Source organism: Thermodesulfobium sp. 4217-1 (assembly GCF_039822205.1).
GTDB lineage: Bacteria > Thermodesulfobiota > Thermodesulfobiia > Thermodesulfobiales > Thermodesulfobiaceae > Thermodesulfobium.
Genome location: NZ_JBAGBW010000011.1, coordinates 1 through 57,671, shown reverse-complemented (window position 1 = coordinate 57,671; position 57,671 = coordinate 1). Strand labels below are relative to the sequence as shown.

The 57,671-nt window shown below is 36.9% G+C and carries 56 protein-coding genes and 3 tRNA genes (1 of these 59 running past the window's edge); 10 read left to right on the top strand and 49 right to left on the bottom strand.

Features of this window, described 5'->3' with window-relative positions; genetic code table 11:
- The 5 genes from V4762_RS05685 to V4762_RS05665 form a co-directional block, all read right to left on the bottom strand.
- Positions 1-427: the start of an ATP-dependent DNA ligase gene (locus V4762_RS05685; RefSeq protein ID WP_347314813.1), read on the bottom strand. The gene continues 1,517 nt to the left of window position 1, outside the view; the window shows 427 of its 1,944 coding nt (coding positions 1-427); it begins with the start codon at positions 425-427; the stop codon falls past the left edge of the window.
- Between the two features lie 54 nt (positions 428-481).
- Positions 482-2,539, bottom strand: a complete 2,058-nt coding sequence (locus V4762_RS05680) for an elongation factor G (RefSeq protein ID WP_347314812.1) — start codon at positions 2,537-2,539, stop codon at positions 482-484.
- Between the two features lie 107 nt (positions 2,540-2,646).
- On the bottom strand, positions 2,647-3,474 hold the full coding sequence (locus V4762_RS05675) for a type III pantothenate kinase (RefSeq protein WP_347314811.1): 828 nt from the start codon (positions 3,472-3,474) through the stop codon (positions 2,647-2,649).
- 6 nt (positions 3,475-3,480) lie between these two features.
- Entirely contained in the window at positions 3,481-5,760 is a 2,280-nt protein-coding gene (locus V4762_RS05670) for a glycosyltransferase family 4 protein (protein ID WP_347314810.1), read from the bottom strand.
- An 8-nt stretch (positions 5,761-5,768) separates the two neighbouring features.
- Positions 5,769-6,722, bottom strand: coding sequence for a glycoside hydrolase family 130 protein (locus tag V4762_RS05665; RefSeq protein ID WP_347314809.1), 954 nt, complete (start codon positions 6,720-6,722; stop codon positions 5,769-5,771).
- Between the two features lie 100 nt (positions 6,723-6,822).
- Here V4762_RS05665 and V4762_RS05660 point away from each other — a divergent pair, with 100 nt between their 5' ends.
- From V4762_RS05660 to V4762_RS05635, 6 genes are all read left to right on the top strand, one after another.
- Positions 6,823-7,167 carry a DUF488 domain-containing protein gene (locus V4762_RS05660; protein WP_347314808.1) on the top strand — a complete coding sequence of 115 codons (345 nt, stop codon included), beginning with the start codon at positions 6,823-6,825 and terminating at the stop codon, positions 7,165-7,167.
- Between the two features lie 98 nt (positions 7,168-7,265).
- Positions 7,266-7,832, top strand: a complete 567-nt coding sequence (locus V4762_RS05655; protein ID WP_347314807.1) for a TetR/AcrR family transcriptional regulator — start codon at positions 7,266-7,268, stop codon at positions 7,830-7,832.
- A 23-nt stretch (positions 7,833-7,855) separates the two neighbouring features.
- A complete protein-coding gene (locus V4762_RS05650; RefSeq protein ID WP_347314806.1) occupies positions 7,856-8,680 on the top strand; it encodes an MqnA/MqnD/SBP family protein in 825 nt (274 codons plus the stop codon).
- Positions 8,673-9,680 carry a radical SAM protein gene (locus V4762_RS05645; RefSeq protein ID WP_347314805.1) on the top strand — a complete coding sequence of 336 codons (1,008 nt, stop codon included), beginning with the start codon at positions 8,673-8,675 and terminating at the stop codon, positions 9,678-9,680. The genes V4762_RS05650 and V4762_RS05645 overlap by 8 nt, the downstream gene beginning before the upstream one ends.
- 40 nt (positions 9,681-9,720) lie before the next feature.
- Positions 9,721-10,455 carry a menaquinone biosynthesis protein gene (locus tag V4762_RS05640; RefSeq protein WP_347314804.1) on the top strand — a complete coding sequence of 245 codons (735 nt, stop codon included), beginning with the start codon at positions 9,721-9,723 and terminating at the stop codon, positions 10,453-10,455.
- A gap of 96 nt (positions 10,456-10,551) precedes the next feature.
- Positions 10,552-11,586 carry a CofH family radical SAM protein gene (locus V4762_RS05635; RefSeq protein ID WP_347314803.1) on the top strand — a complete coding sequence of 345 codons (1,035 nt, stop codon included), beginning with the start codon at positions 10,552-10,554 and terminating at the stop codon, positions 11,584-11,586.
- A gap of 7 nt (positions 11,587-11,593) precedes the next feature.
- Here the strand turns inward: V4762_RS05635 and V4762_RS05630 are convergent, their stop codons facing one another.
- The 14 genes from V4762_RS05630 to typA form a co-directional block, all read right to left on the bottom strand.
- Positions 11,594-12,544 (bottom strand): glycoside hydrolase family 130 protein, encoded by a 951-nt coding sequence (locus tag V4762_RS05630; protein WP_347314802.1) that lies wholly within the window; start codon positions 12,542-12,544, stop codon positions 11,594-11,596.
- A 13-nt stretch (positions 12,545-12,557) separates the two neighbouring features.
- Entirely contained in the window at positions 12,558-13,565 is a 1,008-nt protein-coding gene (locus V4762_RS05625; protein WP_347314801.1) for a glycosyltransferase family 4 protein, read from the bottom strand.
- Positions 13,566-13,569: 4 nt separating this feature from the next.
- Positions 13,570-14,706: an SH3 domain-containing protein gene (locus V4762_RS05620; RefSeq protein WP_347314800.1), complete on the bottom strand. Its 1,137-nt coding sequence runs from the start codon at positions 14,704-14,706 to the stop codon at positions 13,570-13,572.
- A 97-nt stretch (positions 14,707-14,803) separates the two neighbouring features.
- Complete coding sequence (gene recR, locus V4762_RS05615; RefSeq protein WP_347314799.1) at positions 14,804-15,415, bottom strand: recombination mediator RecR; 612 nt, start codon at positions 15,413-15,415, stop codon at positions 14,804-14,806.
- Positions 15,415-15,693: a YbaB/EbfC family nucleoid-associated protein gene (locus tag V4762_RS05610; protein ID WP_347314798.1), complete on the bottom strand. Its 279-nt coding sequence runs from the start codon at positions 15,691-15,693 to the stop codon at positions 15,415-15,417. The genes recR and V4762_RS05610 overlap by 1 nt, the downstream gene beginning before the upstream one ends.
- Positions 15,694-15,744: 51 nt before the next feature.
- Entirely contained in the window at positions 15,745-17,331 is a 1,587-nt protein-coding gene (gene dnaX / locus V4762_RS05605) for a DNA polymerase III subunit gamma/tau (protein WP_347314797.1), read from the bottom strand.
- A gap of 2 nt (positions 17,332-17,333) precedes the next feature.
- Positions 17,334-18,251, bottom strand: a complete 918-nt coding sequence (locus V4762_RS05600) for a selenium metabolism-associated LysR family transcriptional regulator (protein WP_347314796.1) — start codon at positions 18,249-18,251, stop codon at positions 17,334-17,336.
- Between the two features lie 77 nt (positions 18,252-18,328).
- Positions 18,329-19,273: a ribose-phosphate diphosphokinase gene (locus tag V4762_RS05595; RefSeq protein WP_347314795.1), complete on the bottom strand. Its 945-nt coding sequence runs from the start codon at positions 19,271-19,273 to the stop codon at positions 18,329-18,331.
- A 55-nt stretch (positions 19,274-19,328) separates the two neighbouring features.
- Complete coding sequence (gene glmU, locus V4762_RS05590; RefSeq protein WP_347314794.1) at positions 19,329-20,720, bottom strand: bifunctional UDP-N-acetylglucosamine diphosphorylase/glucosamine-1-phosphate N-acetyltransferase GlmU; 1,392 nt, start codon at positions 20,718-20,720, stop codon at positions 19,329-19,331.
- Between the two features lie 87 nt (positions 20,721-20,807).
- Entirely contained in the window at positions 20,808-21,908 is a 1,101-nt protein-coding gene (locus V4762_RS05585) for an HD-GYP domain-containing protein (RefSeq protein ID WP_347314793.1), read from the bottom strand.
- Positions 21,889-23,115 carry an HD-GYP domain-containing protein gene (locus V4762_RS05580; protein ID WP_347314792.1) on the bottom strand — a complete coding sequence of 409 codons (1,227 nt, stop codon included), beginning with the start codon at positions 23,113-23,115 and terminating at the stop codon, positions 21,889-21,891. The genes V4762_RS05585 and V4762_RS05580 overlap by 20 nt, the downstream gene beginning before the upstream one ends.
- Positions 23,116-23,218: 103 nt before the next feature.
- Positions 23,219-24,367, bottom strand: coding sequence for a branched-chain amino acid ABC transporter substrate-binding protein (locus V4762_RS05575; RefSeq protein ID WP_347314791.1), 1,149 nt, complete (start codon positions 24,365-24,367; stop codon positions 23,219-23,221).
- Between the two features lie 289 nt (positions 24,368-24,656).
- Positions 24,657-25,715, bottom strand: a complete 1,059-nt coding sequence (gene alr / locus V4762_RS05570) for an alanine racemase (RefSeq protein WP_347314790.1) — start codon at positions 25,713-25,715, stop codon at positions 24,657-24,659.
- A 24-nt stretch (positions 25,716-25,739) separates the two neighbouring features.
- Positions 25,740-27,533 (bottom strand): translational GTPase TypA, encoded by a 1,794-nt coding sequence (typA, locus tag V4762_RS05565; protein ID WP_347314789.1) that lies wholly within the window; start codon positions 27,531-27,533, stop codon positions 25,740-25,742.
- A gap of 245 nt (positions 27,534-27,778) precedes the next feature.
- Between typA and V4762_RS05560 the strand changes: the two genes are divergently transcribed.
- Positions 27,779-29,101 (top strand): NCS2 family permease, encoded by a 1,323-nt coding sequence (locus V4762_RS05560; protein ID WP_347314788.1) that lies wholly within the window; start codon positions 27,779-27,781, stop codon positions 29,099-29,101.
- Positions 29,102-29,108: 7 nt separating this feature from the next.
- Here V4762_RS05560 and V4762_RS05555 read toward each other — a convergent pair whose 3' ends face one another.
- The 26 genes from V4762_RS05555 to V4762_RS05430 form a co-directional block, all read right to left on the bottom strand.
- The gene (locus V4762_RS05555; protein WP_347314787.1) at positions 29,109-29,318 is read right to left on the bottom strand and encodes a Sec-independent protein translocase subunit TatA/TatB; all 210 of its coding nucleotides are present in this window, start codon (positions 29,316-29,318) and stop codon (positions 29,109-29,111) included.
- On the bottom strand, positions 29,319-30,680 hold the full coding sequence (gene fdhD / locus V4762_RS05550; protein WP_347314786.1) for a formate dehydrogenase accessory sulfurtransferase FdhD: 1,362 nt from the start codon (positions 30,678-30,680) through the stop codon (positions 29,319-29,321).
- On the bottom strand, positions 30,668-31,387 hold the full coding sequence (gene tatC / locus V4762_RS05545; protein WP_347314785.1) for a twin-arginine translocase subunit TatC: 720 nt from the start codon (positions 31,385-31,387) through the stop codon (positions 30,668-30,670). The genes fdhD and tatC overlap by 13 nt, the downstream gene beginning before the upstream one ends.
- Complete coding sequence (selB, locus tag V4762_RS05540; RefSeq protein ID WP_347314784.1) at positions 31,388-33,268, bottom strand: selenocysteine-specific translation elongation factor; 1,881 nt, start codon at positions 33,266-33,268, stop codon at positions 31,388-31,390.
- 21 nt (positions 33,269-33,289) lie between these two features.
- Positions 33,290-33,383: transfer RNA gene (locus V4762_RS05535), tRNA-Sec, on the bottom strand.
- 49 nt (positions 33,384-33,432) lie between these two features.
- Positions 33,433-34,362 (bottom strand): 1-phosphofructokinase, encoded by a 930-nt coding sequence (gene pfkB, locus V4762_RS05530; RefSeq protein ID WP_347314783.1) that lies wholly within the window; start codon positions 34,360-34,362, stop codon positions 33,433-33,435.
- 53 nt (positions 34,363-34,415) lie between these two features.
- Positions 34,416-34,490 (bottom strand) — tRNA-Gln (locus V4762_RS05525).
- A gap of 68 nt (positions 34,491-34,558) precedes the next feature.
- Entirely contained in the window at positions 34,559-34,975 is a 417-nt protein-coding gene (locus tag V4762_RS05520) for an NIL domain-containing protein (RefSeq protein WP_347314782.1), read from the bottom strand.
- On the bottom strand, positions 34,972-36,126 hold the full coding sequence (locus V4762_RS05515; RefSeq protein ID WP_347314781.1) for a homocysteine biosynthesis protein: 1,155 nt from the start codon (positions 36,124-36,126) through the stop codon (positions 34,972-34,974). The genes V4762_RS05520 and V4762_RS05515 overlap by 4 nt, the downstream gene beginning before the upstream one ends.
- On the bottom strand, positions 36,119-37,351 hold the full coding sequence (locus tag V4762_RS05510; RefSeq protein ID WP_347314780.1) for an aspartate kinase: 1,233 nt from the start codon (positions 37,349-37,351) through the stop codon (positions 36,119-36,121). The genes V4762_RS05515 and V4762_RS05510 overlap by 8 nt, the downstream gene beginning before the upstream one ends.
- A gap of 46 nt (positions 37,352-37,397) precedes the next feature.
- Positions 37,398-38,261, bottom strand: coding sequence for a homoserine kinase (thrB, locus tag V4762_RS05505; RefSeq protein ID WP_347314779.1), 864 nt, complete (start codon positions 38,259-38,261; stop codon positions 37,398-37,400).
- 19 nt (positions 38,262-38,280) lie between these two features.
- Positions 38,281-39,432 (bottom strand): 2,3-bisphosphoglycerate-independent phosphoglycerate mutase, encoded by a 1,152-nt coding sequence (apgM, locus tag V4762_RS05500; RefSeq protein WP_347314778.1) that lies wholly within the window; start codon positions 39,430-39,432, stop codon positions 38,281-38,283.
- 46 nt (positions 39,433-39,478) lie between these two features.
- Entirely contained in the window at positions 39,479-40,747 is a 1,269-nt protein-coding gene (locus V4762_RS05495) for an MlaD family protein (protein WP_347314777.1), read from the bottom strand.
- A 31-nt stretch (positions 40,748-40,778) separates the two neighbouring features.
- Positions 40,779-41,531 (bottom strand): ABC transporter ATP-binding protein, encoded by a 753-nt coding sequence (locus V4762_RS05490; RefSeq protein ID WP_347314776.1) that lies wholly within the window; start codon positions 41,529-41,531, stop codon positions 40,779-40,781.
- Positions 41,528-42,280: an MlaE family ABC transporter permease gene (locus V4762_RS05485; protein ID WP_347314775.1), complete on the bottom strand. Its 753-nt coding sequence runs from the start codon at positions 42,278-42,280 to the stop codon at positions 41,528-41,530. Before V4762_RS05485 ends, V4762_RS05490 begins: the two co-directional genes overlap by 4 nt.
- Positions 42,280-42,618, bottom strand: a complete 339-nt coding sequence (gene cutA, locus V4762_RS05480) for a divalent-cation tolerance protein CutA (RefSeq protein ID WP_347314774.1) — start codon at positions 42,616-42,618, stop codon at positions 42,280-42,282. The genes V4762_RS05485 and cutA overlap by 1 nt, the downstream gene beginning before the upstream one ends.
- A 9-nt stretch (positions 42,619-42,627) precedes the next feature.
- On the bottom strand, positions 42,628-43,422 hold the full coding sequence (amrB, locus tag V4762_RS05475; protein WP_347314773.1) for an AmmeMemoRadiSam system protein B: 795 nt from the start codon (positions 43,420-43,422) through the stop codon (positions 42,628-42,630).
- An 89-nt stretch (positions 43,423-43,511) separates the two neighbouring features.
- Positions 43,512-44,297 carry a TatD family hydrolase gene (locus tag V4762_RS05470; RefSeq protein WP_347314772.1) on the bottom strand — a complete coding sequence of 262 codons (786 nt, stop codon included), beginning with the start codon at positions 44,295-44,297 and terminating at the stop codon, positions 43,512-43,514.
- Positions 44,297-45,823 (bottom strand): methionine--tRNA ligase, encoded by a 1,527-nt coding sequence (gene metG / locus V4762_RS05465; RefSeq protein WP_347314771.1) that lies wholly within the window; start codon positions 45,821-45,823, stop codon positions 44,297-44,299. The genes V4762_RS05470 and metG overlap by 1 nt, the downstream gene beginning before the upstream one ends.
- Before the next feature lie 100 nt (positions 45,824-45,923).
- The gene (locus tag V4762_RS05460; protein WP_347314770.1) at positions 45,924-46,286 is read right to left on the bottom strand and encodes a YbjQ family protein; all 363 of its coding nucleotides are present in this window, start codon (positions 46,284-46,286) and stop codon (positions 45,924-45,926) included.
- Between the two features lie 47 nt (positions 46,287-46,333).
- A complete protein-coding gene (rsmI, locus tag V4762_RS05455) occupies positions 46,334-47,134 on the bottom strand; it encodes a 16S rRNA (cytidine(1402)-2'-O)-methyltransferase (protein WP_347314820.1) in 801 nt (266 codons plus the stop codon).
- A gap of 17 nt (positions 47,135-47,151) precedes the next feature.
- Complete coding sequence (locus V4762_RS05450; protein ID WP_347314769.1) at positions 47,152-47,508, bottom strand: bactofilin family protein; 357 nt, start codon at positions 47,506-47,508, stop codon at positions 47,152-47,154.
- Between the two features lie 11 nt (positions 47,509-47,519).
- The gene (locus V4762_RS05445) at positions 47,520-48,464 is read right to left on the bottom strand and encodes a peptidoglycan DD-metalloendopeptidase family protein (RefSeq protein WP_347314768.1); all 945 of its coding nucleotides are present in this window, start codon (positions 48,462-48,464) and stop codon (positions 47,520-47,522) included.
- A gap of 13 nt (positions 48,465-48,477) precedes the next feature.
- Positions 48,478-48,927, bottom strand: coding sequence for a DUF4446 family protein (locus V4762_RS05440; RefSeq protein ID WP_347314819.1), 450 nt, complete (start codon positions 48,925-48,927; stop codon positions 48,478-48,480).
- A gap of 58 nt (positions 48,928-48,985) precedes the next feature.
- Positions 48,986-49,249 (bottom strand): stage V sporulation protein S, encoded by a 264-nt coding sequence (locus V4762_RS05435; RefSeq protein WP_347314767.1) that lies wholly within the window; start codon positions 49,247-49,249, stop codon positions 48,986-48,988.
- Positions 49,250-49,302: 53 nt separating this feature from the next.
- Positions 49,303-49,377: transfer RNA gene (locus tag V4762_RS05430), tRNA-Pro, on the bottom strand.
- A 324-nt stretch (positions 49,378-49,701) separates the two neighbouring features.
- Here V4762_RS05430 and V4762_RS05425 point away from each other — a divergent pair.
- Positions 49,702-51,237 carry a lipid II flippase MurJ gene (locus tag V4762_RS05425; protein WP_347314766.1) on the top strand — a complete coding sequence of 512 codons (1,536 nt, stop codon included), beginning with the start codon at positions 49,702-49,704 and terminating at the stop codon, positions 51,235-51,237.
- Positions 51,238-51,393: 156 nt separating this feature from the next.
- On the opposite strand, the gene V4762_RS05420 is transcribed toward V4762_RS05425, so the two are convergent.
- Positions 51,394-53,103, bottom strand: a complete 1,710-nt coding sequence (locus tag V4762_RS05420) for an IS1634 family transposase (protein ID WP_347314765.1) — start codon at positions 53,101-53,103, stop codon at positions 51,394-51,396.
- 260 nt (positions 53,104-53,363) lie between these two features.
- On the opposite strand from V4762_RS05420, the gene V4762_RS05415 reads away from it, so the two are divergent.
- Positions 53,364-53,789 carry an RrF2 family transcriptional regulator gene (locus tag V4762_RS05415; protein ID WP_347314764.1) on the top strand — a complete coding sequence of 142 codons (426 nt, stop codon included), beginning with the start codon at positions 53,364-53,366 and terminating at the stop codon, positions 53,787-53,789.
- Positions 53,790-53,793: 4 nt separating this feature from the next.
- On the opposite strand, the gene V4762_RS05410 is transcribed toward V4762_RS05415, so the two are convergent.
- The 3 genes from V4762_RS05410 to V4762_RS05400 are packed head-to-tail and all read right to left on the bottom strand — an operon-like array spanning position 53,794 to position 55,925.
- Positions 53,794-54,918 carry a cysteine desulfurase family protein gene (locus V4762_RS05410; RefSeq protein ID WP_347314763.1) on the bottom strand — a complete coding sequence of 375 codons (1,125 nt, stop codon included), beginning with the start codon at positions 54,916-54,918 and terminating at the stop codon, positions 53,794-53,796.
- Positions 54,905-55,186, bottom strand: coding sequence for a sulfurtransferase TusA family protein (locus V4762_RS05405; RefSeq protein WP_347314762.1), 282 nt, complete (start codon positions 55,184-55,186; stop codon positions 54,905-54,907). The genes V4762_RS05410 and V4762_RS05405 overlap by 14 nt, the downstream gene beginning before the upstream one ends.
- Entirely contained in the window at positions 55,173-55,925 is a 753-nt protein-coding gene (locus V4762_RS05400) for a pseudouridine synthase (protein ID WP_347314761.1), read from the bottom strand. Before V4762_RS05400 ends, V4762_RS05405 begins: the two co-directional genes overlap by 14 nt.
- Positions 55,926-56,318: 393 nt before the next feature.
- On the opposite strand from V4762_RS05400, the gene V4762_RS05395 reads away from it, so the two are divergent.
- Positions 56,319-57,671 (top strand): PDC sensor domain-containing protein (locus V4762_RS05395; protein WP_347314760.1); only part of this gene is annotated, 1,353 nt, incomplete at its 3' end.

Sequence of the window (57,671 nt, the reverse complement as noted above, 5' to 3'; positions counted from 1 at the left end):
AATAGAACACCTCGTAAAGGCTTAAGCTACTAACTTTTTCCTTTACAACCTTACTAGCCACCAATCCAAGATCCCCTAAGCCCCTATACATATCCTCAATTTCAACCTTGAAACCACCGTAAATCCTTAACAAGGACTCGATAATAAATTTTTCACCAATTCCAAAATCAATAGTATCAAAAGATGGGCCAGTTCTTCCAGACAACAGGTAAATAGCCATCTTGATATCTTCTGGAGCTATTGTTTCAAAATATGCTGCAAGAATTTCCATCATCTTTAATCTTGAACTCTCTTTTTCAAGCCTTTCAAAGACTAAAGCCAGATTGTTGAAGCTAGAACTCACAGAACCCTTATCCCTTAGGTTCTCAAGATTACCAAAGATATTTTGATCAATATAAATTTTTTGATCGTTATTTTTTTCTATCATGAATTGAGTTCTCTATTATTTATTTTAGCTCCCTCACACAAAATTAAATATTTTTTAGGCGTTAGATTCCTTAATCACCTTGTCAGCTATAATTGTAGGAGCTTCTTCAAAGTGATCAAACCTGGTCACAAAAGATCCTCTTCCCTGAGTTATAGACCTTAGATCCATAGCATAGCTAACAATTTCACTTTGAGGAACGTAAGCCTTTATAAGAGTTTCGGAATCGTTAATAGAGTCCATTCCTTGAATCCTGCCTCTTTTGGAATTCAAGTCTCCCATTACATCGCCTGTAAAATCCTTGGGAACAGTAACTTCAATATAGTTAATCGGTTCGAGCAATACTGGTCTTGCCTTTTCCATAGCCTTCTTAAATGCAAGGTGCGCAGCCATCTTAAAGGACAGCTCATTGGAGTCTACATCGTGATAAGATCCGTCTATCAAGGTTGCCTTGAGGCCCACCACAGGATATCCTGCCAGATGTCCGCTATTTAAAACTTCACGCAAACCCTTTTCTACAGCAGGAACATATTGCTTTGGAACAACCCCGCCAACAATTTGACTCTCAAATATAAATTCTTCCTCATATCCAATAGGGTCGAATTTAACTACAACATGACCATATTGACCATGACCGCCAGTTTGTTTTTTGTGCTTGCCCTCTGCCTCTACAGAAAGCTTGATAGATTCTCTATAAGCAACCCTTGGCTTTACAAGGCTGCCCTCGGCTTTAAACCTTCTTTTGACTTTTTCCATGAGAACGTCCATCTGAATATCCCCTAAACCACCAAGCAAAAATTCACCTGTCTCTGGACTCTTGCCATAGAACATAGATGGGTCTTCTTCGATGAACTTTATAATAGCAGAACCCAATTTATCTTCATCACCTTTTACCTTAGGGTAGACTCCCATATAAAAAGATGGTTTTGGAAATTCTATTTTTTTAGGTTCATATTTTATCTTTGATCTTGAAAGAGTATCATTAGTGGTAGAAATTTGAAGTTTTGAAAAGGTTATTATATCACCGCAGCCAGCTTCTTTGGTGATGCTTGGTTCTTTTCCGAAAGGAAAGCTTACTGCTGCTATCCTTTCTTCCTGTTGTTTTGTTATGTTGTACAAAACTGGGTCGGCTTTGTATGAGCCATTTAATATTCTTGCGAAGCTAAGCTTCCCGACAAATGGGTCGAGAACAGTTTTGAAAACTTGTATTATTGGCTCAGAATCATCTCCAATCTGAAATGTCTTTTCACCATCCTCAGAATAGAGCTCCAGATTTTCCCTTTCACTGTAATCAGGAAAATAGTAGCCAAATGCCCTGACCAATTGCGCTATACCATAACCCTTAACAGAAGAAATAGGCAATACTAAAGCTGTTTTTCCTTGTTTTACAGCATTTTTCAAACTTGAAACAATTTCTTCTTCGCTTAGTGCTTCGCCTGCAAGATATTTTTCTAATATAGCGTCATCGCCTTCTGCTGCAGACTCTTTTAATCTCTCTTGTTCCTCTTCTATTTTCGATTCCAACTCTTCTGGATACGCATCTTCAATGTGAAACTTGAATTCACCATCAAAGACGATGCTCTTCTTACTCATTACGTGAACCATTCCCTTAAATTCACCCGCATTGCCAAAAGGCAGATACATACAAGCTATGTTAAAACCTAAAGACTTCGATCTGAGAGCGTCAAGAGCGTTAAAAAAGTCAGATCCATCTTTGTCCATTTTGTTCACAACTACCATAAAGGGTTTTGGGTTCATCTTTAACCTTTTTAAGATCTTCTCAATTCCCACCTCAAGGCCGCTCGTAGCGTTTAGCACCAGGACTAAACCGTCAGAAACACTTTCTGCTGCTATTACATCGCTTTCAAAATCAAAAAAACCCGGAGTGTCAATAATATTATATTTTGTGTTTTCTTCTTCAAAACTCACCACGGAAAGAGCAAGAGTCATTTTTCTTCTTATTTCTTCAGCATCATAATCAGTAATAGTATTCCCTGAATCCACAGATCCTAATCTTGAAATCTTCTTTGCATGAAACAAAAGTGCCTCAGTTAATGATGTTTTTCCTGCCCCAACATGAGAGGCCAAACTGATTGCTTTGATAGTTTTCCCCATATTACCATCCCTTTCAAAATTTTATTAAATAAATTTAATTTCTTTTTAGAAAAATCTTGAAATTTTAACCAACAGTAAAAAGTAAAAATGTCTAAAACTAAAAAACATTAATGCAGTTTATCAAAACAAAAATCTCCACCTTCAGCATACTTATAAATTCCCCAAAGAGTCAAATGAGGAAAATATGGCCATGATAATTCGCTCTCAAAGAGCCTCGCACTTCCGCCTGTCAAGACAACAGTAAACTCATCAAATTTTTCCTGCCAGGATCTTACGATACCCTGTAATCCATAAGCTATAGAATAAAATACGCCATTATTTAGCGCATCAAAGGTGTTTTTTGCAGGAACGTTCTCATGATTTTTGTCGATATCAACTAATGGCAGTTGAGGCAGAGAAAAAGTTAACGACTTACAGATAGATTCAACTCCAGGCAAAATATAACCGCCCTTATATACGTTATTTTTTACAAGATCTATTGTAATGGCGGTCCCCATGTCCACAACGCATACGCTGCCTTCATAAAAGAGCGAAGCTCCTATAGAGTGCAGTAACCTATCAACCCCAATCATGCTTATATCGTATTCAATTCTTATTATCGATCCAAGGTCTTTTGGCTCTATAATTTGCGTAGAGAATGAACGGGATTCTAAAAATGACTTTATATGTTTTATGGGAAGTAAGTTTACCGAAGAAATAAAACACCTTGTCGCCCTATCAATCTTGTTTTCCTCCAGCCAATTGTCAAGAGCATAGTAATTTAATCTGCCTTCGAAAAATATTTCATTCAATTTAAAAACGCCATAATGCTTCATACAGGAGTCCTCAAAATATGAGCACTTAAGCCTGGAGTTTCCCAGATCAAAAGCAAGAACAGAAAAACTTTTAGAATTTATTATGGAATTATCATTAGATTTTTTTATATCAGTACTCACAAAATATCAGTCGCCTCTTCTAAAGCTTAGTTTGTATGCGTGCAGCAAGGTCATCAAATAAGATATTGTTGATTCAGCTCCCATATTCTTGTTAACCCCCTGAGGCTCCAATCCATCATAGCAGCCGCCAGTTCCAACTCTTGCAACTGGACAAAAAGAATCATTTTCTCCCAAGAACCATTTTAGAGCTTTCATTGCAGTATCATAGAAAAATTTGTCACCAGTTTGAAAATATGCATCGACACAGGCACACGAAATGCCAGAAAGCTCGATTGGCTGCTGGTCAAATTGAGCCTTTTGACCATCTCTTTCATACCACCCTCTGTTTCCTACAATGCTAAGAAATTGTGTTTCTGGATTCGTCTGGACTTCAATCAGCCACCTTAAACTCTTAATGCCCAGGTCAACCATCTCATCGTTTCCAAGCTGTTGGCCTGCTCTTATCAAGGCTTGTGACTGTCTTGCGTTATCATAAGTCAATATATTTTCTGAAAAAACCCAGTCATCAGAAATATTATTTCTATAAAGGTTCATTAATTTCTCAGAGAGATCTATCATTATATCCTTTATTTCCTTTGCTCCCGGGTATGTTCTAACAAACTTGTCACATGCAATGATAGAAAAGCTAATTCCTCTTGTAGATGCAAAATCTCCTACAAGCTTTATACCTTTTTCGAAGATGGTCGCACAAATAGGGGTAAATTCCGGAAGCGCGGGCCACTGTATCGCTGTAGCCAATGATAGAAGCGTTCTTGCATGGGCATCTTCGCTAAAGTCATCGAGCCACGTCCTGTCATAAGTTAAAAAGTTCAAAAATCTACCCGTTTTTTCGTCAAATGCGTTGTGAATAAATGATAAGAATCTATATAAGAGATAGAGCACGCTCTGATCTTTAAAGAGTTCATAATACAAAATAAGCGCCATAAATGCCCTGGCATTGTCATCAACGCAATAGCCGTGATTTCTATTTGGCATATTGTAAAGTGCATGCTGCATTATACCGGTTTCATCAGTTAAAAGTTTTAGGTGAGAAAGGTGAACAGAAGGTAGCTTTAAATGAATATCATCTTTTTCAATGATATTCTTCTTTGAAATATAAACAAAGTTCTTCTCTTTTGAATAAGTTTTAATTGCATCATCGAAAAGTTCAATGTACCCCTTTGAAACGTTTTTCCAAATCATCTTCCTGCCAAAGTCATAAGCGTTTTTCCTCAACCTATTCCTATAGGGCAGATCGGTTAAGAGTCTCCTTAGGCCTTGAGAGAGGGCTTCGCTATCTCGGAATGGCACCATAATGCCCCTTTCATCTTGAAGCATCTCTTGGGCATACCAATAAGGAGTTGAGATAATAGCCTTCCCAGCGGCTATAGCATAGGTCAGGGTTCCTGATACTATCTGCTCTATAGATAAATAAGGAGTAAGATATATATCTGCCATAATCAAAAAGTTCATTAATTCCTCAAAAGATACATATCTGTCAATAAAGATTACATTATCGGCGATCCCTTCATCATAAGCCATTTTTTGTAAACCAATTCGATAGCTTTCGCCGTAGAGCCTTTTCACTTCAGGGTGTGTAGCCCCAAGAACGACATAGACTGCACTGGGATAGTCATTGTGAACTTTACTCAGAGCTTCTATTCCATACTCGATACCCTTGCTTGGACCTAAGAGTCCAAAGGTCAATATAACGGTTTTGCCTTCCAGGTTTAGCATATCCTTGTAGTATGATGGATCCATGAATGGAAGGTCGGGAGCTCCATGATAAATCATAGATATCTTTTCAGAGGGGATCCTATAAACTTTTTCCAATATTTCTTGGGCTTTTTGAGCGCAAACAATTATTCTCGAGGAAATGTCGCAAATTTCTTCTAAAACCCTTTTCTGATCTTCAACAGGTTCTTCTAAAACAGTGTGCAGAGTTGTCACAACTGGTTTTTTTAAGTTCTTCAAAAAGTCTAAGATATAAGATCCATGTTCCCCGCCATATATACCAAATTCGTGTTGAAGGCTCACCACATTAACGTTTGAGATATTTATAAACTCTGCAGCCTTTATGTAATCAATCTTGATTTTTTCCCTAATGTCGAAGAAAACCTCTCTTGGATAAGAGTAAGCGCCATTCGACATAGCAACTACTCTGACAGATCTACTCTCGAAAGCGTCTTCTGGATACCATTTGGCAACAGAAGTAGCTATATCATTTGTAAATGTAGCAATGCCGCAAAGTCTTGGAACGTAAGTGCCTACAAATGCAACATTAAAATCTGGAGTTATCCCTTTCACAGTACCTCTCATAACGAGTAAAAGGTCCTTCCTATTCTTTGATCCTCTTTAATGAAATCCAGTATATCGTCAATGGTAGAAAAGGCTACACAGGTTGTCGTATCAGCTCCTCCATAATAAAGCATTATCTCTCTGGTATTTTCGTTGCAAATAGCCCCGCATGGGAAACAAACGCCAGGAACATCTCCGATAAGCTCGTATGGAGTCTCGGGAGCAAGCACCCACCTATTCGTCCTATAGATAAGTTTGGTAGGATCGTCAAGATCAAATAAGGCCATTCCTACCCTATAAAGAGAGCCAGAGGCAGTAGTCCTTACACCATGATATATAAGCAACCATCCTTCAGGAGTTTCAATTGGCGGAGGCCCCATACCAACCCTTGTGCAGTCCCACCAACCCTCACGAACGGGTATTATACAGGTATGATCGCCATAGTGTTTTAAATCAGGCGTAAAAGAAAGCCATATTTCAGCCCTTCCCCTCGCATAAGGTCTATGAATTAGAGCCCATCTGCCATTAAATCTTTTTGGATAAAAGGCACCATCTTTGTTGTCTGGATAGAAAAGGTTCCCATGCCTGCATACCCTTTCAAAATCCCTTGTAGTAACAAGAGAAAGTTGAGGACCTCCCGGAGCAAAAGAGACATAAGTAAGATAATGTTGATCAAATTCCTCCATATAGGTTATCCGTGGATCTTCTAAGCCCCACAATTGTTCTCCCATCTGAGGTTCGTGGATCATAAAGGGTTTATTGTCAATTTTCCAATTGTTAATGCCGTCATCGCTAAAAGCTCTTATAAGATATGAGAAACCTCTTTGTTCCTCTACCCTAAGAACAAGGAGAACCTTGTTTTCAAATTTTGTAGCAGCTGGATTAAAAACAGTATGTGCCTCACAAGTCACGTCTTCAGCAGTGATAATAGGATTACCTTCGTATCTTTTAAAAAGAGCATGAGTACCCATAATTCACCCCATCTTTGTTTAAATATTATAAAATTAATTAATTCTATCATATATAGGGTTAAGAGTTCATATTTTCAACAAACAGTTGGGGAGTATAAAAATGATAAAAATTAAAAATGTTTATGAAGGACATTCAGAAAGTGATGGATTTAGAATACTTGTTGATAGATTTTGGCCAAGGGCTGTTTCAAAAGAAAAGGCATCAATAGATTTATGGCTAAAAGAAATTGCCCCAGCAAACGATCTTAGAAAATGGTATTCGCACGATCCAAAAAAGTGGGAAGAATTCAAAAGTAAATATTTCACTGAATTACAAGAAAAAGAAGAGATTATAGAAAAAATTAGGGAACTTGAAAAAGAATCTAACTTAACTCTTGTATATTCTTCAAAAAGCCCCCTCAATAATGCAGCAGCTCTCTTAGAATATCTGAAAGTTAATTCTTGAAATAAACTTAAAAAATCTATATTTAAAGCTTTTATTTGCGAATTATACAGACCGACCAGTCGGTTTACAAATAATAAATATATTGTTATCATACTAATATGAAGACAAGAAAATCTTCCAATACAAAAAATAAGATATTGAAAAGCGCCCTATCACTCTTTTCAAACAAAGGATATCACTCTACCAACGTTGACGAAATAGTCGAAAACGCAAACACATCTAAAGGAGCCTTTTACTTTCACTTCCCTGGCAAAAGAGATCTGGTAATAAAATTGGTAGAAGAACTCAGCGATCAACTTATTAAAAAAATAGAAAACAAATGCAAAGGAGGATCCTTCGAAGAAATATTTAAATCTTCACTCAGAGAAGGATTTAGAATACTCGAAAAATATCGTGAACTAACAAAATTCGTTTTTATTGAAACCATTAGTCTTGGACCGCAATTTGAAGAACAAAGATTTTCCCTTAGAAAAAAATTAGAGAAACTGTTCGACAACATGCTTTCCAAAAGAGAGATGGAGGAAAGTGAAAGATACATTGTCATAACTATTCTTGTTGGTTCAATAATAGAATTTGTCATCGATTCAATCGTAAATGACAAGCCTCTTACAGAGCTCTCAGATGAACTTATTAATAAGTTGTTAAAATTGGCAAAAGATAATTAATTAAAATTATTAGGAGGATAAAAATGAAATTAACAGTTGCGCACAGCCCAGACCCAGATGATGCATTTATGTTTTATGCATGGACTCATGGGAAAATTTCGTCAAATTATGAATTGGAAGAAACCCTGTCAGACATAGAAACCCTAAACAAAGAGGCAAAAAATGGCAAGTATCACATTAGTGCAATCTCTTATCATGCTCTGCCATACGTTACGGACAAATATGATCTTATGAGCGTGGGTTCGAGTGTAGGAGACAAATACGGTCCAATACTCATTTCCAAAAAGCCCTTATCAACTCTTGAGAACAAGGTAATTGCTCTCCCTGGAGAGCTAACCACAGCGACCTTAGTCTTTCGCATATATTCACAAAATCACAAAGAGGTATTCGTTCCTTTTGATCAGATAATGGAAAAAGTTATGAATTCAGAGGTGGATGCAGGATTGCTAATTCACGAGGGGCAGCTCTCTTACAAAAATATGGGCTTAGAAAAGGTGGTAGACCTTGGAGAGTGGTGGTATGAAAAACACAGCTTGCCCCTTCCTTTAGGTGGAAACATACTTCACAAAAGTTTGAAAAAAGAGAGCCGCGAAATAAATAATCTATTAAGAGAATCTATCAAATGGGGCAAATCAAATCTTGACGAAGCTCTTGGTCACGCTATGAAGTACGGCAGAGACTTAGATCTTGAAATGGGTGAAAAATTCGTAAACATGTATGTCAATGACTTTACGATAAAATTTCAGGAGAGCTTATATAAATCTTTAAATGTACTGTACAAACTTGCATATGAAAAATCTCTAATTCCATCTATCCCGAACATACCAGAGGACATATTAAATGAATAGTTCAGCAATAAAAGAACTTCTAAACAAGCCGATAGACCTTTTCAACGAGGCAAACAAAAAGAAGTCTTCCTTGTTTGGCAAAAACGTTTTCTTTGCAAAAAATATTCATTTAAATCTTACCAACATTTGCGTTGAAAAATGTGGGTTTTGTCCATTTGCAAGGAACAAAAATGACTTGGATGTCTATAAACTTACCCCCGAACTCGTTGCCTCAAAACTCGCAAATCTACAATGGCTAAGCGAAGTTCACATTACTTCTGGCCTAAATCCAGATCTAAAATGGAGCGAGGTCCTTCAAATTTTGGATTCTATTAAAAAGACATTGCCTCACGTTACAATAAAATCTCTAACAGCAGTTGAAATTGAATTTTATGCAAAAGAAGAGGATATGTCGATTGAAGAAATAATTGAAGATCTATTAAAGCACGGGAGCGTATCTCTCACTGGTGGCGGAGCCGAAATATTAAAAAACGATATGAGAACAAAGCTCCTTACAAAGAAGACATCTCCTGAAATGTGGCTAAAAATTCATGAAGCCGCCCACAAGCTCGGTCTAAAGTCAAACGCCACAATGCTATATGGTCACTTTGAGACATTTGACGACATATTAGATCACCTTAACTTGATAGAAAACTTACAACAAAAAACTGCTGGATTCCAGGCATTCATCCCGTTAAAATTTCAACCTTTAAATACCAAATTTCAACATCTGAGCCCAGCAACGAGCATTAAAACTCTTCAAACCATCGCAATATCTCGTTTGGTTCTATCTATCCCACACATAAAGGCATATTGGCCCTCCATAGGACAAGACTGCTCGCTTATGGCCCTTTGGGCTGGGGCAGACGACCTTGAAGGGACTCTGGTAGACGAAAAGATTATGCACGAAGGCGGCTCGCCAGAGCCAGGCGGGCTTTCAGATGAAAGTCTAAAAAAAATGATCAATGATATTGGCTTAGTGCCATACGAAAGAAATTCTCTCTACGAAAAAATGCAATAAATTATCTTACGATATCAGGAAAAAATAAATGGGAGACATAATGGCAAATAATAATGAACTTTTAAGGTTTGGTTTAATTAAATTTCATAATTTTTTACCAATTAGGCTTGGTTTTGAAAAAATTGGATACAAGCTTTTCCTGTCAGATCCAGCCACGTTAAACGATATGCTGGTAAAAAATGAGCTTGATGTTGCAACCATTTCTTCCGCGACATGGATTAAAAATCAGGATTTGTTAAGGCCAATTTTGCCCTTCGGGCTGTCATGCTATGGGCCAGTATTGAGCACATTTCTCGTTTCAAATGAACCAATAGAGAAGCTTGACAAAAAAATAATTAGATTATCAAATACCTCAAACACTATTAATAATATAGTAATGTGCATCATTAGAAAATTTTATAACATCGAGCCGATATTCTCAAAAGGTGAAAACAATTTCTCTGCAGAAATAATTATAGGAGATGAAGCCTTAAGTTTTATGGAGAAAAAAAGCGACAGATTTGTTTATGACGTATCTGAGCTATGGAAAAAACACACAAATTTGCCAACTGTTTTTTCTCTGCTCGCAGCAAGAAAGGATATCAAAAACGATCTGTTATTGGATTTCATAAGGACCTATTCGCTGGCAGTAAGATATGCTGAGGATGAAAATAATAATTTGAACTGGAATTATAAAAACACTTCTTCTAAAGAATACTACACAAATATGTCATATATCCTTGACACAGACGATTTAAAAGGATTATTTGAACTTGAAAGGTTAATAAAAAACTAAATTTAATTATTGAAACGCTGCGTGTCTAATAAACTCTTAACAGATTATTTGTTACAATAAGGCACTTAAATAATTTTGTATTTTCAAGAGGTGTTTATGATAAAAAAGAGAGTAAATATAAATGAAGCAAAGAAACTTTTTGACTTGCCATTATTTGAACTTGCAAAGTTGGCCGATCAAACAAGGGCAGAATTTGGACTCAAAAAGGTAACCTATATCATAGATAGAAACATAAATTACAGTAACGTTTGCACGTCCAATTGTAAATTTTGTTATTTCAGTGTGCCAGTAGAAAGCAAAAACCCCATTAGGCTATCTAAGGAAGAAATATATAAGCGAGTAGATGAGGCAGTAGCGCTCAAAGCAACGCAAATTATGCTACAGGGCGGTCTCGATCCAGAGTTTAGACTTAAAGATATAGAAGAAATATTTAAGCATATTAAAGAAAAATATCCTAAAATAGTGCTCCATTCGTTATCTGCTGCAGAGATAGATCACTTTTCAAAAATTGAGAGAATCTCTTATAAGGAAGTAATAGAAATATTAAAAGAGGCGGGTTTGCAGGGGCTTCCTGGAGCAGGAGCAGAAATATTGGTAGATAAAATTAGAGAATCCATTAGCCCAAAAAAGATCTCATCCGCCACATGGATACATATTCACAGAATTGCACACTATTCAGGCTTGATGAGCACAGCTACTATGGTAATAGGTTTTGGAGAAACAATTGACGATAGGTTGGAACACTTTAAAAAGGTAAGAGACCTGCAAGACGAAACAGGCGGTTTTATAGCCTTTATTCCATGGATATTCAAATCAAAAAGCAATAAAATTTGGGAAAATAAAATAGATTATTTAAAAACAGTTGCCCTATCAAGGATATTTTTTGACAACATACCCAATATAGGCGCATCCTGGCTCACAGTAGGAAAGGATGTAGCACCAGTGGCACTTCTCTGTGGTGCAAATGATATGGGCTCTGTGATGCTTGAAGAAAACGTGGTAGCATCAGCAATAGAGAAAATTCATAGACCTCAGAGTACAGAAGAGCTTGAGAGCCTTATAAGATCTGCTGGATTTGAAAGCTCCGAGAGGGATGCCTTTTACAATTTCATAAGCGATAAGGGTCTATAAACCCTCTTCACAGTGCCTTTCTGCTATTTTTTAAACATTTTCCCACAAGATCCTCTACCCTTGCAATCCCTGTACAAACTACGCTGTCAGCGCCACCCCACCAAAGCCTAATGAAGTCGCCCTCTTTCAGTGCAGCAGCACAAAATACCACATTGGGAACATATCCAACCCTTTCCCAATCGTCTTCTGGTTCGAGAATCCACTCGTCAGATATGCCTATAATTTTAGAAGGGTCATTTAGATCGTGCAAGGCTACTCCCAGCCTATACACAGAGCCGCTCATGGTCGTATAAACGCCATGAGTAATGCTAAGCCATCCCTCTTTAGTTTTGATAGGTGGAGAGCCTGGCCCAACCTTTAGCTCGTCCCAATGATAAGATTTTGGTTTTATCAATATATCTGATCTCCCCCAATGCACCAGATCATTTGAGTACGACACCCAGATAGACCAGGGGATTATATCGGAGTGAGGCCTATCAAGCCGAACATAGTCAGAACCGAATTTTTCTGGAAAAATTACTATATTCCTGTGATCAGCGCTTGTAATTAGAGCAATTCTTTCAACCTTCTTGAAATCAACTGTCTTTGCCAAACCAATTCTTACACCATATTCGGAATATGCACTATATGTAATGAAATATTCATCGCCAATTTTAGTTATCCTTGGATCCTCTATGCCAGCACTCTCATACCTGCCAAAATATCCATCGCCTTCGGGAAGCATAAATGGCTCTTCATCAACGTCAAAATTTAGACCGTCTGTAGAAATAGCTTTGCCTAAAATAGATCTCCCATTGAGCCTTGCCGATCTAAATATCAATACATATTTATCCTGATACATAGCAATAGCCGGATTATAAACTGAGGAAACCTGATAAGGAATATCATCTTTTGTGAGAATTGGATTATATATGTATCTTTTTACTACACCGCTGCCTCTATATAGATCCAAATTCATCGTTAACCCTCCCTTATAAATTATTCAGTATCATTTTATAAACTTTTATATAATCAGATACCATCCTTTGGGATGTAAACCTTTCTTCGACATACTTTCTGCAATCAATCCTCTTAACGTTGTATATCGAGGGCAATTTTTCAACTGCTTCTTCAAAGGAGTTAACCAGTATGCCAACTGATTTTGCGACTATTTCACTCATACTTCCTCTGTTGTAAGCCAAAACAGGTGTTCCGCATGCAAGAGACTCTACTACGCTTAAGCCAAATGGCTCATCAAAATATATTGGATGAAGCAAGGCAATTGCATTAGATAGCAATTCTCCTCTTTTATCTGGGCCTACGCTGCCCAAATATTTTATTTTTTCACACAAGTAAGGCTCTACCATATCTTCAAAGTAAACCCTATCCTGTATTGGGCCTGCTAAGTAGAGTTTCATACCAGTTGCCTTTGCTATCTTGATTGCATCGTGAGCACCCTTATCGGGGTGCATTCTGCCAAAAAAGAGAAGATAATCTTTTGGATTAGGGTTAAATGGGAATTTTTTAATATCTATTCCGTGATATACGGTGGCAATATAATCAAGATCAGGGTTCCTATCAGAATCTGAAATAGATACATACCTTACGTGTTTATTATATTTTTTATATATTGGCAATATTTTGGGAGAAGAAAATCCATGTATTGTAGTTATCATTGGAGTTTTTATAAGCCTTGAGAAACAAAGAGGCATAAAGTCAAATTGATTGTGAATTATATCAAACCTATCTGCCAATTCAAAAATATTCGAAATATGTAAATATTCCATAACCTTAGGGTCGGCGTTTTTATCTTCCTCGTAACCCATTGGCGCAACTGAAATCAACTCAGCAGATGTAATAGAGTCTGCTGTAGCAAATAGTGTTACTTCCAAACCTTCCTTTACAAGACCTTCAGTTATCAGTGAAGCGATTTGCTCCCAGGGACCATAGTGTCTTGGAGGTGTCCTCCATGCTATGGGTGAAATCATAGCAATCCTCATATTATCACCTCGTAAAAAATGAACTTATCCAACCTTCTTTGCCATTATAGACCACCTTATACCATTCTTCACTATTAACTTTGTCCAAATATGAGTTTTGGAGCCTCACCAATCCTATTGAATCGCCCTTTCTATACATCAGAGTAAGGACGTCTCCTGATGCGTCATAAAGCCTAAACAAGTCACCCTTTTGAAATTTTATGAAAGAGCCATCGGTGTACAGGTCAAGATCCTCATTTAAGCTGTAGAGCTTTGAGTTGTCAGTTGCAGCCTTTTCCACGATATCAATTTTTGAACCATTTTCTATTGTGCCAATAATCTTAGATTCATTGGGATCTGAATACATAGTAGTGGGATTGCCAATTGCAACTTTTGTACCAGTCGCCTTTGAAGAAGATACCAGAGTACCTTGTCTGGCGCTTTCATTCTCATGAGCCTCAACATAGACTGTCAAAGTTTTGGAAAGCACATCTTTTCCTTCATTTTGAGATTTTGCTACAACCTTATATATGCCTGGATTTGGGGGAAACCACTGGTAGTAAATGTCCTTTGCATTTTGCTTTTGGTAAATAACGCTGCCGTTTACCAGAACTTCAATTTTCTTTGGCTCAAACCCGGAAGATTGCACTTCAAGATAAAGACCATTTTCAATATTTTGGACTTTTATTGAATCTCCCTGAGGATAAATAATGTCAATTTTGGGTTCACCAGAAAAAATTTTACCCGGGCCATTATAAAACTTAGTTGCGAACACAAAGATCGCAAAAACAATCGACAAGATTAGGATTACAATGGGGATCTTAGGTGCAAATAGCTTTAAATAATTTTTTATAAATATGTTTTTATCAATCTGATTTTCTGTGTTTTCACACTTTGTATACTTTGCCAGATGGTGAATTTTTAGGAATATTTTTTCATCAGAGATAGCTCTAAACGATGTCCCATCGTTTAAGAAAACTATATATTCTATAAAATCCTCTTTAGAAAAAATGTGTTTTTTAAAGTTTCTGATACACTCAATATGATCTATGTGATCTTTTAGAAAAATTATCTTACCAACATTTTCCTGAGGCACAAGAATAAGATTATCTCCTGATGATAGGAGATAATCGTTATAAGTTTCGCTAATAATCTTAAACATACGAAAAATAAATTCTAAACAATTTAGTCTTGCATAATAAAGAATTAATAAAGATGTTTTGTTTTAAAACCATAATATCTTTTTAACTCCATAAATATTATATCTTTTGCCTATGTAATATTGCCTGCCCAATAGTGAACTCATCTGTATTATCTATGTTGTCACCCATAGAGAGACCTACTGCAAGGCGCGTTAATTGGGGCAAGTAACCTAACTGCTCTTGCCGACTAGAGAGACTCTCCTGAATATAGAGTGCTGTAGTTTGCCCCTCAAGGCTGAAATCAAAAGCTATAATAACTTCTTTAGGTCTTTTTTCCACTATTAAGCTGAAAAGACTGGTCATGCCAGCCCTCTCAGGGTCTATGCCCTCTAAAGGTATAATCAAACTGTTTAGGACAAAATATCTACCGTTATAGGACTTGGATGACTCAATCTTCCAAAGGTCTCTAACATCTGATACAATACACAAAATTTCATCGTCTCTTGAGGGATCCGAACATATATCACAAGGATCGCGCTCAGTAAGGGCATTGCACTGAGAGCATCTTTTTATATGCTTTAGATTGTGCAAAGCATCAATAAGTGCAAGATTCTCTTTATTATCCCTTTGTGAAATAAAAAAAGACAACCTTAAAGCGAGTCTTGGCCCAATTCCGGGAAGAAGGGAAAGCTCATGAGACAAATCGCTTAAAGATTTGGGGTATTTCATTAAAACAATCCGGGAAGCCCCATTCCTTGCATCTTTTTCATTCCAACAGTCTTCACTTCATCAAGAGCATTGTTTACGGCCACCATTACAAGATCGGCTATTGTTTCCATATCCTCTTCCTTAAGAGCGGGATCAAGGGTTATAGACTTTATCTTTTGATCGCCTGTAGCAACTACTTTAACGAGATCTCCACCGGATTTTGACTCAACTTCTAAAGCAGCAAGTTCTGTTTGAAACTTTTCTAACATCTGTTGAGCTTTTTTCATTCCTGGCATCATAATATGTGCCCTCCTTAAATTATTTATTAAAAATATTTAGAAAATTTCAGTTTAGTCGATCTTTATTTCTTTTGCATTAAAATGTTGTAAAAGATCAGGGAACGTTATCCCAGATGAAGTTGCTTTCGGCTCCTTTTTTGTTTCTTTTTCTATAAATTCGCTTAAAAGTTGAACATCAACTCCCAATTCCTTAGAAAGCATGCTCCTTACCATTTCTCTATCTTTGACATTAGAATCAAATTGCTCCTTGTGCCATTTTGATTCCTTCTTTGAAAAGCCAAAAACAACTTTATTGTCCTCAAATCTGATAGGCTTAGCAGCAATATATTTTGCGTGCACCATTGTTTGATTGTTATTTTTTAGCTCATCAAGAACTTTGGAATATGCATCATTAATTTTTTCGATACTTAAATCAGCTTTTTTCACGTTATTCTTATTAACTTCAGATTCTTCGGTAACCGCAGCCTTTTCAGCAGTAGTAGATTCTTTATTATCAACAGGTTCTTCTGTAACAATAGGTTCTTTGTTAACCGTAGGTTCGGCTTTAGTCTCTACAGTCTTAGTAAGCTTTTTTTCACTATGTATTTTTTTCGGATTGTCTTTTATTTCAGGAGTTTTTTCAACAACAATTTCTTTATTTGCATTTAAAATAGAAAAAACAGCATAAACTTCCATTTCAAATCTCATAAATGGGTTAGGATCATATTTTAGATCATTTTTAACCTCGATAAGCCTATCGATAAAGGCAAAGGGTCTCTGATCTAGTGCGATTCTTGATAATACAAAATATATCCATGAATCAATAATAGCAAATGGGCTTAAAGAAGAGGTCCTTAGAAAATCCATAAGATTAATCAGCCTTGAAAGGTCGCCTTCATAGAGAAATTTCATCATATTTGAAATAACCTCTTCATCTGGCAGCCCCAAAACAGAGTATATATCTTTAGTTGATAAACTTTTTCCTTCAAATAACATAAAAATCTGCTGTAAAAAGGAGAGAGAATCCCTTACAGAGCCCTCTGCCCTCCTTGCAATAGACAAAAATAAGCCTCTTTCCAATTTATATCCTTCACGCTTGGCTATATTGTCAAGATATGTTGCAAGGATCTCAGGGTTCACAGGAGAAAAATCCAACCTAAGCACCCTGGAAAGAATAGTTTTCGGAACCTTATGCGGCTCAGTTGTGGCAAATATAAATATTGAAAATGGAGGCGGTTCCTCAATTATCTTTAGAAGAGCATCAAAAGCAGAGGCACTCAAACGATGAACCTCATCTATTACAAATATTCTGTATTTTGATGCCATAGGCGAGATTAAAGCCATCTCTCTTAATGACCTTGCATCATCTACACTGCTATGAGTTGCAGCGTCCATCTCGACGTAATCAAGAGATCCTTCGGCAAAGCTCTTGCACGATTCACAATTAAGACAGGGTTTTTTGCCCTCTGAAGTACAGTTAAGAGCCTTTGCAAATATTCTTGCTGCTGTGGTTTTTCCCGTACCTCTCATGCCAGCAAAAAGGTATGCATGAGGAGGATCGCTTAGTTTAGAGGCATTCTCAAGGACCGTTTTTGGGACGTCCTGACCTATCATATCGTCAAAGGTAACTGGTCTGTATTTTCTATACAATACTTCCATAACTATTTTTCTACAGAGGGAAAGGTCTTATCAATAGGCGTAGGTTTATTTAAAAATCTTAAAATTCTTTCAGCATACGGAGACAGGTCCTCATTCTCTCTTCTTATAATGAAAAGTTCTCGCATAAAGTTAAAACCCCTGACCTTTACAATCCTTAAAAGACCCAGCGCAAGTTCTTTGCCAATAGTACACTTTGAAACAAAAGAAACCCCAAGCCCAGCAGCAACTGCATGCTTTATAGCTTCTGTGTTACCCAGTACCATATTTATATTCAGATCGGAAACTGAAAGACTTTTTTCCATCAGTGCACCCTCCAAAACCATCCTGGTCCCCGACCCCTCTTCTCTCAAAATAAGAGGCTCTATCATAAGATCTGATAATTCGATAACGTCAGACCAAGGGTGATGAGCAGGAACGATTAAAACAAGCTCATCATCTCTAAATTTTTCCCTCTTAACGTAGGAGCTTTTGACAAATCCTTCTATTAAGCCAAAATCTATATCTTTTCTTAATAGGGCTTCTTCTATACCCTCAGTATTTTCAACCCTAATAGAAATTATAGTTTGAGGATATTTAGATCGGTATATTGCTATAAGAGGGGGCAAGATATATATGCCTATTGTCGTGCTGGCTCCTACAACTAATTTGCCAGTTTTTGCTGCACCAACTTGCTCTATAGCTTTTTTCGATTCATCCATAGCATCAATTATCTTTTTTGCATAGGGCAGAAGGGTATCCCCAGCATCAGTGAGCTCTACCTTTCTCCCTGTCCTCTTAAATAACTTAGCTCCAAAAAAATCTTCGAGCGCTTGAATCTGAAAAGAAACCGCCGGTTGTGTCAAGTAAAGTTCTTTTGCAGCCTGAGTGAAGCTCTCTCTCTCAGCTGCCACCAAAAAGACCTTGAATTGTCTTAAATACAAGGCATCCTCCTTTTAACTATTATTATCTAAAAAAGCTTATATTTCCTAATCAAATCCTATCTGAATAACAAAGTTCGCTATCTAAAAAGTTCGCTTACAGACTCCGACAAAGCGATTCTCTTAATGGATTCTGCTATTAACCTTGCAACAGATATGACCTTGATCTTTGGGCCATAAAAATCTTCAGGATGATAGATTGTATTTGTAACTATAAAGTGAGAGAAGTCAGACTTTGTAAGTCTTTCTATGGCAGGCCCAGACAAGATGCCATGGGTCGCAACGCCTAATACTTCTTTTACGCCATTTTTTTTCAATATGTGAGCAGCCTCAACCATCGTTCCGCCAGTATCAATTATATCGTCAATTACTACGCATCTTTTTCCAACTACATCGCCAATTATGTTAACTGCCTCCGCCTGATTTGGCAAAGGTCTCCTTTTGTCCACCACTGCAAGGGGGACACCCATTCTCTCTGCCAAAAGTCTTGCCCTTGCCACACCGCCTATATCGGGTGAAACAATTACAAGATTTTCTACTCCAAGATTTGCCTTAAGATAAGCATCGAATACTGGTATGGCAGTGAGATGGTCAACTAATATATCAAAAAAGCCTTGAATTTGGCCAGTATGAAAATCTATGCCTATAACTCTATCTACGCCTGCACGTTCGATAAGATTGGCCACAAGTTTCGCAGAAATTGGTTCCCTACCCCTAACCTTCCTGTCCTGTCTTGCATAGCAAAAATACGGGATAATAACATTTATAGATGATACAGAAGCCCTTTTAAACGCATCTACCATTATCAGAAGCTCCATAAGTCTTTCGTTTACGGGGCTAGAGGTTGACTGGATTAAAAATATATCCTTGCCTCTAACTGACTCTTCCACCCTAACATAGATTTCACCGTCACTAAACCTGGTTATATTAACAGATCCCAGATTTCTTCCCAAAAAACTTGAAACCTCTTTACTCAGGGCTACATTTGATGAGCCTGAAAAAATCGAATATGAAGAATTGTCCACTAAAGCTTACTCCTTCCTTTTGCCAAATCAAAAGTTTTATGTATAATTAATTTTTTCATTTTTTCAGTTTTGTGCTCTTGAAGCGCTTTACCCATCCGTCTTTATTCACCTGTGAGGATCTGCCAATGCCCAATGAGTCTTCGGGAACATCCCTCGTTATAACAGAGCCAGCTGCAATCATAGAACCCTTTGAAAGTTTTACCGGCGCTACCAAAATTGAATCGCTGCCAACAAAGACGTTATCCTCAATAGTAGTTTTATATTTTTCAAAGCCATCATAGTTGCAGGTTATTGTTCCAGCCCCTATATTTACATTTGAGCCTACCGAAGTATCCCCAAGATATGAAAGATGAGACGCTTTTGAATTGTTTTCTATTTCTGTATTTTTAAGTTCGACAAAATTCCCAATTCTAATATTGTCCTTTACAAGAGTTTTTTCTCTAATATGAGAAAAAGGACCAATACTTACATTGTTTCCTATTGTAGAATTTTTTATAATGCTGTATAGCACATTAGAATTATCTCCAATATTTGAGTTCTCTACATTAGAAAATGGACCTATCGATGAAGAGCCAATTTCACTCTTCCCATATATTATTGAACCGGGCATGATTTTTGCGCCAGAGCTTATTGAAACTTCTGGTCCAATCCATGTTGAAGAAATATCGAATATTTGAACTCCATTTTCCAGGTGAAATTGAATTATAGAATTTTTTGCTTCAGCCTGAGCTGCTAATAGATCGCGTTGAGAATTCACTCCTAAAATCTCTTTTTGATCCAGGGTTTCTAATGTATCAAGCTTGTATCCTCCTTTAAGGGCAATTTCTAACAAATCTGTAAGATAATACTCGCCCTGGGCATTTGAATTTTTAATGTTGTAAAGAAGTTTAAGCAATGCTGTTCTAATAATATATATGCCGACATTAATCTCTTTTATGTCTTGCTCTTCATTCGATGCGTCTTTCTCTTCAACAATTCTTACAAACTTGCCAAAGCTATCTCTTATGATCCTGCCATATCCAGATGGATTATCAACCTTGCAGGTGATAAAAACAATATCATTATCTGATTCAGACATCTTTACTAAATTATCTATGGTTTCTTGTTTTATCAATGGCATATCGCCTGGCATAACAAGAAAAAAGTCCTGATCAGAAATATTTCTTAAACTTTCATACGCACAAAGAAGCGCGTGGGCAGTGCCAAGGGGTTTATCTTGAACCACGAAATCCATATCTGTATCGTTAAAATATTTTGCAATAACATCTTTATTTTTGCCAACTATGGCTATGGGTTTATTTTTCAATATATCTCTAAAAGACCTTACAGTCCACCACAGCATAGGCTTATCCAATAGGCTATGCATAACCTTCGGGAAGCTGGATTTCATTCTCTTCCCAATTCCAGCACACATTATCACAGGAAATATTTTTTTGTTATATGACAAATTTATCACCTTATATAGAAATTTTATAACTCATAAGTATATTTTATATATAGTGAATTATATCATTTTTTTAAAAGAAAAAGAGATCTACAAAGATTCGGGATTAGTAAACCTTTTAAGTACACCTTTAGAGTTAACCTGACCCACGATTGTTAGAGAAAGTTCCTTTACGAGATCTATCTCTATTATCTGATCTAATTCAAATCTTTCAATTTCATTGTTTTCAAAGATGCCATAGGTTTTTACCGTAGGTCTCAGCACAAAACTTGGGTTGACATCCTTTACTACACAAATAATGTCATTAGACAATAAAACTAACGTACCTGGTGGATAAGGCATTACTTTTTTCACAAAAATCTTAACAATATCTTGATCAAACATTATACCCGAATTGCCCATAATTAATTCTAAAGCTTCACTTGGAGAGTAACCTTCACCAACAAATGGCTGAGTTAATGAGTCAAAAAAGCTTATTATGCTTATTATTTGGGCATAATCATTTATTATCTTGGTTGAGTTAGGAAAGCCAGTTCCATCAAGCCTTTCATGATGCTGCACAATAGCATTTGCAACCACAGAGGAGAAACCTAACCTTCTTACAACATCTCTTCCAATGGTAGGATGATCTTTGTATTGTGGGTGTTCCTCAAAAGAAACTATCTTGTTTTCATCTTGGTATTCCAGAAGCAAAAGGCCAATATCATGGAGATATGAAGAAAGCATTAAAGTTTTTAATTTATAATCGTTGTAGCCAAGAGATGTGCCCAGTATTGCGCTAAATATTGCAGTTCTGGTCATATGACTCAATAAATAATCTCTATATATCCTTACATCATTTACAGCTATTGAAAGCTTTGGTTTGTTCAAAATCTCTGAAATAAGCTTATCGGCTGCATCCATAATTATTTCTGGATCTGCAATCTTGTTTTTCTTTATATCGTTACTAACATCTCTTAGGGCTTTGTTAGCCTCAATTACACTTTTCTGATCGACTAAGTCAACCTCTTCGATATCCTCATATCCCTCTTCTTCAATTGGGACTTTTCTGACGCCCAATTTTTTCAGCCTATCCAACATGCTATCAGTAATAGCAACGCCTTTGCCAATAAGCAGTCTGCCAAAGCCATCAAAAATAGGAAATTGAAGCTCGTTTCCAGAAACTATTTCATCAAGGCTTACTTTTATCAATTAATTTTACGCTCCTCTTAAACCTTACAATCTTTTTATTTGAAATTTTCTTAGTAATATCATTTTTTAATTCTTCATCGTCAATATTTTCTAAATTGCTTGAAATAGATGAGGTCTCGTAATCGATGATCTTGCCGGCGCTGTCCACCTGCCCAACAATAGTTAGATTCAAATTATTTTTAAGATCTACAGTCGATGGGTTGTCAATATATTTCACCTGTCCACCATCAAGATAGGCATAAGTCTTTAAAATTGGCCTTAGAGGAAGGTCGTTATTACAATCCTTTATCACACAGATCTGGTTATCAGATAGCAGAACAAGGGTACCAGGTGGATATGGAACTACCTTTTTCAAAAAGACTTTTAGAATGTCTTTATCGAAGGCGCTGTTACTCAAAGCCATAATAAACTCTAAAGCCTCATTTGGCAAGTAGGGTTTTCTTTTTGGTAAAGGTGATGTAAGCGCATCATAAACGTTCACAACAGAAATTATCTTTGCGTACAATGTTATGTCCTTTTCAAGCAAGCCTCTTGGATAACCCTTTCCATCAATTCTTTCATGATGTTGATATAGAGACTGACTTATTATAGAAGGAAATCCAGCTCTAGTGCACAGATCTCTCCCAAGCTTTGGGTGCTCTTTAATCTTGTAACTTGGCGTATCGGTAATATAGCTTCCACTAAGTACACCATCGTCGTCTATCAATGCCAAGCCCACATCGTGCAAATAGGCGGTGATCATCAGCGTTCTAAGTCTTAAATCGTTTAACCCCAGAGCGGTGCCAAGTATGCCTGAATATATGCACACCCTTGTAAGATGATCAAATATAAAGTCCTTATTAGTTCTAAGATCGTCAACCACTATTCCCGTCTTGCCCTTTGCAAGCATATCGTTCATTACATAATCAACAGCATTTATAATTCTTTCAGGGTTTATAATGGCCGTTTTTCTGGCAGCTTTGAATATCTCGTTAGCTTCTTTTTTCATGAACATTTCAACTTTTCTTGAGATCACTTCGAGCTGGTTTATATCTTCATATCCAGATACCTCAATGGGGATGAACTGCAATCCCAACTCCTTGAGGTGCTTGACCATTTGAGAATTCAATGGTATACCCTCGCCTATAAGCAGTCTACCCCTTGAATCGAGCACAGGAGAGTTCAATTTTTGACCGTCACTGAGCCTGTTTATGTCTATTCTAATCAATTGCTCCACCTACAATACATAGTTTTAATCATTCTAACTATTTTTTGACCAAAAAAAAAGATGGCGAGATTCTCGCCATCTTTTAAAATATTAATTAAATCGTCTAATCAACAGGTTGCCATTGATCGTTTTTAACTTCGAACATAGTAAGAACTTTATTTGTTGTGTCGCCCTTACTATCAAAAGATGTCTTTCCAAGCATGCCTTCAAAGCTAACAGTTGGCATAACCTTCAATACATCTGCCCTATCTGGCTTTGGAGCCTTTTCAAGAGCTGTAATTACCGCAAGAGCCGCATCATAGCCAAAGAGCGCATATGGACCAGGTGCTGTTCCAAACTTCTTTGTGTATTCATCAATAAAGGCCTTAGCCCCAGGAATCTTTTCAATTGCAGGACCAACGTTGCTTGCATAAGTACCGTTTGCATCAGCGCCGGCAATCTTTGTGAATGCAGGATCTTCTACACCGTCACCGCTTAGAAAGTCAATCTTGTTCATTCCTAACGCCTTCATCTGTTTTACCATCTGTCCGGCTTCAGGATACATTCCGCCAAAATATATAGCCTGTGGATTTAGGGACTTTATCTTTGTCAAGAGAGCGGTAAAGTCTTTGTCCCCCTGATTTATTCCCTCTCTCATCAGGATCTTTCCGCCATCAGCCTGAAATGCCTTTGCAAACTCATCTGCAAGACCCTGACCATACGCAGTCTTGTCATCAAGGACTACAACAGTTTCTTTTTTCAAATTATCCTTGAGGTATTTTGCAGCAAAAGGACCCTGCATAGCGTCAGTAGTACAAACCCTAAATACGTTGTTGAAACCCTGTTCGGTAAGTTTCGGGTTTGTCGAAGATGGTGAAACCATTACAAGACCCGCTTGATGATAGATAGCAGAAGCAGGGATAGATGCACCAGAATTAAGGTGACCAATAACTGCTACTATTGAAGGATCTGCAGCAAACTTCTGAGCAACAGAGACGGCCTCTTTGGGATCGGCCTTATCATCCATTGTGACAAGTTCAAGTTTTTTGCCATTGATTCCGCCTTTTGCGTTTATCTTATCAATAGCCATAATCGCGCCATTTTTAAGATAGGTACCCATCTCAGCTTGAGAACCACTAAGAGGAGCAGCAAAACCAATTTTGATAACGTTTGACTCGCCAGCTGGCTTATTCTGACCTGAACATCCAGCAACAAAAAATGCACCAAAAGCAAACAGAACAAAAAGCAAAGCATAAACCCCATAACGTTTCATATAATACACCCCTTCCTCAATAAATTATTGAAATTTTATAGCTATATTCCAATTATGTCAATCATTTCAAATAAAGTGTGTTTATACATTAGAATTAGATTAAAAAAGATTTGTAAAATAATATATTTGACAATTAGACAAGAAAGATTTGTTACTTACTATAAAAAAAGCCATTTTTTAAATTCATGAATTTAAAAAATGGCATAAGAAAACATTTGGTAGTGAACCTAAAAACTTACATAGATGTTAATTTTAATACAAGTAACAAATCGATAAGTAAATTTTATATCTAAATGTAAACTCTTTTTATGCTTTCTCTTAAAGATACCAGAATCTCATGCGGCACAGTATCTACTATTTTTGCCATATCTTCAACCCGCAAATCTTCATCTATTAAAATGGCCTCATCCCCCACTCGCACATTATCAAATCCCGTAATGTCGATAAAAGAAAAATTCATATTAATAGTACCTCTCAATGGACAAATATTGCCTCTCACCTTTACGTTCCACCTATTCGAAAGAGATCTCTTCAACCCATCAGAATATCCAATAGATATAACTGCAATTTTAGAGTCCCTTTGTGCAGTGTATGAATATCCATAAGACCAACTCTGCCCCTCAGAAATATGTTGAATTTTTACAACATTAGCCTTTAGCTTAATAACATTTTGTAATTTAATACTTTCAACCTCAGATGGCATAGCTCCATAAATCAAGAGACCACATCTTGGTATAAATCTTAATAAGTCAAAATTTTCCACAGTATTTTGGGAGTTTGGCAGATGAATCATCAGATCTTTATGTTTTGAAGACAGAGAAGCAAACGTCTTAAATTGCTCTTCGGTAATGTGAGATGCCCCAAGCGGAAAATGAGAAAACATCCCCTTTACTCTTATATTCGGTAAATATTTTATTTCATCTATAAAGCCATCTAAATCTTCTGGTTTAACACCAAATCTGTGCATACCGATATCAACTTTGATATGGACATCAATAATTTTAGAACTTCTTTTTGCAGCATCCGATAAAATTGATGCCATATCAAAGGAATCTAAAGCTGCGCAGACATTATAATGAACGCAAAACTCAGCCTCTTCTCTTGAGAGAATTGGCACGATTAAGAGTAGCGCTCCATTAAATCCCGATAGCCTAAGGGTCTGAGCCTCTTCAATATCTCCAATAGCAATAAGATCTGTTACATCTTTCAGAGCATTTGCAACAGGAATCAAACCCATACCATAAGCATTGCTCTTTATGACTGGTATCAAATCTTTTTTTACATGTTCTTTAATTAATTTATAATTTGATAAAATTGCATCCAGATCAACCTCTATCCAGGGTTTCATTTTATCTCTCCTAAACTCGATAAATTAATTCATTCTTGGATTTCTATTAAGAGCCTTCTTCCTTAACCTAATACTTTTTGGGGTAATTTCAACCAATTCGTCATCATTGATATACTCCAATGCCTGCTCAAGGCTAAAAATTCTCGGAGTATCGAGCCTGATGGCCTCATCACTCGTAGCCGAACGAATATTTGTAAGGTGTTTTTTCTTACATGGGTTAACCCACAGATCCACTTCCTTAGCATTTTCACCTATGACCATACCCTTATAAACATCTGTGCCAGGAATTACAAACAATATCCCTCTGTCTTCAAGATTTGAAAGGGCATAAGAAGTGACCTGCCCTGTTTCCATTGAAACCATTACACCATTTTGTCTTTGCGGAACATCCCCCTTGTATGGAGCGTAGCCGTGAAAAACATGGTGCATAATTCCAGTCCCCTTTGTGCTGGTTAGAAAGGTAGATCTAAAACCTATAAGCCCCCTTGCTGGCACAATAAATTCGAGCCTAATATAGCCTGCTAGTTCTAACATGTTTGTTAATTCTGCTTTTCTTCTTCCCAATATATCCATAACAGTGCCCATATGCTCTTTTGGTACGTCGATAGTCAAGAACTCCATCGGCTCACATTTTTCGCCGTTAATTACTTTGTTGATTACCTTTGGCCTCTCAACCTGAAACTCATAACCTTCTCTTCTCATAGTTTCAATCAAAATAGAGAGGTGAAGTTCTCCTCTTCCGCAAACATCGAATGAGTCAGTAGATCCTGTTTGATTTACCCTTAAACTGAGGTTGGTTTGAAGTTCTTTAAATAATCTTTCGTTTAAATGCCTTGATGTTACAAAACTACCTTCTTGTCCAGCAAAAGGGCTATTGTTTACCGAAAATATCATGGAGACGGTTGGCTCATCAATATAAATGCCAGGAAGCACCTCTGGCTCATCTGGATCCGCTATAGTTTCACCTATCTTTATATCTTCAATTCCACAAATCGCTATTATATCGCCACAGGTCACCTCTTGAATCTCTATTCTCTTTAAACCCTCATAAGTAAAGAGCTTGCTAATCTTAGCCTTTCTTTCTTCATAGCCATTTAATACCAAAACGTTTTGCTTATTTAGAATCTTGCCTCTCATTACCCTGCCAATAGCAATTCTGCCAATATATTCATCGTGATCAAGTGTGGTAACCAAAATTTGAAAGGGTGCGTCCAGATCGCCTTTTGGCATTGGTATTTGCTCAATTAACGCATCAAATAGGGGGATAAGGTTTGAACTCTCTTCCTCCATTGATGACTTTGCAATGCCTTGTTTTGCAGAGGTATAAATAACAGGAAAATCCAGCAAGGCATCAGGAGCATCCAACTCGATAAATAGCTCTAAAACCTCATCTAAGACCTCATCAACCCTTTGATCGGGTCTATCAATCTTGTTTATAACGACTATAGGTTTAAGATTTTGTTCAAGGGCTTTTCTCAGAACGTATTTTGTTTGCGGCATAGGTCCTTCAAACGCGTCAACAAGCAATAGAACCCCGTCAACCATGTTTAAAATTCTCTCAACTTCTGCGCCAAAATCAGCATGTCCTGGAGTATCTACAATATTTATCTTCACATCTTTATAAAAGATAGAAGTATTTTTGGACAATATTGTTATGCCTCTTTCCCTTTCCAGATCGTTTGAGTCCATAATCCTCTCGCCAACAACTTCATTGGCTCTGAAAACTCCGCTTTGCTTTAACATTGCATCGACCAAGGTAGTTTTACCGTGATCAACGTGTGCAATTATTGCAACATTTCTTACATCGCTTCTTAACAAATTTACCTCCAAATTATTTATAAAAATACCAAACTAACATTGTAATTCACTTAAGCAATTATTTCTACAAAAAGATAAAATACAAAACATCTTAAAGATAGTTTTTTCTACATACCTCCTCAGAATAATTCCTCATTAAATGTGAAGATAAAAAAACTCTCAAAGAAGAAGATAAATTATATTCTATGTTAATATTATTTAAAGATGTAAAATATATAAATTAAACTTTTATTTCGAGGTGGAAATTGATATCAAATCTCTTTGAAAAAGTATTTCATCTGAGCTCAAGAAAAACAAACGTTAGAACTGAGATTATTGCTGGCTTTACTACTTTTGTTACCCTTTCGTACATTATCTTTGTCAACCCGTCTATTCTTTCACAGGCAGGAATACCAAAAGAAGCTGCGATAGGTGCTACCATCTATTCTACAATAATTGCAACTATATTGATGGGGCTATGGGCAAATCTACCAATTGCGGTAGCGCCAGGAATGGGATTGAACGCCTTTTTCACCTATACGGTAGTTATTGGGATGGGACTTTCCTGGGAGACCGCACTGGGAGCTGTCTTCATATCTGGAATATTTTTCTTCATATTAAGCGTCACAAACATCAGAAAAGCAATATTTATGGGCATTCCAGCAGTGCTTAGAACCTCTATAGCAGTAGGTATAGGACTCTTTATCGCGCTCATAGGCTTCAAAAATGCAGGCATAATAGTAGAAAACAAAGACACTTTGGTATCTTTTGGACATCTCGTGTCTCCTGGAGTTCTCATAGCTTCATTCGGACTCATAGTTACTGCAGCGCTTATGAGCAGGGGGACAAAGGGTGCAATTTTAATTGGCATTCTTCTGACGACCATTCTTTCAATGATATTTGGTATCACAAAAGCGCCAACTTCTATGAACGACCTGATTTCTTTTTCAATTCCGAATATATCAGATACCTTCCTGAAAATGGATTTACTTGGAGCAATTCACTACGGAATAATAGGAATTATATTTACATTTTCAATAGTAGAGCTCTTTGACAACATGGGCACACTAATAGGGCTTACCACAAAGGGCAAGATAATTGATAAAGATGGAAACATACCAAATCTAAATAAGGCCCTTGTCTCAGACTCAGCAGGAACGATGATAAGTGCTCTGCTTGGCACGTCTACTGTTACTTCTTACATAGAGAGCGCGGCTGGCATAGCAGAGGGCGGCAGAACAGGTCTTACTGCATTAGTTGTTGCGTTGTGCTTTGGACTTGCCACCATCTTCACTCCGCTTATAGGAATAGTGCCCGCAATTGCCACATCTCCAGCACTAATAATGGTGGGCACGCTAATGTTTTCAGAAATTCACAGGATAGATTTTTCCGATTTGACCGAAAGCTTCCCTGCTTTTATGACTATCATCCTTATGCCGCTTTCCTTTTCAATCGCAAACGGTATCGCAGCGGGATTTATATCCTATGTATCTATAAAAGCCTTAACTGGGAAATTTAAAGATATAAATTTGATTTCACTGATAATTGCCATAGCCTTTATAATAAACTTTATCTTAAGACTACACTAAAGGTTATCTACTTCTTTTCGGTATCCTCAGTCTTTGCACTAATTTCTGTTGCTTCCTTCTTTTCTTCCTTTTTTGGCTCCTCTGTAACCTCATCCATGCCCTGCTTAAAAGACTTTATAGCCTTGCCCACCGAATTTCCCAATTCTGGCAACCTACTTGGCCCAAACAAGATTAACGCTATAACCAAAACAATAACTAGCTCCTGGGTACCAATCATTTAAAACACCTCCATAATTCTCTCTTGACTCGAATATATCTTGCAACTATTCATTTTAGCATAACCAATTAGAGTAACATTAGAAAAGTCACAAAAATCTACTGCCACATTCGATGCAGCAGTCATAGAAACGATAATAGGAATGCCAAAATATATAGCCTTCATTGCCATTTCAGAAGAAACCCTACCAGTGACAAAAAGAAATGCATCAGAAATATCTCTTTCCAAAGCCCAACCAATAGCCTTATCAACAGCGTTGTGCCTCCCAATATCTTCACAAAGAAACAGCAAAGATTCCTTTGTGGAAAGCGCAGCAGCGTGTATACCTCCACTTATTCTATAAAGGTTGTTCGTGTGTAAAAAATCTCTCAACCTTTTAAAGATAACATCCAAACCAACCTTAAGCTCACTTTTTACGACAGGCAAATTCTGCTTCTTCATCTTTCTGAAAGATTTTCCACCAAAACAACCCGATGTAAGAACCATATCTTGCTTCTTAAAGGGGTAGGCAAGCTCAACAAATATATCTTTGTTTTTAATGTTTATACTTTTTATGTCGTCTTTTGACGCCACCAACCCCTCACTAAACAAAAAACCCTTTATATATTCAGTTAAATGGGTAGGAGACAGTCTTGACGATACAAAAAAATTATTGTTGACGTATATGTTTACCTCTTCTTCGCACGGAACAAATATCCTTGACTTTTCTACCAAGCCTTCCTTGTAGTTAATCACGCTAATTCTCTCCAGTGGAGATATATTCAAGTGCAAATTAAGTATCTGTTTTGCATATTCGAGATCAGAAGGCGTATTTACATTAAAAAACAAAAGTGCAGTATCAAAAAAATCTGATATCTCATCTTCTTCTATTTTTTTCACCTTCACGTCAGGATAAAAAGATATTATTTTTCTCTCATTTTCTCTTAGATACCTTTCTATAACGTCGACAATTTTTTTATCATAGATAGCAAACAATGGCTCGTAAGACTCCCTATAAATAGGTACTGTAACATCAAATCCATTTGATTTACCAAGTAAGTACAAAGCAAACTCTTTGCTTACAAATGGCATATCACAGCTTAAAACAAGAACTTTTTGATTTTTTGCATGTTTGAGGGCGCTGTGAATTCCTGCTAGTGGACCAAAATTTTTATATATATCAGGAAACTTTTGAAAGTCTAAAAAAGAATAGATCTCTTCTGTATTGGTGATAAGAAAGATATCGTTAGAGACATCTTTAAACTCCTCAAGTATTCTTTCAATCATTGTTTTCCCATTTAGTTCTATAAGCGACTTATCCTGGCCCATTCGAGAACTTTGGCCGCCAGATAAAATAGCTATAGAAAAATCTATCTTTTCCAAAATCTTGCTATCCATATACTGATTTCATAAAGTACTACCAAAGGAAGCGCCATAGTGCACTGAGTAAAGACATCGGTGCTTGGACTCACAAGCATTGCGAGTATGAAAAAGCCAAGTATTGCCTTCTTTCTTTGCGAAGCAAGTTGTTTGGAATTTATTATGCCCAGCCTAACAAGAACCAAGAGCACGACTGGCATTTCAAAAAGTAGCCCAAAAGAAAATACAAACATAGATACAAATGAAACATATTTTCCAATAGAAAATAGGGGCTCAATTTCAGGGGATCCAAAGCTAAGCAAAAACCTAATTCCGATTGGAAAGATTACCAAAAATGCAAACATTGAGCCTGAATAGAAAAGTAAAACCGCAGACAATATTCCAATCCACATCGTTTTTTTTGAAATAACCTTTGTGGGCAATATAAAATTTTTTGCGAAATAAAAGATAATATATGGCCATGCCAAATATATTCCTCCTATCAAGCAAATTTTCATTTGAGTCATAAATGCCTCTATAGGTGTGAGAAATATAAGTTTTCCAACTGGCTTTGAAATATATTCCATTAAATCAGGTATAAAAAAATATGTTGCTATAGCGCCAACAGATACAAGAAATACTGATATAAAAATCAAATTTCTAAAGCGCTTTAAGATAATCCATAAAGACTTGTGAAGTCTTTCAAAATCTAAGTCTAAACCATTTAACACTTATAATTTTTTCCCATTCTGTCTAATATTTCCCACTCTTTTTGTAAGAAATTGTTTGTCACAAAATTCCAAAAGGGGAATAGAAAATTTTCTTGTAGTTTTCGTGAGATCCTTAAATTCCAAAACACTAAGATCGCTCTTGCTTTCAAAAAAATCTCTTAATAAGTTGGTTAGAATTTCCAAACTTGAGAAGTGTATATATATCTCTGGAGAGATAGACACCTGTATGACTTTCTGAGATCTTTTTAAAGATGCTATAGCATTGTTAAAAGCTTTTTTATCTTTATATTTTAAACTTATCTCGTCAATTGGAAGAACAGAAAAACCCAAATTTTTAATTTCTTCTTCAACTTTGTCAACCAAAGACAAAACCTTGTCAGAAACCCTTTCTTTCAGCAAAAACGTCTTATCGTCTAAATATCCTTTTTGCCTGGCAAACATGTCTATAATGTTCTGAGAAATCGGAGAGTCTAATTTTTTCAATATCTCTTCCTTAGGAATCTGAGTTTGATATGGATTTTTGGACTCTATGTCTAAAATAATGTTTTCCAATTTTCCAAATAAGACTTTCTGATAATCAGAACTAAAAAAATACATTTTCCCTTCATTCTCAAATATATTAAAATTTCCATTAGTAACAGATTCTTTAATATAGTCAGCGTTATAGCTTGTTTTCTTAGATATGTCAGAGAGTTCTATAATACCCTTTCTTTCTATAATCTGGGCAATATTAGACTTCAGATCTCCATTATCAATAGTCGATTTATCTCTTAGGTAAGTTGACAGATCTCTTAATTTGGCAGGCTCGGTGTCTAGTATAGTGCCTCCACCAAGCGTCTTTTTTACCGAAGGATCTCTTAAAATAAATTTATCGCCTCTGACAGCACAGATTGGAGTCTGGCAAGCAATCTTTATAATGTATGAATTTTTATCATCAGACGCATCTTCATTAAAAGATATTCTGCACACGCTTGATGACGATCCTATATAAAGATGTGCTCTCTTGTTGTTCTTTAAAGATCCATAAGAGCTTAAAACGTTTAAAGAACCCACAAGTTTTGTGGATTCTAAATAATAGTTTTTCTCAACAAGCACTCTGCCTCTCATTATAAAATTTTCATCCAGGGCAGTATTAACATTTACAGCCAACCTCATGCCTGTATGCCCTTCTTGAACTTTGGAAAAGTGGCTCTCAAGATTTTTTACCCTAACAGCATCCTTAAATGGCAGTATTTCAAGAGTGTCGCCAACTCTAACCTTTCCAGAATACACAGTGCCCGTAAGCACAAGACCAAAGCCCTTTATCTTGAACTTTCTATCGATAAAGAGTCTGAAAGGTTTCTTGTCATCGTCATAGCGCTTTGAATAAAGCTTCTCTACCTCATCGTTTAAAACATCTATTATTTCATTGAACCCCTCGCCATTTATTGAAGAAACACAAATTATAGGCTTATTTTCTAAAAAGCTCCCCTTGACAAAGTCTTTTATCTCTTCTTTCAGATATTCCAACAAATCGTCTTCAACTAAATCTTTCTTCGTAATAACAACCAGACCGTCTTTAATTTCTAAAAGTCTAAGTATCTCAAAGTGTTCTCTTGTCTGCTCTTTTATCCCCTCATCGGCTGATACTACCAGAAGAGCAAGATCGACACCGGCAGAGCCAACAAGCATGTTTTCAACAAACCTTTCGTGTCCCGGAACGTCCACAATACCCAATATCTTTCCCGAGGGCAGCTTTAAGCTGGAAAAACCGATGTCAATAGTCATGCCTCGACTTTTCTCTTCAGGAAAGCGCTCTGTTCTTCTGCCAGTAAGCCTAGCAATCAATTCAGTTTTACCGTGATCTATATGTCCAGCAGTTCCTAATATAAAATCTCGCATTCACCACTCGCAGTAAAATTTTGGCGGGAGAGTGAGGGAATTGAACCCACCAGGGGTTTTTAGACCCCACAATGGCTTTGAAGGCCACGGCATCCACCAGGACACATACTCTCCCAAAAGATATTTTAACACAACAAAATTGATAAAAAATTATTTATAAATAGTTACACAACATCCTTAAATACTACCTTTGGGAAAATGCCCTCCACATCTTCTGGCAAACAAACAGCAGTGCCTGGTCTCGTAGTAGTAGCAGTCCCAGCTGCGACGGCAAAAGCAAGAGCATCTTTCAAGCTCCTACCTTCCTTCAATGCCAGAACAAAGCCCGCAACAGAAGAGTCCCCGGCACCAATGGTGTTTTTCACATCAATGGGAGGAGGAGAGGCCCAATATTCTTCTTTTGAGCTCACACAGAGCATTCCCTTTGCACCCATTGAAACCAAAACTATATTAATACCTTTTTTACAAATTGTCCTTGCCTCTTCAGCAATATCCTTTATGTCCTTAAGCTTTTTATCTACCAATCTCTCCAATTCATGAATATTTGGCTTTATTATATGCGGCTTGCTCGAGAGGCCCACTCTCATAGCCTTGCCGTCGGTGTCAAAAACAACCGTAGCACCAATTTCTTTAGATATATCAATAAGTTTATTATAAAAGGCAGGCTGAACTCCTATGGGCAGGCTCCCACTGATAATAACGTATTCAGGACTTGACAATGACTGGATTTGTTTTATGAGCCTCATCAGATCGTGTGGTTGAATTTCAGGTCCCATTGCAGTAAAAAGAGTCTGAGATTGCGTCTTTTCGTCATTTAAAATGATATTTGTTCTGGTATTTGTAGAAATATAAGTAAAATTGCACCTTACGCCATCGTTTAGCAATCTGCCCTCAAGCTCTTCTCCTGGAAATCCTCCTACAAATCCCAGTGCAACGTTATCAGATCCAAAGTTAGCAAGGACCCTTGAAACGTCTATTCCTTTCCCGCCTGCATAGGTAGCTTCTCGGGTAATCCTGTTTGATTCGTCATATTTAATGTCTTCTATCCACATCTGTCTATCTAAGGCTGGATTCAGAGTTATCGTGTAAATCATTTTTCCCCCTTTAGATAAGTTATCTAATTTTACAATCTTTATGAACGTTAAGTTGGCTGGGGAGGGTGGATTCGAACCACCGAATGCTGGCTCCAAAGGCCAGTGCCTTACCGCTTGGCTACTCCCCAATTTTCAAGTACTAAATTATAACAAAAATTATCAAATTTTACAAAGAAGCAAGTGAACTTCACAAAGATTATAATTCTATCTCGAATGCCCTCCTTGGGCAAACCTTAACACATATCCCGCACATCACACAATTTTCTTTTATAAATTTTAGCTCATCATTCTCGTCAAGAACAAGCGCCCTGCTGGCACAAACGCCTACGCACAGACCACAATTAACACAGAGATCTTTATCGTGAAACAGTTCTTTCTCAAGAGAGTCAACCCTAATCTTATTGTTTTGCAGATAACTAATGCCTCTTTCAAGTCTGCCCTTTTCACCTTCGAGCTCTATCATCAATCTGCCTTCTTTTTCTGGAGATATCTGGGCTCTAATAATATTGACAATCAGATCGAAATCTTTTACAAGGTGGTATGTAATTGGAAGTTCAGCCAGTTCAGGAGAGAAACTTAAAATTAATTTTTTCTTAATTATTTGTGTACTCATCTTCTCCTTACCTCCAATGGCCTGACAATTTTATCTTTCGGAAGAAGCTCTACCGGTTCGCTTAACAAAAACTTTTTCTCTACTATCATTTCTTTCAGATTAGTAGCAATTTCCTTAGCTAATGCCCATGAAGAAGTGGAGCCTGTGGGAACTTTTTTGCCATGGATCTCAATAAAACCGCTTCTTAGTTCCTGATAATTTACCTCCCTAACAATCGGCCTTGAACGTGATGCAACAGAGTAGTCAACTACTACTGTCTTTATGTCTTCATTTCCAAGAGACAATTGGTGCATCATGTCTTCGTCTATTACAGGTATAGGTATGCCTATACCCATCATCAATGATATTCCATAACCCTCAAAATATGCGCCGCGAACGTATCTTTTGTTCATTGATTTTAAATCTCCGATTAGCGCAAGCGTTCCCGCAGGTCCAATAGGCAGATTATTTTCATCTCTTGGTTTTGATGAATTGTGTTGAGTACCATGCCATGCCACATAGCCTATTGATCCACCAAAAAATATCCTTGTGCCTATACCAATTGTTCTGTACTCTGGATCTTTGAGCATAGGAGACCACAAGCCACATGTGGCATAATTGACATTTCCATATTTAGGCAAAAGCGCGCCCATATAGGTATAAAGTCTCGTATCAGAAGAGTTAGTTGCCGCAGCATAATTTTGATAGCAATTTCTTGGATTAAACATTATTGCTTCATTTATCTGGTCAAGAGTTATCTTTGTATCAATGTCCTTTTTAGGATAACAGTCTGTCCCTGTACCTGTAGCCTCCAGCCTTACTCTCTTTCCTGACAAAAGATCTTCAATTACGTGTGCACCGCCATACTCGAAATTTTCTGAAGACCTTGCTGTAGCGCCAAGATACGCATCAACTGCTGCGATATAACCATACGCAGGCACTGAGTTTAACATCACTGTATCCATCTTCAAGGGGGGTTCGGTGTGGCCAAAGTTCAAAAAAACACCCGAAGAACACATAGCACCGAAGGTGCCAGTAGTTACCACATCTACCTTGGAAGCAGCCTTTTTGACGCCTTCTTCCTTAACCAGGTCATAAGCTTCTTTCGCTGTTAGAACCACCACCTCGTCTCTTTCTATCTTTTCATTGATCTCGTCTATAGTTCTAACCACAAGAGTAACCCTCCTTTTCAAGACTAAAAGCCTTGTGAATGGATCGAACTGCCTTTTTTACATCTTCCCTTGCAATTATACAAGACACCTTTATCTCAGATGTAGAAACCATCTGAAGGTTGATGTCTACTTCTGACAAAGCCTTGAACATTGTAGCTGCCACTCCAGGCCTATCCCCCATACCTGCACCAACCACAGAAACCTTTGCAACTTTATCGTCATAAATAATACCCTGAGCACCTATTTCTTCAGAAACAACTTTCAAGATGCTTAGAGCCTTAGGCAAATCTTTCAGAGATAGGGTAAATGCCATTTCGGTAAAATTTGTATCGGGTGAAATTGACTGGACTATAACATCTACATTTATATTTTCTTCAGAAAGGGTGCCAAAGATTTTATATGCAATCCCAGGTCTATCTGGAACTTTAATTATCCCCACCTTTGCGACATCCTCATCAAAAGCAATCCCTGTAACAACATTTCTATTTTCCATTTCAACAACCTCCCTAACGTCTGTACCAGGACAATCATAAAAGCTTGAAAGAACCCTTAAAACAACGCCATAGTGTTTAGCAAGCTCGACTGACCGAGGGTGCAGAACCTTTGCGCCTAAGAGAGCAAGCTCCATCATCTCATCATAAGTAACTGTCATTATCTGTCTGGCATCTTCTACAACCCTGGGATCTGTGGTATAAACTCCCTTTACATCGGTATATATTTCACACAAATCTGCTTTTATCGCTGCAGCGATAGCCACCGCAGTTGTATCGGAACCGCCTCTTCCAAGAGTAGTTATAGAATTGTCATCAGCAACTCCTTGAAAACCTGCAATTACAGGCACTTTCCCTTCATCCAAGACTTGTTCCAACAACTCTGGATCAATAGATAAAATCCTCGCTTTTTCATGCAAACAAGTTGTCTTTATATTTGCCTGCCAACCAGTAAAAGATACAGCATCTATGCCTATCTCGTTAAGTGCCATAACCATTATAGCAATAGAAACCTGCTCTCCAGTAGAGAGCAAAACGTCCAATTCTCTTGGTGACGGGTTCTTTGTAATCTTGTCTGCAAGAGATACAAGATGATCAGTGGAATCACCCATAGCAGAAACTACTACCGCTACCCTATCGCCGCTCTTTACGGCCCTACTGATCAGATTTGCAACGTGTTTTACCCTATCGGGACTGCCAACAGAAGTGCCTCCGAATTTTTTTACAACCAACAATGGGGTGTCCACCTCCAAAAATAAAATAATATATTATAACAACAAATTATTTATTATTTAGGTACACATTTAATATATAATATTTTGCATTTACATCAAATTCTTTCCATTTAGAAACAGCGCCTTCTGGATCAAAGCTATCCGGAACAAAAGAAAATATAGAAGGGCCTGCGCCTGATAAAGAGGCAAAATATGCACCATCACGCATAATCCTATCCTTAACCTCTAAATATCCTGGAATCAACTTTGCACGAAAATTCTCGTGCAATCTATCATATATAGCATAATGCATAATATCATATCTCTTACTATATAGAGATTCCAAAATGAGATTTGTCTGAGAAATATTTTTTATTGCGTCTGAAATATTAACTTCCATTGGAACTACCTGTCTAGCCTTTTTTGTTTGCAGTGAAAAATCAGGCACAAAGACAATGGTTTTTGGAAACTCTTTTATAGAAGTTCTTATGGCCTTAAAACTACCATCAGAGTCAGTAAATGATATAGTCAGACCTCCCAATATGGTAGGTGAAACATTATCAGGGTGCCCCTCTACTGAAGATGCCAGAGAAATAAGCTCCTGATCGCTTAACTTGATAGAATGAGCAGATGAAATTATCTTCAATAAGCCTACTATCAAGGAGGCACTCGAACCAAGCCCCTTGCCTATTGGAATCTTGCTATTCAGGCTCCATGTAAGATTTTTTGGCTTGTCTATAGCAAGCACTTCGTGAAGCCTTGATTCAATATTTAGAAGTGAATTTTCAAGTTGCCTGGGTAGATTTGTGACACATCTTTGTCCAAATTTTGCCTCAATTTCTAAAAACAGATCAAGAGACAAACCAAAAACGTCATATCCTGCGCCTAAATTTGAAGTGCTACAAGGAATTAATTCGTAAAATTTTTCCATAATATTATGCGAATAATAATTAAGAGCTTAGCTCTTCTATTAGTTTGTGACCAACAATAAACTTTGAATTTATCGAAGACGCCTCAGTATATCTAAGATCGCTTAAAGAACCGATATAAGAGCGGTCGTAGAAAAGAGCTGGCACGTCTCCATGCTTATGAGTTTTTATTTCACATGAGGTAAGATGGTCTGAAACAACTAAGATTTTCTCAAATGACGATATGTTTTCTAAAATTATAGAAAAGAAATCTTTATCTATCTTCTCAAGAGCAGAAATCTTAAGAAATGGATCGCCTCTATGAGCGCACTCATCGGGAGCCTCAATATGAACCATAACAAAATTGTGTTCCTTTGAAGCCTGTACTGCGCCAATAGCCTTACCTGCAAAATTACTATCGATAAAGCCTGTAACGTTATCTACGCTAATTAAGTCCATACCAGACAATATGCCCAAACCATTTATCAGATCTACAGCACTTATAACGGCCCCATTAAATCCGAATTTATCTTTCAGTTGTGGTAATTTTACAACCCTGCCACCACCCCAGGGCCAAACCATACTCACTTTTAAATCGGGACGAGCAATTTTATAATCTGAGAAAACTTTTATAGAATTTTCAATTAATTTTTTTAAGTCAGGAAAATCGGGCAGATAATCTGCGAATTTCAACCCCAATATGTCGTGAGGTGGAGTCAATTTTGCGCCTAACCAACCTTCATCTCCTACAAGAATATGTCTATAACTAACCCCAGGATAAATTTTCGCATCAATTCCATCTAAAATCTTTTCTCTTGTTTCGATAATCAGTTCTCTTGAATCTTCTGTCTTTATATGCCCAGCAGAGTGATCTAACATAACGCCATCAGAAGCAAAGACCAGGTTCAATCTAAAAGCAGCCATACCCTCTTCAATTTTCAACCCCAAGCTTGCAGCCTCCAAAGATCCTCTCCCTGTATAAAACTCAATAGGATCATATCCCAATATAGCCATATTAGCTACTTCAGAACCGCAAGGAAGACTATCTGGCACGAAATTAGATCTAAAAATCCTGCTCATTTTTGCAATCTTATCTAAATTTGGAGTCTTTGCAACATCAAGGGGTGTTCTGTCGTTGAGTTCTTTCAATGGATTTTCTGCGCTGCCATCTAAAACTACCAGTAAAAAAGCCACATTGTGCCTCCCTGCCTAAAATTTATATGGTAAGCCTATTCATACATTAGTTATCAAATTTATATCTTACGCCGCCAAGGACTTCTCTATCGCTCCTCGTGAGATCTTTTAAATACATCAAAAGATCGACATCCTTAGTAACAGAATATGACAAAATACTATCAAGAGTAGTGCGCTTTGGATCGTATACTTCTGTCTCAAGGCCAAATTTGTCATAATGGACATCTACTCCAGCTCCCAAATGAGAATTCATATATCCCATTCGGACATCCAGGTTATCGTTTATCCTTTGGCCCGCCTGAGCATCGACCTTGGTCTTTCCGCCAGAGTCTCTGACTCCAAATCTGTAAAATCTATCTCCCGGAGGAGATATATCCACGAAAAATGCTCCCTCTCTTTCATCTTTTGGACCGCTAAAGACTCTAACCTGAGGAGTTATTTTAGTATTTGCAAGATAGTCTAAAACTTTTTTTGACCTCTCGGTAATTTCATGAGCGTTGGAAATAGTCTGTTTTATCTCCTCTTTGGTTTTATTGTCTTTTACAATATCATTAAGGTTGGCAGCTAAATTTGAAACATTTTTTGAAGCGTTATTAATATTTAGCAAGGCACTTTTTATCGAAGGCAGAAGCTCTGGATCGGATACTCCCTTATCGATATTCCTTGATATCTCCAAAAGGCTTTCAGAAAAACCCTTAAGGTTACTAACTGTTTGGCTTACGTCCGATTGATTTTTATAAGCAAGCGAGCTCAATACACTGGTAAACCTGTCTATATTGGTCGCAATAGAGGCAGCCAGAAAGAGTGTTTTCTTTATAGACTCCCTTGATTCTGGGTTTAGAAGCGTATCATGAAGGTCTTTTGTAAGGTCGCTGACTCGAACCAATAACAAGCTCGTCTCATCAAGTATCTGCCCATACGAAGGCGGTGAAATTCCTATGACTGTCGAACCATTAGAGAGATATTCTTTAGTCAAAACCCTGGGAGGAGTTATGCTAATAAATTTGTCGCCTACTAAGCCATAAGTTCCAATTGAAAAGTATGATCCCTTAGGTATAAGAACGCTCTTATTTATCATGATTACTGTTTCTACGCCTTTATCAAGGGTCGGTGTAATTTGCTTAATTCTTCCGACTTTAACCCCCATATAATAAACAGGGGCATCGGCTGCCAGACCACTTACATCGGGAAAGTATGCAGTTATATTATACATCGGCTTTAGGAAGTCACTTTGGAACCACAAAACAGAGCCCGCAAGTAAAATTAAGCTAACAATTACAAATATTCCAACTTTTATGGCTCTACCTTTTTCCAAATCTATCCCCTTTCGATTTTATAGCTATTTTCTAAATATTATAATTGAAAAATATATTTTTGCCCTCTGGACCAAGAAATGTTTTCACAAAGGGGTTGTCAATTTCTACAAAATCCTTGGGCTCTCCTTCGAATAATATTTTACCATTATCCACATAAATGATGCTCTCGCCCAGCCTAAATGCAGTTTGAAAAACATGGCTCACAATCAGAATCAAGGCGCCCGTTTGTTCCCTAAGATTTCTAATTAGGTCCTCTATAACCCTACTTGTATGAGGATCGAGACCGGTAGTCGGTTCATCGAACAAAACAATCTTTGGCTTATATACTATAGTCCTTGCAATGGCCACCCTCCTTTGCATGCCACCAGAAAGCTCTGATGGATACAAATTCGCACTATCCTCTAATCCTACAAATTTCAGAGCCTCTATTGAAAGGGAACGTATCTCTTCTCTTGACTTTAGCTTGTGCTCTTTAAGAAAAAATGACACGTTATCAATTACTTTTAGGGAGTCAAAAAGAGCCCCTGCTTGAAATACCATCCCCATATTTTTCCTTAATTCAAAGACTTCTTTGTTTGAAATCTTTGTAATATCCTTCCCCATAATCTCTATCTTGCCACAATCTGGCTTCATCAAACCGATCATCATTCTTAGGATGGTGCTCTTTCCACAACCAGAAGGCCCCATAATTATGGTTATCTTATCATCTGGTATAAAAAAGCTTATATCTTCAAGGACCGATCTGTCCCCAAAACTCTTTGAAACGTTAGAAAAGTTTATCATCTGGAAAACATTACCATTGAGAGAAAGTAGTTAAAAACAAAAATTAGGATTAAAGATACCACAACCGATAGCATGGTAGAATTCCCAACTCCTCTCGCCCCTGCCTTTGTCCTCAATCCTGCAAAAGTGCCCACAAGGGATATCGCACATCCAAAAATCATGGCCTTTACGAGGCTTGCCTCAATATCCCAAACCTTAACCAATATCTTTAATGATTCTGTGAAGGATGATGGGACAACCCCTCCATAGTAAATAGCCACGAAATAACCACCTATGACACCCGCTAAATTGGCTATAACAGTTAAAAGCGGAAGCATCAGCATACAAGCAAAAACTCTTGGTGCTACCAGATAAAATATCGGATCAACCGACATTGATGATAGTGCATCTACCTGCTCAGTAACTTGCATAGTCCCGATTTCAGCAGCCATAGCAGAGCCCACTCTACCTGCTACAACTACAGCAGTGATCATGGGACCTAACTCTCTTATTATTGCAATGCCTACTACGCCGCCAACTACTGAACCAGCCCCATAGAACACAAACTCCCTAGCGGTCTGAATAGCAAATACCATACCAACAAAAAGAGAGGTAATAAATACTATTGGTACCGATTCTACGCCTATCATAAAGCATTGATCGAGAAAAAGAAAAAATCTAAACTTAGCAGTTAAAACAGCTATCAGCGATCTAAAAAAGAGGTATGAAAGCTGCCCTACATCAGAAAAAAATTCACCAAAATATCTCATTAAGCCATCAAAACCTCTTTCATCCAGTATAAATATTCTGCCTCAATATCTTCAATTTTTAAGAAAATTAATTCAGGCGTATCATACGGATGATTTTCGAGCACCAAGGATTTTAACTTTTCTTTTAAAGACAAAAAGCTTTTGGCAATCAAGATATTCTCAGTATCTTCTTTTAATTCCCCTTCCCACATATAGATGGATTTTACATTTTTACAGATGTTCACACAAGCCGCAACCCTTGTCTCAACCAGCTTTTTTGCCAGAAAAACGGCATGCTCTTCCGGAACAGTTGTTATTGCAATACAAGGCCTATCTTTTATGCTTTTTTTGTTCTGCATTCTAACCAATCATTCAAATAAGATTCCCGTATAGCCTACCACTTGAGTGTAGTCCATATTCACATCACCAGAAGTCCTGTGCTCAAGAAGTTCTGCCTTGTCAGCTCCCAATTCCTTCAATATCGTCAACCCAAGAAAGCAAGACCATGCTCCGCACATAGAAACGTCTTCTTCATAAACAGTCTTGAGTAAGCCTGTTGGGTCCAATGATGTCAGATTTTTAATTACCTTTTCATCCTTGTTCAAGGTTATCTCCTGTGGTTCATGGTGATTTAGATCGCTGCTCATAACCACAACGACTGATTTATTAGATTGTTTGATCACGTTTGCAATACATCTACCTGTAGCAGAAAGAATGCCCTCCGATGTAGTAGAAACAGCAATTGGCAAAATTTTCGCATTGGGACAAACATATTTAATAAAGGGAACTTGAACCTCAAGAGAGTGTTCATTCGCATGAATTCTCTCGTTAAGATGAATAAACTCACAATGATGAAGCAAAGACTCCCCCAAATCTCTATCTGGCATAACCTCTCCAAGAGGCGTAGCCCATGAAGTCTGAGATAAAAATATACCATCTGATTCCATGGAATGCTTTGGACCTATAAGCACAAAGGTATCAGGACACTCAATTGAAGAATAAACCTTGCCAGCAATACTACCAGAGAAGTTATAACCAGCGTGAGGAACCACAACGCCTTTTACATTTTTTTTTGGATTGTCAGAAATTACTTCAGACATAAATTTCAAAAGATCTGCCTCTCTTAGCGGGTAAAAATATCCAGAAACATAAGCTGGTCTCAAGTTAAACACCTCCATTTAAAGTTGAAAAAATTAGTGACAGTATTAAACTAAAAAATAATGAAATGTGCTTTAATACAACAATCCATCAGTTAATTTTTAAATAGTTTTAATTTTGGAAATGCGTTTAGTAAATTTTTATATAACATCTTCTCCAAATCAGCAATCTCAATTTTTTTTATTAAAGAAACAGTTTTGATAACCTCCTTTACATTGGAAGGCTCATTTCTCTTCCCTCTATATGGGACAGGAGCAAGAAATGGCGAGTCGGTTTCTGATAAAATCCTATCAATCGGAGTTTCTAAAACCACATCTCTTAACTTGTGAGAATTGGAAAAGGTTATCGGCCCTGCAAATGATATAAAAAAATTCATAGATACCAATTTCTTCATGGTATCAACAGAGCCAGAAAAACAATGGAAGACCCCACCTATAGCTTGAGCGTTAGTTTCTTCCAATATAGCAATAGTATCCTTGGTGGCCTCTCTCATGTGAATTACAACCGGAAGCCCCACTTCCCCTGCTAGCATTAGCTGTTTTCTAAAGCAATTCATCTGAACGTCCCTTGGAGAGTAATCGTAATGATAGTCCAAACCTATTTCACCAATAGCCAAAACGTTTTTCAAAGAGGTTAAATCTTTTATCGCCTTGTAAGAACCCTCACTAAAAAATTTAGCCTCATGCGGATGATATCCCACTACAGCAAATATCTTGCCATTATATTCACTTGACAATTCAACTGATTTAACGGATGTCTCAAGATCTGAGCCCACGTTGATCATAAGATCAATGCCTTCGTCAAAAGCCCTTTTTATAATCTCTTCCCTGTCAGGTTCAAACGATTCGTTTTCCAGGTGTAAGTGGCTGTCAAAAAACATTATGAGTCAAGCCTCTTAAAAATAGGCTCGCCTTTTTCAATCTTACAAGGCATAGGCAATAGGCCCCAATTAAAATCAGACCAATCTGCCTCCTTGTCCACAGAAAGTCTTTTCAAGACATCTCCCGAAATTGTGGGCATAAATGGATAAAGGGCTATTGCAGCAAGTCTTATCACCTCAAATACATGATAAAAGGTGCTTGCAACTTCGAGGTCAAAGCCCCTTTCTTTAAAGGATCTCCAGGGAGAAGTCTCATCTAAAAATTTATTTGCGCCCTTAACTAATATCATTATTTCTTCGAGAACAAAGCTAAACGACAGGTTGTCATAATGCTTTTCAATTCTTTCCTTCATGCCCTCAAAGATGTTTCTTAATTTTATATAGCTCTCTTTATCAAAATACTTATCTGCATCGCTCAATGAGCTATCGTTATAATTTTCAAGCATGGAAGCAGTTCTATTCAGAAGATTGCCAAAATCATTTGCAAGATCTGCATTTAAGATATCTTTTAGACCTTTATGAGAGAAGTCTCCATCTTGTCCAAACGGAACAGCCTTCATCAAAAAATACCTCATTGGATCCACCCCAACCTCTTTCGATAATGCCCAAATATCCACTACGTTTCCCTTGGATTTTGACATCTTCTCGCCTTCCATCGTCCACCAACCATGTCCAAAAACCATTTTTGGCAAAGGAAGCTTTGCGCTCATTAGCATAGCAGGCCAAATTATTGCATGAAAACGCACAATTTCTTTGCCTACAACATGAACGTCTGCAGGCCAAATGCTTCTAAATCTCTCTTCATCCTCAGCAAACCCAGCAGCCGTAAGATAATTCAACAGCGCATCAAACCAAACATATATAACATGACCTGGATCATCAGGAACCTTTATCCCCCAGGAAAACTTGCTCCTCGATATAGAAAGATCTTTGAGCCCTTGACTAACGAATTGAATGACTTCATTTCTTCTAAAATCAGGCATTACAAAATTTTTCTTGTCGTTATAAAGATCTAAAAGAGGCTGAGTATATTTTGAAAGTTTGAAGAAATAAGATTCTTCTTCCATCCACTCCACTTCTCTCCCACAATCTGGACACTTTCCATCTATAAGCTGATCGTCTGAGAAAAAGGTTTCGCATGGCACGCAATACCAACCAGAATATTTCCCCTTGTATATATCGCCATTATTATTAACAATCTGCCAAAATTTAGCTACTGCCTTATAATGTCTCTCTTGAGTAGTCCTTATAAAGTCGTCATTGGATATGTCAAGAGCAGACCACGCATCCTGAAAAATTCCTGCATAATAATCTACATATGATTTTGAATCTGAAGCATTTTTTTCTGCTGCCTTTTGAATCTTCTTGCCATGTTCATCAGTTCCTGTAAGAAAGAAAACTTCTTTACCCTGGAGCCTTCTAAACCTCGCAAGAACATCGCATGCCACAGTCGTATAAGCATGACCTATGTGTGGTTTATCATTTACATAATATATAGGTGTAGTGATATAGAAAGATTTTGCCATATAGCCCTCCTAAAAATTATATAAATATTATAACCTATTGTTAGTTTTGCGATATCACTCTGCCTACAGAAAAAATTAGCTAAAATTAATCCTATAAATTTTATTTCCTCTCCAACCTTACTGCGCTACCATAAACTACAACTTCGTTCATAGATTGGCCTTTTCCAGAATCAAATTCATTAGAATCAAATCTTACGCCTATTACAGCATTTGCTCCAACATTTCTGGCATTTTCAATCAGCTTCTCAATAGCATTATCTCTATTTTTCATAATCATCTTGGCATAGCCACTCTGTTCACCGCCAAATATTGCTCGAATGCTGCCAAAAAAGTTTCCCAAGATATTTCTGGAAAAAACAGAGACACCAAACACAATGCCAAACCTCTCTTTAATCAAAAAACCCTGAGGATCAAGCTCTGTGGTAATCAAGATCTCACTCTCGTTACCTCCCCTACGATTCATATATTTAATAAAGCCTGTCGCAACAGAACGAAAAAGTCTTTATTCAACTACCGCTTATCCTGCAAAAGCTTTTTATAAAGCCAGTTTTTGTTTATTCCTATGTGTTTTGCAAAAAGCTTTGAGAGATTCGATGGTTCGACACCAAGCTTTATTAAGTCAGCAGCTAATTCATAAAATCTCTCGTTGTCCTCAGCCAAGTCGATTGACTCAAGAGCCACCACAATCTCCCCTTTAACAGAAGATAAGTCAGCTTTTTCCTCTACAGAAAAGAGCTCAAAACAATTTACTTCTTCATAAATTTTTGTTATTTCCCTTAAAACACAGACCTTTGGGTTAATCTCAAAATTCGCTTTAATCCATAAGAGCGTCTCGTACAACCTCTTGGCTGATTCAAAGAAGATAAGGTGTCCTTTGGAATCCATATAAGCCTTAATTACTTCTTTTCTCTTAGATGTATCCTTTGGAAAAAATCCTGCGAAAAGCCATGAATTCGGCTTGAAACCAGATAGAGCAATCGAAGCTGTCAGCGAGCTTGGTCCAGGTATCACAACTACATCATAATTATTTTCTCTGACCAAATTAACTAAAAAAGACCCTGGATCAGAAATACCAGGCATGCCAGCATCGGTAACCAAGCCTACCGATCCACTTTCAAGTTTTTTTAAAACAAATTCAGATTGTTTTAAAAAATTATGAGAATTAAATGAAAAAAGGGGTTTCTTAATGTTGTAGTGACTAAAGAGCTTAGAACTTACCCTTGTATCTTCGCAAAATATAGAATCTACAAGACTTAGAACCTCAACTGCCCGAAAAGTAATGTCTTTGAGATTCCCTATCGGGGTGCCAATTAAATATAGCTTGCCTTTCAGGACCTTAGCATCTCGCTTTTGCCTTCAAGTACCGCTCCCTCGTCCACAAATAGAATGCCGACCTTTACATCCCCAAACACTTTTCCGCTGTTATGTATCACAAGTCCTTCGGTGGCCTCTATATTTCCTCTAATTTCACCAAAAACAGACACCTTTTTAGCCTTGACATTAGCGTTTACTCTTCCATCCTGTCCCACGAATAGCTCTCCGTCAATGGCAATCTCCCCTTCAAAGGGCGAATCTATCCTTACATTTCCCTCACCCTTCAGAGTCCCAGAAAATTCATTTTTATGACTTAGAATGGTATCCGGGCTTACTGGGCTGCTGCCTCTTTTAACTTTAAATAACATCATTTCTTCCTCCCTCAAAGCTCTGCAGGATTTGCTCCAATTACTGACATTGGATTTATTACCCTGCCATAATGGTGGACCTCATAGTGAACATGCGGTCCAGTTGTAAAACCTGTCAAGCCTATATATGCAATTACCTCGCCTCTCCTAACCCTCTGACCGACTTTAACTGCGAAAGCACTATCATGAGCGTAAATCGTTTCATAGCCATTGCCGTGATCAATTATTACTGTCATGCCGTAACCAGATAGATACCACCCAGCAAAAACAACCACTCCATCGCCTGTAGCATAAATCGGGGATCCATAACCAGTAGCCACGTCAATTCCTGGATGGAAATCTCCAAAAGCAGGCCTATATCCAAAGTAAGAAGTAATTACACCATCAGCAGGAAAACCTGTAGGAAATGAAGCATATTCGTTAATCTTTCTCTTTGCTATCTGAGATATTTGTAGAAAACTTCTTTCTCTAGAAGACAGTTGAGTCCTAACAATGGAAAGATCGTTTTTTATATTTGCAAGCCTTGGATCCATAGTGACGCCAAATAAATTTCCCATATCTTCTGAGCCAATTGGAGTTATTCCCTCTATAGAAGATGATTTATCAGATTTAGCTTTGGAAGTAGAGTCAGAGGGCTCAGATATGCCTAAATTTGATCTTAATTCTCTTTCTTCATCGCTAAGACGCTTAAGATCCTTCTTCAGAGATTCTGATTCAATCTTTAACTGTCTTATCTCTTCAACTTGCCTTGCATTTTGAGATTTTACGATTTGATAATCTGATAATTTTGAGTTTACACTTAGAGCGAAGAAGAAGGTCCCAATTACGAAAAGTGCGCCAAAAAATAAGATAGTAAGACAAAAAACCAAAACCCCCCAACTCATTTTAAAGGAGAATGGAGTGTGACCTGAATGAGGCAATATCATAAAGGTAATTTCATCGTTCAATCTTTTTGGCATAGCACCTCAAAACTTAGCTAATTTTACTTATAGCAATCTCCAGGGCTTTTCTCTCTTCTGGAGACATCTCCAGATTTACCGAACCGTTTGACACTTCTTTTGTATAAACTCTGGTAAAGTCTCTACTCATCAAAGAGGTCACTATGATACCGTTTTTATTTGCGTTTAAAAGGGCATAAGAAAAAGAATACATACCGCTAATATTGTCAAAAGCATCATACCTAACAATTCCATAAGACTGAAAGGTATTGCTTAATTTTACAAATATCTTTTCTATATCGCTCGATAGGAGTTTAGAGTTGTTTTCAACGACCTCCAGTTTACCCTCAAGTTCTTTAATTCGATTTTGTATCAGCGTTCTTCCCGCCGGACTAAAGGCGGCAAACTCAGAAAAAGATCTTTTAATAAATATAAACATTGCACTGATTATAACAACGTTAAATATTGCAAAACTTAGAACTATAAGTATTATTTGATTGCCTGATAACTCTATTTCCTACACACCCTTTCGTACTCCAATACTAATACCTTGGTTCAACAATCAGCTTTATAGCAGTCCTCTCTTCCTCATCCACAGTTACATAGGTAAAAGATGGTATACAAATAATATCAAGCCCGCCTGGAGCAAGATAACCTCGTGCTATGATGACTGCCTTAATAGCCTGATTAACAGCACCTGCACCAATAGCCTGAACCTCTACTCTACCCTTTTCCCTCATTGCTCCGGCAATGGCACCTGCCACTGACTTTGCGGCTGAGTTAGCGCTTACCCTAATATCTGCCATAAATGCCTCCCCAAAATTAATACAATTTCTCTACTTTAATTAAGAAATCAAAATGGTCGGGGTGAGAGGATTTGAACCTCTGACCCCCTGCTCCCAAAGCAGGTGCGCTCCCGCTGCGCTACACCCCGACATCTCTAAAAAGAATAACACAATTATCTAAGTTATGCAATATCACTAATAAAAAGTACAAATAAGTTTTCCCAATCAATTTCAATCTCTTAAGTTTATTAAGAAAATTTGATATTACTCAGAACGAATTTAAAGACCAAGCCTGCTAAAAACTAACACAAAACTATTAGATCTTTACTGATTATATAAAATGTTTTATATTATTTTTATGTTAAAAAACTGTTCAAAACTATTACATAGATCGCATGCTTTAAATAAGCCGAAATTAATGAAGAATTTTTCACGTTCAATGTTATTTAGTTTTATATTATTTAACTTTTAATATGAAAATAAAATCAAACATAGACAAACAAACTCCATTTACAGCATCCTTGCTACTTACTGGCGTGAACTTGTTCTCAAAACCTCTTGCCTTCTTAAGGGAGCTTCTGTTTGCCTATTCTTTTGGAATTAGTCATATCACAGACTTTTTCTTCTTTACTTTCAATCTCTCGAATTCTCTTATATGGTCAATATTAAAAACCTATTCTGGCTCCTTTATGCCAGTATTTTTGGATATGAAATCCAAAGACAATGATAGCGCTATTGAATTTCTTGCTAATTCATTTTTGTGGATAATAATCCAATCATTAATACTTTTTTTATTAACATCAGTAATAATATTTGTATGGCAAAGTGAAGACAAATTAATTGGCACTAAGCTTGCCATATCCATAGTAGTCTTAAACGTTTCATATTCGACGCTTGCAGGAATTGGTCAGTTTTTAACAGTAATATGCCAATCTTACTATCAATTTTTCTATCCGGTGCTCTTTGCCTTTTTGTTTAATATTTTTACAGTTGGCGCACTGTTATTTTTTACAAAATCATTTGGCATAGAAGCTTTTATATTTTCACAAGTAATCTGGGCTTTATTGCAGATTATCGGACTCTATATCTGGATAAAAAAACAAATTCATATTAACATCTTCCAAAAATTTAAACTTTTTAATATAGGACAGAAAAGACTTTTAAATTTATTGCTGCCCACTTTAATAGGCACAAACCTTTGGCCAATTCATCTCTTTATAGCGACTACTGCAGCATCATGGCTTGCAAGCGGAGCAATAAGCGCTGTCAATTATTCTGCAAGATTTGAATATGGGACAGCAGGGCTTGTAATATTTTCTATAATGAGCGCCCTCTTTCCAACTCTTATATCATTCGCAAGTGAAAATAAAATCAATGAGTTCAAGAGAACTTTTTCAAACGGCATGAGCGCAATAATATATCTCATGTCTCCAATTGTCTTTAGCACTATGTTTTTTAGCTACATAATAATATCAATTACTTATAGACATGGAGCTTTTAATAACAGCGCAGCAATAATAACTTCTCAGTTTTTGTCTTACCATATATTGATGCTGTATACAGTTGGAATAACTGGCATGTCATACCAAGCCTTTATAGCTCTTAAAAAACCCTGGGAAAGCTTCTGGTCAATATTAGTTGGAATAGTGTGCAATATTTTGATTTGTATATTATTTGTTAAATCCTTTGGCATAGTAATGATAGCTTTAGGATCTATTGCGGGCACACTAATAAGCTCGATATGGCAGCTTTACATTCTTGACAAGAAAGAATTGTTTTCTCTAAAGAATTTTTTTTCAAGAATATTAATTAGAGGTTTTTTTGCCATTTTGTGCTGTTCAATATTTTATTTGCTCTCACTTACCACACACATAAGAGGATATCTTGAGATAGTTTTTCCCCTGTCTTCAATAGCACTTTATTTTATTTTAAGCTTTATTTTAAAATGGGAAGAATCTTCATACTTCTTTAATAAGATATTCAAGTTAACAAAAAGAGTTACTAATTAATAGATAAGAATCTCTTATGGGTTGTGTTGTTAAAAAATTAACAAATTATTAAACTTATATCCTGACTTTTGCAGCAAATAAAATAAAAAAAGCTCATAAATGCCTTTGTATCAAGGTTTTATGGGCTTTTTAGTTTTACATAAAGTTGTTGTATGTTCAGGACTTTTTTGTAGCTCCTAGTATTTTTCTTATGTCTCCCAATCTAAGATACTTGTGACTTAGATCTATACCAAGCTTTTCTGCTATTGCTTTTGTTACTTCATCGGCATAATCAAATACATACCAGTTTTCTTCAAGAAGGGTTCCAGATGATTTGTTTAGACTTTCTACTATCTTTGGAATAGAGTACTTGTTATCTAAGCATTGAGCTAATAGACGGACTATTACAAGAGATGTAAAGCATATAAGGAAATGAGCCTCTATATGATCATTTCTTGAAAGATATACTGGTCTTGTTTCAAGGTCGCTTTTAGTTACTTTAAATGCATCTTCAATCCTCCAAAGTCCACGATAGATTTCAATTATCTCATCATCGCTCTTCTTCCATTCACTGGTTACAATAGCGTAATATCCATCAAACTTTTCTTCTTCTCTTAATTTATTCTCATCAAATACAGGCTTTTGCTTTGTAGTTAGTATCTCTCCTGTTTTTGGATCAAAGACAAGATTTTTAACATATTTGGCTGCTCCATAAGATGTGGCCCTGTTGTATCTTGAAGGATTATTAACTAAATCTAATGCCTTTGATAGAGCGCTAGCTCTTTCTGCCTTTGCTCTTCTGTCATAATCAGCGCTGTAAAAGATAACCTGTTTTTCATCAATTCTAACCTTAGTTCTACTTCCTTTAGAATTACTTACTGCTATTTCACGAGGATAGAGTCTAGACTTTATTTTGTAGTTGTCTCCAATATGTCTGTAACCTGATTCATCTAAGACATAGTCTTTTAGTTCTTTGTTGGCCCCTCTTACAGTTTGTGAATAGACATATCCATCACCCTTAGCAAGGTTAAACGCAATATTATCTGCTGTATTAATTCCTTTGTTTGCAACAACAATAATTCTTCCAACATCATAATCTCTTTTAACCTTGTCTAAGGTTGGCATTAGAGTTTCACAATCATTTGTGTTACCAGGAAATAGATCATATGAGATAGGAATACCCTTTGTGTCCATAAGGAGTCCCATCTGTACAATAGGATTTGGTCTGTGTTCTTTTGATACTCCCTTTCTCTTCATCTCGTCTTGTCTATCAGTTTCAAAGTAGTAGTTGGTAACATCGTAATAAACTAGATCGGTAGTTCTACCAAACTTACTTCTCATCTGCCTGTGTAAATGCAGTTTAAGTCTGTCTTTAAAGTTAACTATCTGTGTAAGACAACGGTAAATATCATCTAATGAGAACTCTGTATTCTCAAAGTAATAATCTTTGTCCTCATAAGTCTTTTTCTTAGAGTTAGGAGAAAGTATTCTAGAAAAGATAAGTAGCTTCATAACGTTATTTGTATTAAATTCAGCTTTAAATGCTCTTGAATGATTGTAAAAGAAGACATCCAATTCAAGTTCATGATAGAGCTTGCTTAGTGCAGCGTAACCTATATTTTTTCTATTCGTTTGATTTTCAACAAGGGTCTCTTCTGGATTTAAGTTAATAGTAATAGGTTGTTTTTCTATAGCAATTTTCTTGTTCATTTCTTCAACTACGCCTCTGAAATGAACAATAGGGTCAGTATATTTCCTTGCAAGATCATCAAGATAACCAAGAGACTTAATAGTTTTGTGTCTGACTTTCTTTGTAACAGGGTCTCTATATCCTTGAACAATTGTTAAATAAGTGCGTCCGTTACTCTTGCCTACTTGTAAATTCATAATAAATACCTCCTTTATAAAGGCATTATAACATATTTATTAACGATTGTCAACTATTTACATCATAAAACTTGACAAAAAATAATCCATGTAAACAGCTATGTTTAGGGATTTATGCAAAAAAGATTTTAGAAGGTTACTGCAAAACTAGGGATATTCAAGTTAACAAAAAGAGTTACTAATTAATAGATAAGAATCTCTTATGGGTTGTGTTGTTAAAAAATTAACAAATTATTAAACTTATATGATATTATATTTACATGTTTAAACTTTCAACTAAAACAAGATATGGATTAAGAGCTTTATGCCAGCTTGCACAGGCGAAAAAGGGCTATACTGTGCCAGCTCATTTGCTTGCTAAGGATCAGGAGATATCCCTCTCTTACCTTGAGCAGGTACTAAATGTCTTAAAGCATCACGATATAGTCGAGAGCTTTAAGGGTCCTGGCGGTGGATACAAGCTAAATAAGGATCCGAAGAAGATTATCTTGAAGGATATCATAGAAATACTTGAGGGTCCTGTGCTGATTACAGAGTGTTCTGCAGATCCAGGGAAGTGTCACAGAGCTGAAGATTGCCTTACCAGGGCACTTTGGCAGAAGATTGGAAATCAGGTAAATTCTTTTTTGGAAAAGTTAACCCTTAACGACCTTGTAAAAAAAAATTGTAAGAAGCTCTGTAAATAACCTCCTACCTTAACTTCGCAAGAGCTTTACCAAAAATATCAAGGAAAAATCCTATTTCATCTTCTGTGGTTTTGTGGCTGGTAGAAAGAGTTATCACGCTTGATGCCTGTTCAAAAGAATAACCCATACTAATAAGAACTGGCGAAGCCTTCAATGCATAAGAAACACATGGTGAACCGCTTGAAACGTATATGTCATTTTCTTCAAGATAGGCAATCATACTTTCGCTTTTTATCCCATCTATTATAAAAGAAAGATGCCCTGGCAGCCTTTCAAGATCTTTGCCAACCATCTCTATCCCATCAAAAGAAAATATATTTTTAATCTCATCTATTGCTTTATTTCTTTTTTTAATTCTATTATCAAGATTTAGCATTGCCAATTCGGCAGCCACGCCTGTGCCCACTATCCCTGCCACATTTTCTGTACCAGCCCTCTTGCCAAACTCTTGAGGACCACCATAGATCAGTGGCATAAATCTTAGCCCATCTTTAAGATAGAAACCGCCTACTCCTTTTGGCCCACCAAAAATGTGCGAGCTAAAAGAAAGAGAATCTACCCCCAATTCTTTTACGTCCACGTGAATATTTCCAACTGCCGCAACAGCGTCAATGTGAAACAGTACATCTTTACTTCTCAAAATTTTTGAGATTTCTTTTATATTGTTTATAGTGCCCACGTCAACAGAACCAAAGTTAATCGAAACAAGCATGGTATCTTCTCTTAGAGCGCTCTCGACATAGGATGGCTTGATTTCACCATATTTATCAGGCGATAAAAATGTAACATAAAAACCAATTCTTTCCAAACTCCTCAATGGGTTTAACACTGAATGGTGTTCTGATTTTGAAGTAATTATGTGTTTACCATTTTTCTTATAAGCGAAAGAAAGACCTTTAATAATAGCGTTGTTTGACTCTGTGCCAGATGACGTAAATATAATTTCATCATTATTTGCATTTATAAGATTAGCTACTTTTGACCTGGCAACTTCAATCTCTTCCTTTATTAAGACTCCCATTTTGTTTTTAGAAAGGGGATTGTAGAATCTCTCCTTCAAAAATGGGCACATTGCCTCGAAAACTTTTTCTTCCAATGGAGAAGTAGAGTAGTAATCAAGATAAACCATTGGGTATTTCTTCCTGACATTTCTTAATGTAGAATTTCAAATAGTCATCCCCTTCGATAATCCCCAGAAATTCATGACCCGACATCTTACACCAATTTGGGATGTCTTCAAGCGCATGAGAAAAGTCGCTCAACACCTCAAGAATTTCTCCATCTTTTAACTCTTTTAATGCCTTTTTAATTGAGACAATGTGCATAGGACACATAAGATAAACTATATCAATAGTTTTATTGACCTTTAGTGGATTTAAAAATTTAAGATTTTCCATTTTTATCACCAAAATATTTTCTTTTGAAATTATTTACCTCTTCATCAGTTAACCACTTATATGAGCCTGAAGTTCCACCAAATCTAAGGTCCCCAATAGCAACCCTAATTAACCTCTTGACGCTGTAGCCCATTTTTTTGAGATATTCTTTCACCAAATGCTTCATACCCTCATGAAAACCTATTTCAAGCCAGGACGAATCGGGTAAATCTTTAAGAACCTTAAAGCTGTCAGGTTTAACAAATTTGCCTGCCAGACTGCATCCTGAAAGCACCTTCTCTTTAAGAGATATGTCAAACACCGGGGTAACCAAAATTTGATATTTTTTGACAACCTTAAAAGATGGATGGTGTATTTTGTGTGCAAATTCGCCGTCGTCTGTCATCAGAATTAGCCCCTCTGAATCAAAGTCTAACCTGCCAGCGGGAAATAGCCTCACGCTAAAATCTTTGAAATACTTATCCAGAGTATCTAAACCACTTGGATCTTTTCCAAGAGCCGTCAAAACCCATCTTGGTTTGTAGAAAAGCAAGTAATGCATATTTTCTTTAACTGCTATTAGCTTTCCATCTATTTTTACGATATCATTTTGTGGATCAATTCTATGTGATAGGTCTACAACAACGCTTCCGTTCACCTCTACCCTTCCAGACAAAATAAGAGCCTCTGCCTTCCTTCTGGAAGTGATGCCCGAAAAACTCAAAAATCTATTTATACGCATTAAATTATTAATTGTCATTAGCCCCAATCTATAAATATATAAATAATTTATATCTGATATAATTTTAACTCATTATATAAAACTTTTCAAATATTACTAAGTATAGCCTACAATACTCTTAAAAACTATATTTCATAGCTTTTGACTTTACACCTTTTATACAAAAGAGAATACAATATATATAATTTATAGAAAAATAAATTATAAGAAAAATTTTTATTGACATACAACAAGTGACATTTATAATGCTTCAATGAGATTAAGAACAAATTATTTGGTCATTTTTAAAAATATATACATAATACAAAAATTTGTAATAATACAATAATTTGTATTATTATGTATATGTACTTTTTGGTTTTAGCCTTTTAGATGAGCGTTTTAATTTACAAAAGTCCAAAGGAGGATAAAATGAGCTCAGAACAAGAAAAAACCGCAAGCAAAACAAGGGGTTTCAGCCTCTGGAACACCATTAATTCAAGGCTTTCTTTTAGCATGATACTGATAATAGTAATCTTAGGTGTCTCTATTATGCTCGTTTCAAATTTCGTAATAAAACAAAGCATAAAAGATCAAACAACTGCAGCTATGCAAGAGACCGCAAAGACCGCAAGCAACGGCATTAACACCTTTATAGAGAATAAAATTGGAGCATTGACAGATTTAGCTAAAGATCCTGCACTACAAAGTGGTGACAAAAATAAAGTTTTTGAATTCCTAAAAACTACCTTTGGGTCTTTCCCAGAGGCAAACGACACTTTTTATGCGAATGAAAAAGGTGAAGTGGTTGCAAATTCTGGTATTATTCCGAACATAAACGTATCAGACAGGCCTTACTTCAAGGCAGTAATGTCTACTGGCAAAGTATTCATCACGACTATATACATAAATAGACTCGACCAGAGCAAAATTTTTAGCATTGTGGTTCCAATTCTAAATGCATCGGGCACTCCAATAGGGTTAATTGGTGAGGATATAAGGCTCAGTACTGTAGAAGATCTGGTATCAAATATAAAGTTTGGCAAATCAGGATATGGAGTTTTGCTCGACAAAACAGGCCTATATATAGTAATGCCACCAAAAAAAGAGATGGTTATGAAAGAAAACATTACAAAAGTTAGCTCTACTATTACACCATCCCTTGCTGAGCTTGGCAAGAGGGTAGTAAGTGAACCTACAGGATTTGGCACCTATAGTTTTCTCGGACAGGAAAAGATAATGGCCTGGGACAGAATTCCCTCTACTGGATGGGTATTGCTAATTCCAGTCACATCAACTGATTTCTACTCAGGATTGTATAGCCTTCTCACAATAATATTTTTAGCTATCATAATAATCTCTATAATATCCTTCATAATATTTAAGTTCATATCAAGAAGCATTACAAAGCCTCTTTCAGAGATAGTGGAAGTAAACAAGAAGATTTCAGAAGGAGACTTAAACGTAGACATAAATACAGATTATTTTGGTGAGTTGGGGATTCTTTCAAGTAGCACTAAGAAGATGGCAGAGAACACAAGGTCTGTAATACAGAGCTTAAAGGGTCTTGTATCAGATCTACAAAATGCATCTGAAAAGGTAAAAGAAAACGCAACCATATTGTCTCATTCATCAGGAGAAGTCTCACAGGCAGCTTCGAATACAGCACATGGAGCAGAGGAGATATCAAAGATAGCTCAGACACTCTCTAATAAAGTAAATACCTTCTCAAGCACCACTCAGGCAATTGCAAAGGGAGCAGAAGAACAGGCAAACAATACAGAA

Coding starts and splice junctions, on each gene's coding strand:
- V4762_RS05490 (WP_347314776.1), bottom strand. CDS start 41,531: ATGATAAACTTTTCTAACGTTTCAAAGAGTTTTGGGGACAGATCGGTC.
- V4762_RS05645 (WP_347314805.1), top strand. CDS start 8,673: ATGAATAGTTCAGCAATAAAAGAACTTCTAAACAAGCCGATAGACCTT.
- V4762_RS05680 (WP_347314812.1), bottom strand. CDS start 2,539: ATGGGGAAAACTATCAAAGCAATCAGTTTGGCCTCTCATGTTGGGGCA.
- V4762_RS05470 (WP_347314772.1), bottom strand. CDS start 44,297: ATGTTTTTTGACAGCCACTTACACCTGGAAAACGAATCGTTTGAACCT.
- V4762_RS05420 (WP_347314765.1), bottom strand. CDS start 53,103: ATGAATTTACAAGTAGGCAAGAGTAACGGACGCACTTATTTAACAATT.
- V4762_RS05575 (WP_347314791.1), bottom strand. CDS start 24,367: ATGAAACGTTATGGGGTTTATGCTTTGCTTTTTGTTCTGTTTGCTTTT.
- V4762_RS05435 (WP_347314767.1), bottom strand. CDS start 49,249: ATGGCAGATATTAGGGTAAGCGCTAACTCAGCCGCAAAGTCAGTGGCA.
- V4762_RS05620 (WP_347314800.1), bottom strand. CDS start 14,706: ATGTTTAAGATTATTAGCGAAACTTATAACGATTATCTCCTATCATCA.
- V4762_RS05425 (WP_347314766.1), top strand. CDS start 49,702: ATGAAAATAAAATCAAACATAGACAAACAAACTCCATTTACAGCATCC.
- selB (WP_347314784.1), bottom strand. CDS start 33,268: ATGCGAGATTTTATATTAGGAACTGCTGGACATATAGATCACGGTAAA.
- V4762_RS05610 (WP_347314798.1), bottom strand. CDS start 15,693: ATGATGCCAGGAATGAAAAAAGCTCAACAGATGTTAGAAAAGTTTCAA.
- metG (WP_347314771.1), bottom strand. CDS start 45,823: ATGGCAAAATCTTTCTATATCACTACACCTATATATTATGTAAATGAT.
- V4762_RS05410 (WP_347314763.1), bottom strand. CDS start 54,918: ATGGTTTATCTTGATTACTACTCTACTTCTCCATTGGAAGAAAAAGTT.
- V4762_RS05415 (WP_347314764.1), top strand. CDS start 53,364: ATGTTTAAACTTTCAACTAAAACAAGATATGGATTAAGAGCTTTATGC.
- pfkB (WP_347314783.1), bottom strand. CDS start 34,362: ATGATTTACACGATAACTCTGAATCCAGCCTTAGATAGACAGATGTGG.
- V4762_RS05625 (WP_347314801.1), bottom strand. CDS start 13,565: ATGAGGATTGCTATGATTTCACCCATAGCATGGAGGACACCTCCAAGA.
- dnaX (WP_347314797.1), bottom strand. CDS start 17,331: ATGGAAGTATTGTATAGAAAATACAGACCAGTTACCTTTGACGATATG.
- recR (WP_347314799.1), bottom strand. CDS start 15,415: ATGAAATACCCCAAATCTTTAAGCGATTTGTCTCATGAGCTTTCCCTT.
- V4762_RS05460 (WP_347314770.1), bottom strand. CDS start 46,286: ATGAATCGTAGGGGAGGTAACGAGAGTGAGATCTTGATTACCACAGAG.
- cutA (WP_347314774.1), bottom strand. CDS start 42,618: ATGCAGAACAAAAAAAGCATAAAAGATAGGCCTTGTATTGCAATAACA.
- V4762_RS05520 (WP_347314782.1), bottom strand. CDS start 34,975: ATGAGTACACAAATAATTAAGAAAAAATTAATTTTAAGTTTCTCTCCT.
- V4762_RS05555 (WP_347314787.1), bottom strand. CDS start 29,318: ATGATTGGTACCCAGGAGCTAGTTATTGTTTTGGTTATAGCGTTAATC.
- thrB (WP_347314779.1), bottom strand. CDS start 38,261: ATGGAAAAATTTTACGAATTAATTCCTTGTAGCACTTCAAATTTAGGC.
- V4762_RS05635 (WP_347314803.1), top strand. CDS start 10,552: ATGATAAAAAAGAGAGTAAATATAAATGAAGCAAAGAAACTTTTTGAC.
- V4762_RS05655 (WP_347314807.1), top strand. CDS start 7,266: ATGAAGACAAGAAAATCTTCCAATACAAAAAATAAGATATTGAAAAGC.
- V4762_RS05630 (WP_347314802.1), bottom strand. CDS start 12,544: ATGAATTTGGATCTATATAGAGGCAGCGGTGTAGTAAAAAGATACATA.
- V4762_RS05660 (WP_347314808.1), top strand. CDS start 6,823: ATGATAAAAATTAAAAATGTTTATGAAGGACATTCAGAAAGTGATGGA.
- V4762_RS05405 (WP_347314762.1), bottom strand. CDS start 55,186: ATGGAAAATCTTAAATTTTTAAATCCACTAAAGGTCAATAAAACTATT.
- alr (WP_347314790.1), bottom strand. CDS start 25,715: ATGAAACCCTGGATAGAGGTTGATCTGGATGCAATTTTATCAAATTAT.
- V4762_RS05400 (WP_347314761.1), bottom strand. CDS start 55,925: ATGACAATTAATAATTTAATGCGTATAAATAGATTTTTGAGTTTTTCG.
- V4762_RS05650 (WP_347314806.1), top strand. CDS start 7,856: ATGAAATTAACAGTTGCGCACAGCCCAGACCCAGATGATGCATTTATG.
- V4762_RS05450 (WP_347314769.1), bottom strand. CDS start 47,508: ATGATGTTATTTAAAGTTAAAAGAGGCAGCAGCCCAGTAAGCCCGGAT.
- V4762_RS05640 (WP_347314804.1), top strand. CDS start 9,721: ATGGCAAATAATAATGAACTTTTAAGGTTTGGTTTAATTAAATTTCAT.
- V4762_RS05485 (WP_347314775.1), bottom strand. CDS start 42,280: ATGAGATATTTTGGTGAATTTTTTTCTGATGTAGGGCAGCTTTCATAC.
- V4762_RS05665 (WP_347314809.1), bottom strand. CDS start 6,722: ATGGGTACTCATGCTCTTTTTAAAAGATACGAAGGTAATCCTATTATC.
- V4762_RS05445 (WP_347314768.1), bottom strand. CDS start 48,464: ATGCCAAAAAGATTGAACGATGAAATTACCTTTATGATATTGCCTCAT.